Origin of the sequence: Streptomyces sp. NPDC058457 (assembly GCF_042720695.1) — a bacterium.
GTDB lineage: Bacteria > Actinomycetota > Actinomycetes > Streptomycetales > Streptomycetaceae > Streptomyces.
On record NZ_JBHXLU010000032.1, the window covers coordinates 56238 to 102614 of the forward strand.

The 46377-nt window shown below is 72.0% G+C and carries 47 protein-coding genes and 1 tRNA gene (1 of these 48 cut by a window edge); 21 read left to right on the top strand and 27 right to left on the bottom strand.

Annotation, left to right across the window (positions count from 1 at the left end):
* From aspA to ACFWPS_RS24895, 12 genes are all read right to left on the bottom strand, one after another.
* Window positions 1-72, bottom strand: the 5' end (the start) of a protein-coding gene (gene aspA, locus ACFWPS_RS24840; RefSeq protein ID WP_383708354.1) for an aspartate ammonia-lyase. It extends 1344 nt beyond the left edge of the window; 72 of the gene's 1416 nt are visible here — the first part of the coding sequence; it begins with the start codon at window positions 70-72; the stop codon falls past the left edge of the window.
* Window positions 73-206: 134 nt separating this feature from the next.
* Window positions 207-1217 carry an asparaginase gene (locus tag ACFWPS_RS24845; protein WP_383708355.1) on the bottom strand — a complete coding sequence of 337 codons (1011 nt, stop codon included), beginning with the start codon at window positions 1215-1217 and terminating at the stop codon, window positions 207-209.
* 43 nt (window positions 1218-1260) lie between these two features.
* Window positions 1261-2700, bottom strand: coding sequence for an amino acid permease (locus tag ACFWPS_RS24850; protein WP_383708356.1), 1440 nt, complete (start codon window positions 2698-2700; stop codon window positions 1261-1263).
* On the bottom strand, window positions 2697-3374 hold the full coding sequence (locus tag ACFWPS_RS24855; RefSeq protein WP_383708398.1) for a FadR/GntR family transcriptional regulator: 678 nt from the start codon (window positions 3372-3374) through the stop codon (window positions 2697-2699). The genes ACFWPS_RS24850 and ACFWPS_RS24855 overlap by 4 nt, the downstream gene beginning before the upstream one ends.
* A 182-nt stretch (window positions 3375-3556) precedes the next feature.
* A complete protein-coding gene (locus tag ACFWPS_RS24860) occupies window positions 3557-4393 on the bottom strand; it encodes an undecaprenyl-diphosphate phosphatase (protein ID WP_383708357.1) in 837 nt (278 codons plus the stop codon).
* Between the two features lie 72 nt (window positions 4394-4465).
* The gene (gene crcB / locus ACFWPS_RS24865; RefSeq protein WP_383708358.1) at window positions 4466-4840 is read right to left on the bottom strand and encodes a fluoride efflux transporter CrcB; all 375 of its coding nucleotides are present in this window, start codon (window positions 4838-4840) and stop codon (window positions 4466-4468) included.
* Complete coding sequence (locus ACFWPS_RS24870) at window positions 4837-5217, bottom strand: DUF190 domain-containing protein (RefSeq protein ID WP_383708359.1); 381 nt, start codon at window positions 5215-5217, stop codon at window positions 4837-4839. Before ACFWPS_RS24870 ends, crcB (ACFWPS_RS24865) begins: the two co-directional genes overlap by 4 nt.
* On the bottom strand, window positions 5214-5675 hold the full coding sequence (crcB, locus tag ACFWPS_RS24875) for a fluoride efflux transporter CrcB (protein ID WP_383708360.1): 462 nt from the start codon (window positions 5673-5675) through the stop codon (window positions 5214-5216). The genes ACFWPS_RS24870 and crcB (ACFWPS_RS24875) overlap by 4 nt, the downstream gene beginning before the upstream one ends.
* A gap of 70 nt (window positions 5676-5745) precedes the next feature.
* Window positions 5746-6699, bottom strand: coding sequence for an SMP-30/gluconolactonase/LRE family protein (locus ACFWPS_RS24880; RefSeq protein WP_383708361.1), 954 nt, complete (start codon window positions 6697-6699; stop codon window positions 5746-5748).
* Between the two features lie 29 nt (window positions 6700-6728).
* Window positions 6729-7016 carry an ArsR family transcriptional regulator gene (locus ACFWPS_RS24885; RefSeq protein ID WP_383708362.1) on the bottom strand — a complete coding sequence of 96 codons (288 nt, stop codon included), beginning with the start codon at window positions 7014-7016 and terminating at the stop codon, window positions 6729-6731.
* Between the two features lie 260 nt (window positions 7017-7276).
* Window positions 7277-8836, bottom strand: coding sequence for a glycosyl hydrolase 53 family protein (locus ACFWPS_RS24890; protein ID WP_383708399.1), 1560 nt, complete (start codon window positions 8834-8836; stop codon window positions 7277-7279).
* Between the two features lie 185 nt (window positions 8837-9021).
* A complete protein-coding gene (locus ACFWPS_RS24895; protein WP_383708363.1) occupies window positions 9022-11043 on the bottom strand; it encodes a beta-galactosidase in 2022 nt (673 codons plus the stop codon).
* Between the two features lie 249 nt (window positions 11044-11292).
* Here ACFWPS_RS24895 and ACFWPS_RS24900 point away from each other — a divergent pair, with 249 nt between their 5' ends.
* The 3 genes from ACFWPS_RS24900 to ACFWPS_RS24910 are packed head-to-tail and all read left to right on the top strand — an operon-like array spanning window position 11293 to window position 14437.
* Window positions 11293-12612 (top strand): ABC transporter substrate-binding protein, encoded by a 1320-nt coding sequence (locus ACFWPS_RS24900; RefSeq protein WP_383708364.1) that lies wholly within the window; start codon window positions 11293-11295, stop codon window positions 12610-12612.
* The gene (locus ACFWPS_RS24905) at window positions 12609-13535 is read left to right on the top strand and encodes a carbohydrate ABC transporter permease (RefSeq protein WP_383708365.1); all 927 of its coding nucleotides are present in this window, start codon (window positions 12609-12611) and stop codon (window positions 13533-13535) included. The genes ACFWPS_RS24900 and ACFWPS_RS24905 overlap by 4 nt, the downstream gene beginning before the upstream one ends.
* Window positions 13532-14437 carry a carbohydrate ABC transporter permease gene (locus ACFWPS_RS24910; RefSeq protein ID WP_383708366.1) on the top strand — a complete coding sequence of 302 codons (906 nt, stop codon included), beginning with the start codon at window positions 13532-13534 and terminating at the stop codon, window positions 14435-14437. The genes ACFWPS_RS24905 and ACFWPS_RS24910 overlap by 4 nt, the downstream gene beginning before the upstream one ends.
* Before the next feature lie 30 nt (window positions 14438-14467).
* Here ACFWPS_RS24910 and ACFWPS_RS24915 read toward each other — a convergent pair whose 3' ends face one another.
* Window positions 14468-15661, bottom strand: coding sequence for an RNA-guided endonuclease InsQ/TnpB family protein (locus ACFWPS_RS24915; protein ID WP_383708400.1), 1194 nt, complete (start codon window positions 15659-15661; stop codon window positions 14468-14470).
* A gap of 160 nt (window positions 15662-15821) precedes the next feature.
* Here ACFWPS_RS24915 and ACFWPS_RS24920 point away from each other — a divergent pair, with 160 nt between their 5' ends.
* Complete coding sequence (locus tag ACFWPS_RS24920; protein WP_383708367.1) at window positions 15822-16850, top strand: LacI family DNA-binding transcriptional regulator; 1029 nt, start codon at window positions 15822-15824, stop codon at window positions 16848-16850.
* A 92-nt stretch (window positions 16851-16942) separates the two neighbouring features.
* Here the strand turns inward: ACFWPS_RS24920 and ACFWPS_RS24925 are convergent, their stop codons facing one another.
* Together ACFWPS_RS24925 and ACFWPS_RS24930 are read right to left on the bottom strand one after the other, a co-directional pair.
* Window positions 16943-17626 carry a response regulator gene (locus tag ACFWPS_RS24925; RefSeq protein WP_383708368.1) on the bottom strand — a complete coding sequence of 228 codons (684 nt, stop codon included), beginning with the start codon at window positions 17624-17626 and terminating at the stop codon, window positions 16943-16945.
* On the bottom strand, window positions 17623-18474 hold the full coding sequence (locus tag ACFWPS_RS24930) for a sensor histidine kinase (protein WP_383708369.1): 852 nt from the start codon (window positions 18472-18474) through the stop codon (window positions 17623-17625). Before ACFWPS_RS24930 ends, ACFWPS_RS24925 begins: the two co-directional genes overlap by 4 nt.
* Before the next feature lie 139 nt (window positions 18475-18613).
* On the opposite strand from ACFWPS_RS24930, the gene ACFWPS_RS24935 reads away from it, so the two are divergent.
* The 4 genes from ACFWPS_RS24935 (at window position 18614) to ACFWPS_RS24950 (ending at window position 22590) form a co-directional block, all read left to right on the top strand.
* The gene (locus ACFWPS_RS24935; protein WP_383708370.1) at window positions 18614-19321 is read left to right on the top strand and encodes an ABC transporter ATP-binding protein; all 708 of its coding nucleotides are present in this window, start codon (window positions 18614-18616) and stop codon (window positions 19319-19321) included.
* Window positions 19318-21630, top strand: coding sequence for an FtsX-like permease family protein (locus tag ACFWPS_RS24940; protein ID WP_383708371.1), 2313 nt, complete (start codon window positions 19318-19320; stop codon window positions 21628-21630). The genes ACFWPS_RS24935 and ACFWPS_RS24940 overlap by 4 nt, the downstream gene beginning before the upstream one ends.
* Before the next feature lie 116 nt (window positions 21631-21746).
* A complete protein-coding gene (locus ACFWPS_RS24945) occupies window positions 21747-22097 on the top strand; it encodes a VOC family protein (protein WP_383708372.1) in 351 nt (116 codons plus the stop codon).
* A gap of 82 nt (window positions 22098-22179) precedes the next feature.
* Window positions 22180-22590 (top strand): MarR family winged helix-turn-helix transcriptional regulator, encoded by a 411-nt coding sequence (locus ACFWPS_RS24950; RefSeq protein ID WP_383708373.1) that lies wholly within the window; start codon window positions 22180-22182, stop codon window positions 22588-22590.
* 50 nt (window positions 22591-22640) lie between these two features.
* On the opposite strand, the gene ACFWPS_RS24955 is transcribed toward ACFWPS_RS24950, so the two are convergent.
* From ACFWPS_RS24955 to ACFWPS_RS24970, 4 genes are all read right to left on the bottom strand, one after another.
* A tRNA-Arg gene (locus ACFWPS_RS24955) sits at window positions 22641-22726 on the bottom strand.
* A gap of 195 nt (window positions 22727-22921) precedes the next feature.
* A complete protein-coding gene (pqqB, locus tag ACFWPS_RS24960) occupies window positions 22922-23812 on the bottom strand; it encodes a pyrroloquinoline quinone biosynthesis protein PqqB (RefSeq protein ID WP_383708374.1) in 891 nt (296 codons plus the stop codon).
* A 62-nt stretch (window positions 23813-23874) separates the two neighbouring features.
* On the bottom strand, window positions 23875-24987 hold the full coding sequence (locus tag ACFWPS_RS24965) for a hypothetical protein (protein WP_383708375.1): 1113 nt from the start codon (window positions 24985-24987) through the stop codon (window positions 23875-23877).
* A 50-nt stretch (window positions 24988-25037) separates the two neighbouring features.
* The gene (locus ACFWPS_RS24970) at window positions 25038-25439 is read right to left on the bottom strand and encodes an SseB family protein (RefSeq protein ID WP_383708376.1); all 402 of its coding nucleotides are present in this window, start codon (window positions 25437-25439) and stop codon (window positions 25038-25040) included.
* A 345-nt stretch (window positions 25440-25784) separates the two neighbouring features.
* Here ACFWPS_RS24970 and ACFWPS_RS24975 point away from each other — a divergent pair, with 345 nt between their 5' ends.
* Window positions 25785-27200: a family 2B encapsulin nanocompartment shell protein gene (locus ACFWPS_RS24975; protein WP_383708377.1), complete on the top strand. Its 1416-nt coding sequence runs from the start codon at window positions 25785-25787 to the stop codon at window positions 27198-27200.
* Window positions 27201-27359: 159 nt separating this feature from the next.
* Here ACFWPS_RS24975 and ACFWPS_RS24980 read toward each other — a convergent pair whose 3' ends face one another.
* Window positions 27360-27905: a cysteine hydrolase family protein gene (locus ACFWPS_RS24980; protein ID WP_383708378.1), complete on the bottom strand. Its 546-nt coding sequence runs from the start codon at window positions 27903-27905 to the stop codon at window positions 27360-27362.
* Window positions 27902-29377 (bottom strand): purine-cytosine permease family protein, encoded by a 1476-nt coding sequence (locus ACFWPS_RS24985; protein WP_383708379.1) that lies wholly within the window; start codon window positions 29375-29377, stop codon window positions 27902-27904. Before ACFWPS_RS24985 ends, ACFWPS_RS24980 begins: the two co-directional genes overlap by 4 nt.
* Before the next feature lie 247 nt (window positions 29378-29624).
* Between ACFWPS_RS24985 and ACFWPS_RS24990 the strand changes: the two genes are divergently transcribed.
* Both ACFWPS_RS24990 and ACFWPS_RS24995 read left to right on the top strand, forming a co-directional pair.
* Window positions 29625-30584, top strand: coding sequence for an ATP-binding protein (locus ACFWPS_RS24990; protein ID WP_383708380.1), 960 nt, complete (start codon window positions 29625-29627; stop codon window positions 30582-30584).
* Window positions 30585-30646: 62 nt separating this feature from the next.
* Window positions 30647-31039, top strand: a complete 393-nt coding sequence (locus ACFWPS_RS24995) for an SCO5389 family protein (protein ID WP_383708381.1) — start codon at window positions 30647-30649, stop codon at window positions 31037-31039.
* 51 nt (window positions 31040-31090) lie between these two features.
* Here the strand turns inward: ACFWPS_RS24995 and ACFWPS_RS25000 are convergent, their stop codons facing one another.
* Window positions 31091-31252: a hypothetical protein gene (locus ACFWPS_RS25000; protein ID WP_383708402.1), complete on the bottom strand. Its 162-nt coding sequence runs from the start codon at window positions 31250-31252 to the stop codon at window positions 31091-31093.
* A gap of 16 nt (window positions 31253-31268) precedes the next feature.
* Between ACFWPS_RS25000 and ACFWPS_RS25005 the strand changes: the two genes are divergently transcribed.
* Window positions 31269-31826, top strand: a complete 558-nt coding sequence (locus ACFWPS_RS25005) for an MFS transporter (protein WP_383708401.1) — start codon at window positions 31269-31271, stop codon at window positions 31824-31826.
* 67 nt (window positions 31827-31893) lie between these two features.
* Here the strand turns inward: ACFWPS_RS25005 and ACFWPS_RS25010 are convergent, their stop codons facing one another.
* Window positions 31894-32862, bottom strand: a complete 969-nt coding sequence (locus ACFWPS_RS25010; RefSeq protein ID WP_383708382.1) for a threo-3-hydroxy-L-aspartate ammonia-lyase — start codon at window positions 32860-32862, stop codon at window positions 31894-31896.
* Between the two features lie 158 nt (window positions 32863-33020).
* On the opposite strand from ACFWPS_RS25010, the gene ACFWPS_RS25015 reads away from it, so the two are divergent.
* The 4 genes from ACFWPS_RS25015 to ACFWPS_RS25030 all read left to right on the top strand — a co-directional run bounded on the left by ACFWPS_RS25015 (window position 33021) and on the right by ACFWPS_RS25030 (window position 36924).
* Window positions 33021-33701, top strand: coding sequence for a transcriptional regulator (locus ACFWPS_RS25015; protein ID WP_383708383.1), 681 nt, complete (start codon window positions 33021-33023; stop codon window positions 33699-33701).
* A 142-nt stretch (window positions 33702-33843) separates the two neighbouring features.
* On the top strand, window positions 33844-34974 hold the full coding sequence (locus ACFWPS_RS25020; protein WP_383708384.1) for an ABC transporter substrate-binding protein: 1131 nt from the start codon (window positions 33844-33846) through the stop codon (window positions 34972-34974).
* 82 nt (window positions 34975-35056) lie between these two features.
* A complete protein-coding gene (locus ACFWPS_RS25025) occupies window positions 35057-36283 on the top strand; it encodes a sensor histidine kinase (RefSeq protein ID WP_383708385.1) in 1227 nt (408 codons plus the stop codon).
* The gene (locus ACFWPS_RS25030) at window positions 36280-36924 is read left to right on the top strand and encodes a response regulator (protein WP_383708386.1); all 645 of its coding nucleotides are present in this window, start codon (window positions 36280-36282) and stop codon (window positions 36922-36924) included. Before ACFWPS_RS25025 ends, ACFWPS_RS25030 begins: the two co-directional genes overlap by 4 nt.
* A gap of 5 nt (window positions 36925-36929) precedes the next feature.
* Here the strand turns inward: ACFWPS_RS25030 and ACFWPS_RS25035 are convergent, their stop codons facing one another.
* From ACFWPS_RS25035 to ACFWPS_RS25045, 3 genes are read right to left on the bottom strand one after another with little or no spacing between them, the layout of a single operon-like run.
* Window positions 36930-38315, bottom strand: a complete 1386-nt coding sequence (locus ACFWPS_RS25035; RefSeq protein ID WP_383708387.1) for a VWA-like domain-containing protein — start codon at window positions 38313-38315, stop codon at window positions 36930-36932.
* Window positions 38312-39529: an AAA family ATPase gene (locus ACFWPS_RS25040; protein WP_383708388.1), complete on the bottom strand. Its 1218-nt coding sequence runs from the start codon at window positions 39527-39529 to the stop codon at window positions 38312-38314. The genes ACFWPS_RS25035 and ACFWPS_RS25040 overlap by 4 nt, the downstream gene beginning before the upstream one ends.
* A 41-nt stretch (window positions 39530-39570) precedes the next feature.
* Window positions 39571-41052, bottom strand: coding sequence for a hypothetical protein (locus tag ACFWPS_RS25045; protein WP_383708389.1), 1482 nt, complete (start codon window positions 41050-41052; stop codon window positions 39571-39573).
* A gap of 210 nt (window positions 41053-41262) precedes the next feature.
* On the opposite strand from ACFWPS_RS25045, the gene ACFWPS_RS25050 reads away from it, so the two are divergent.
* The 4 genes from ACFWPS_RS25050 (at window position 41263) to ACFWPS_RS25065 (ending at window position 44812) form a co-directional block, all read left to right on the top strand.
* Window positions 41263-41769, top strand: a complete 507-nt coding sequence (locus ACFWPS_RS25050) for a SigE family RNA polymerase sigma factor (RefSeq protein WP_383708390.1) — start codon at window positions 41263-41265, stop codon at window positions 41767-41769.
* A 10-nt stretch (window positions 41770-41779) separates the two neighbouring features.
* A complete protein-coding gene (locus ACFWPS_RS25055; RefSeq protein WP_383708391.1) occupies window positions 41780-42331 on the top strand; it encodes a hypothetical protein in 552 nt (183 codons plus the stop codon).
* Between the two features lie 112 nt (window positions 42332-42443).
* Window positions 42444-43559 (top strand): dolichyl-phosphate beta-glucosyltransferase, encoded by a 1116-nt coding sequence (locus ACFWPS_RS25060; RefSeq protein ID WP_383708392.1) that lies wholly within the window; start codon window positions 42444-42446, stop codon window positions 43557-43559.
* Window positions 43556-44812 (top strand): hypothetical protein, encoded by a 1257-nt coding sequence (locus ACFWPS_RS25065; RefSeq protein WP_383708393.1) that lies wholly within the window; start codon window positions 43556-43558, stop codon window positions 44810-44812. The genes ACFWPS_RS25060 and ACFWPS_RS25065 overlap by 4 nt, the downstream gene beginning before the upstream one ends.
* A gap of 45 nt (window positions 44813-44857) precedes the next feature.
* Here the strand turns inward: ACFWPS_RS25065 and ACFWPS_RS25070 are convergent, their stop codons facing one another.
* Window positions 44858-45658, bottom strand: coding sequence for an SAM-dependent methyltransferase (locus ACFWPS_RS25070; RefSeq protein WP_383708394.1), 801 nt, complete (start codon window positions 45656-45658; stop codon window positions 44858-44860).
* 243 nt (window positions 45659-45901) lie between these two features.
* On the opposite strand from ACFWPS_RS25070, the gene ACFWPS_RS25075 reads away from it, so the two are divergent.
* On the top strand, window positions 45902-46291 hold the full coding sequence (locus tag ACFWPS_RS25075) for a cold-shock protein (protein ID WP_383708395.1): 390 nt from the start codon (window positions 45902-45904) through the stop codon (window positions 46289-46291).
* Window positions 46292-46377: the final 86 nt, after the last annotated feature.

Here is a 46377-nt window from a genome sequence, read left to right on the forward strand (position 1 = left end):
GTAGGCATCGGCGGGCACGTCACGGTCACCGAGCAGATCATGTTCGCTACGGGTGACGAGGGTGGTGGTCATGAGGGTGGGAATTCCTCTTTCGGAGGGAGTGATTTTTCAGGACCGTGACTGAGGCGCCCCGACAGGGGCGCGGGGAACTGCGCGACCAGCCACAACGGACCCGCAGCCGCCGACCGACAAGCCGGCCCACCCCACTAGGCGCAAACCGAAACCGGCTCCAGCGAACGAACGGGCCGCACACGCCCGACCTCCTTGCCGCCGCCGAGCAGCGCCTCTCCGGCGAACCCCGTCAACAGCTCCGGATCCACCCCGGCCCTCGCCAATGCCGCCGCGGCCACCGGAACCCGCGCCCGGTTCGCCCCGTCGGAGATCTTCACGGCCACCGCCCGGCCATCCGCCAGCGCAGCGACCTGCACGCCTTCGAAGCCGTCCTTGGCCAGCAGCCCCGGCACGGCCGCCATCAGCGCGGCCACGTCACGCCCCGCGCCGGACGCCATCTCCGCGTGCTCCCGCATCGCGTCGGCCACCCGTGCCTCGGGCGTACCCGGCACGGCGGACACGATTCGCGACACCGCACGCGCCAGCCCGTGCAGGGAGATGGAGAACAGCGGCGCCCCGCACCCGTCCACGGTCGTCGCCGCCACCCGCTGCCCGGTCAGGTCCTCGACGATCTCGGCGATCGCCTGCTGGAGCGGGTGCTCCGGCTCCAGGTAGTCCTCGAGGGACCACCCGTTGAGCTTCGCGGTCCACAGCATCGCCGCGTGCTTGCCGGAGCAGTTCTGGGCGAGCCGCGACGGCTCCCGGCCCTCGCGGATCCAGGTGTCCCGCACGGCCGGGTCGTACGGCATGTCGGGCACGTTGCGCAGGTCGGCCTCGGTCAGTCCGGCGAGGTCGAGGATCCGCCGGGTCCCGGCGAGGTGCCGCTCCTCGCCGGAGTGGCTGGCGGCGGCCAGTGAGAGCAGGTCGCCGTCGAGAGGCAGCCCGGCCCGCAGCATGGCCACGGCCTGGACGGGCTTGAGGGCCGAGCGCGGGTAGAAGGCGGCCTCGATGTCGCCGAGCTGGAACTGGACCTCGCCGTCGGCGCCGAGGACGACGACGGAGCCGTAGTGGATGCCCTCGACGACCCCGCCGCGTATCAGGTGGGCGACGGGGGCGTGGAGGGGTTCACGGACGATGGGTGCGTCCGCGGGGGAACTGCTGTGCATCACTGCCTGGTCTCGGGTGAGGTGGGACGGACCGGGGCGCGGTTCACGCGTCGGTTCCGGTGGACGTGCGCGGGATGCGGCGGCGGATGGCGTACCAGCCGGCGACCAGCGCGGCGACGATCAGCGGCAGGCACAGCACGGTGGTGCGTCCGGCGCCGCCGTCGGCGTACATGAGGACCAGGACGGAGGCGAGGAACGCCAGCGTCACGATCTCGGTCCAGGGGGAGCCCGGCAGTCGGTAGCCGGGGCGGGTGAGTTCGCCGTTCTGGGTCTTCCGCCAGAAGAGCAGGTGACAGAGCATGATCATGCCCCAGGTGCAGATGATGCCGATCGCCGCGAAGTTGAGGACGATCTCGAACGCGTCGGCGGGGACCACGAAGTTGAGGCCGACACCGAGGACGCAGATGCCGCTGGTGAGCAGGATGCCGCCGTACGGGACCTGGGTGCGGCTCATCTTCGCGGTGAACTTGGGGGCGGAGCCGTTGACGGCCATGGAGCGCAGGATGCGGCCGGTGGAGTAGAGGCCGGAGTTGAGCGAGGACATGGCCGCGGTGAGCACGACGAGGTTCATCACGCCGCCGGCCGCCGGGACGCCGATGTGCGAGAGGACGGTGACGAAGGGACTCTGGCCCGCCGTGTACTTGTTCCAGGGCAGCAGCATCGACAGCAGGATCACCGAGCCGACGTAGAACAGGCCCACCCGCCACATGATCGAGTTGATCGCCTTGGGCATGATCTTCTCGGGGTTCTCGGTCTCGCCCGCGGCGACACCGACCAGTTCGACCGAGGCGTAGGCGAAGACGACGCCCTGGATGATCAGCAGCATGGGCAGCAGGCCGTTGGGGAAGATGCCGCCGTTGTCGGTGATCAGGGACGGGCCGGGGGTGGTGCCGTCCACCGGGTGCTGGGTGACCAGCAGGAAGATGCCGATGACCATGAAGATCACCAGGGCACTGACCTTGACGATCGCGAACCAGAACTCCAGCTCGCCGAAGAACTTGACCGAGATCAGGTTCACGGTGAGGACCACGGCCAGGGCTATCAGGGCGATCACCCACTGGGGTATGTCGGAGAACATCCCCCAGTAGTGGGTGTAGGTGGCGACCGCGGTGATGTCGGCGATGCCGGTGGTCGCCCAGTTCAGGAAGTACATCCAGCCCGCGGTGTACGCGCCCTTCTCGCCCAGGAACTCCCGGGCGTACGAGACGAAGGCGCCGGAGGACGGGCGGTACAGGACGAGTTCGCCGAGGGCGCGCACGACGAGGAAGGCGAAGACTCCGCAGACCGCGTAGGCGACGAAGAGGGAGGGTCCGGCGTCGGCGAGGCGGCCGCCGGCGCCGAGGAAGAGGCCGGTGCCGATGGCGCCGCCGATGGCGATCATGTTGACGTGCCGGTGCTTCAGCGACTTGCTGTAGCCGTGGTCTCCGGCGTCGACGTGACGGGACGAGGGGCGCGTCTCGTCTTTGAGGTGCTGTTCGCTCACGCCTCGGTTCCGCCTTCCTTGTGCTGGTCCGTGCGCGCGGGGCGCACGATGTGGGTGAGGGTGGTCTCGACGCGGTCGAGGTGGTGGCTCATGGCGTCCACGGCGTCGGTCTCGGAACCGTCGATCAGCGCTTCGACGATGGCCCGGTGCTCCCGGTTGGACTGCTCGCGGCGGCCGCCCAGCTCGTTGAGGAAGGCCGACTGACGCGCCAGTGCGTCCCGGATCTCCTCGATGACCCGGCGGAAGACCGGGTTCTGGGCGGCCTCGGCCACGGCGAGGTGGAAGAGGGTGTCCATCGCGACCCACGCGGTGGTGTCCGTCTCCCGCTCCATGCGGTCGAGCAGATGGGCCAGGTGGTCCAGGTTCTCCGGGGTGCGGCGCAGGGCCGCGTACCCGGCGACCGGGATCTCGACGTGCCGGCGCACTTCGATCAGGTCGCTCGCCGCGTAGTCGCCGAAGGTGGGGTCCTCGACGGCGCTCGCGACCACGAAGGTGCCCTTGCCGGTCTTGGAGACGGTCAGGCCCATCGTCTGCAGGGCCCGCAGGGCCTCGCGCAGGACGGGCCTGCTGATCTCCAGGGTGCGGCAGAGCTCCGCCTCGGAGGGGAGCTTGTCGCCCACGGCGTACTCGCCGCGCTCGATGGCGGCGCGCAGGTGCGCCAGTACCGCCTCCATGGCGCTCACGCGCCGCGGGGGCTGTCCGGCTGTCGGGCTGTCTGACAGGTTCACGGGTGAGATGTTCCGGGTTGCGTGAGGACGCTGTCAAGGTTTCCGGAAAGGAAACGTTCACGGGGTGCGACGCCTGAATGCAGGCATCACACCCCGTGGCGGAGCAGTGACTCGTGGGACGGCGGCCGTCAGGCGTTGATGGTGCCCGCGGCGAGGAGGCCGAAGAGCGCCAGGCCGATCACGATCCGGTAGATCACGAACGCGTTGAAGGAGTGCTTGGCGACGAACTTCAGCAGCCAGGCGATGGAGGCGTAGGCGACCACGAAGGAGACGACCGTACCGACGACCAGCGGGGCGGCGCCCACGCCCGCGCCGAGCGCGTCCTTGAGCTCGTAGATGCCGGCGCCGGTCAGGGCCGGGATGCCGAGGAAGAAGGAGAGGCGGGTGGCGGCGACCCGGTCCAGGTCCAGGATGAGCGCGGTGGACATGGTGGCGCCGGAGCGGGAGAAGCCGGGGAAGAGCAGGGCGAGGATCTGCGAGCAGCCGACCAGCATCGCGTCCTTGAAGGAGGTGTCGTCCTCACCGCGCTTGTGGCGGCCCATCTGGTCCGCGCACCACATCACACCGGAGCCGACGATCAGCGAGCCGGCGACCACCCACAGCGACCCCAGTGGCCCCTCGACGAGCTTCTTGGCGGCGAGGCCGACCACGACGATCGGGATGGTCGCGGCGATCACCCACCAGGCGAACTTGTAGTCGTGGTGGTAGCGCTCGTTCTTGTTGGTCAGTCCCCGGCCCCAGGCGGAGACGATCCGCTTGATGTCCTTGAAGAAGTACACGAGCACGGCGGCGATGGCGCCGACCTGGATGACGGCGGAGAACCCGACGACGGACTGGTCGTCGACGGGGATGTTCATGAGCCCCTCGGTGATCTTGAGGTGGCCGGTGGAGGACACGGGAAGGAACTCGGTCACCCCCTCGACTACCCCGAGGACGGCGGCCTGACCGACTGAGATGGCGCTCATGGGATCCAGTTCTGCAGAGTTTGGTCGACAGTGCTGTAGACAGTCTTACAACGGGCGGGTGTGAGGCAAGTCCTAGGCCCAGACGGCCTGGGCGATCGCCACCCCGGCGAAGGCCGCCCCGAGGCCGGCCACGAGACTCGCGACGACGTTGGCGGCAGCGTAGAGCCCCGCGCCGGTCTCGGTAAGCCGGAGGGTCTCATAGGAGAACGTCGAGTACGTCGTCAGCGCCCCGCACAGCCCGGTGCCGAGCAGCAGCTGGAGGTGCGGGCTCGCCGCCCCCGCCGAGGCGGCGCCGGTCAGCAGGCCCAGGATCAGGCAGCCGGTGACGTTCACCACGAAGGTGCCCCAGGGGAAGACGGAGTCGTGCCTGGCCTGGACGGCGCGGTCGGTCAGGTAGCGGAGCGGAGCACCGGCGACGGCTCCGAGGACCACCAACAGCCAGTTCACAACGACTTCTTACCCTTCACGTCCGTTTTGCCCGTGTCGCCCGTGCGGCCGACGTACCTGATGACCTCGCAGTCGTCCAAGGTCACGAGCCCCTCGGTCACCAGTTCGTCGAGCTCCGGCAGGAAGGCCCGGACCCGCTCCTCCGTGTCCACGACCACCACCGCCACCGGCAGGTCCTCGCTCAGGGACAGCAGCCGGGAGGTGTGGATGCGGGAGGAGGCGCCGAAGCCCTCGATGCCCCGGAAGACGCTGGCTCCGGCGAGTCCGGCCCGGTGGGCGCGGTGCACGATCTCCGTGTAGAGGGGCTTGTGGTGCCAGGTGTCGTCCTCGCCGATGTAGACGGTCAGGCGCAGGGCGCGGCCGGTCAGTCTCGTCATCGCTGCCTCCGGGTGAGGACACGACGGGTCACGGTCGCGGCGCACCACACCGCCGCGAGGGCCGCGCACAGGGTCGCGGCGAGGTAGGCGAGGCCGGTGCCGGGCCGGCCGTGGTCGACCAGTTTCTGGATGTCGACGGCGTAGGTGGAGAAGGTGGTGAAGCCGCCGAGGACGCCGGTGCCGAAGAAGGGGCGGACCAGGCGGTGCGCCGGGAGCCCTTCGGTGATCAGGACCAGGAACGCGCCGATCACCGCGCAGCCGATGATGTTCGTCCAGAAGGTCGCCCAGGGGAATCCCCCGGCGGCCGTGGGCAGGGCCAGGGCGAGGGCGTAGCGGGCGACGGCACCGATCGCGCCGCCGGCCGCGACCACCGCGACGACCGGTGTCTGGGCACGCCACTCGGACCGCCGCTGGGGGCTCGGCTGGACACGGAGGCTCTCGGCTTCCGGGGCTGTCATGGTCGTACGTCTCCTGTTCGGCGCCGCCCCCTGACGGGTGCCTCAGGGTACCGCCGGGCGTACCCGGCGGTCACTTCGCGGTGGGGGCCGCGCAGACCGCGACGCCGGGCTCCCGGACGCTGCCGAGGACGAGGTGGCGGCCGGTCCGGCAGACGCTGGTGACCATGCGGAAGCCGGAGTTGCGGCGGGCCAGGTGGTGGACGACCCGGCCGTGGTCGTCGAGCGCCAGGACGGCGATGGTGCCGACCGGGCGGTAGGGGGCGTGCACGGCGGCCCGGGCGGCCGCCCGGCGGACGGCGAGCGGGGCCCGGTGGAAGAGGTCGAGCGGGGGGTTGCGCGGGCCCGCGAGGGCGACCCAGATGAGGTCGTCCTCACGCCAGATGTTGTCGGGCATGCCGGGGAGCTCGGCAAAGAACTCCGCGCTGCCGGTCCGCGGGCCGGTGAGCCAGTAGCGGGTGAGGCGGTACCCGCCGGTCTCGGCGACGACCAGGAAGGTGCCGTCGCCGCTCACGGTCAGCCCGTTGGCGAACTGGAAGCCCTCCCAGGCCACTTCGGCCGTGCCGGCACCCGGCGCGAGGCGCAGCAGGCGGCCGGTGCCGCTGTGCTCGACGATGTCGCCGATCCACTGGTCGAGAGGGAAGCGGCGGCTGGAGGCGGTGAAGTACACGGTGCCGTCGGGCAGGGCGACCACGTTGCTCGCGAACCGCAGCGGCTCCCCCTCGACCGTGTCGGCGAGGACGCGGACGGCACCGTCGGCGAGGCCGACGCGGAGCAGGCCGCGTTCCGCGTCGCAGACCAGCAGGTCGCCGTCGGGGAGGAGGTCGAGCCCGAGCGGGCGGCCGCCGGTGCGGGCCAACGTCCGGACCCGGGCGGTGTCCGGGTCGCCGAGCCCGTCCAGGCGCAGGATGCGGCCGTCCTCGACGCCGGTCAGGACCCCGCCGTCCGGATCGGTCACCACGTCCTCCGGGCCCCGGCCGCCGATGGCGACGTAGTGGAGGGGGACGAGGCGCGTGGGTCGGTCCATGAGTCCCATGGTGGCAGGCGGAACCGGTCTCACCAGCCCTTGTCGAACATCCGGGCCACTTCGGCGATCCGGATCTCGTCGCGCCGGTAGTAGACGCGGTACCGGATGCGCTTGGTGCGCAGCAGGCCGAGACGGGCCAGCAGGCCCAGATGGGTGCCGGCGACCTTGCGGGAGACCCCGAGCTTGGCGGCGACGGCCCGGACGGTGACGCCGTCCTCGGTGAGGTCGGCGTGGCGCTGGGGCGGGAAGTGGGCCGCCGGATCCTTGAGCCAGTCCAGAATCTCCAGGCGGCTTGCGCTCGTGGCGTTCCTCAGCATCCGACCGGCCTCCGTCCCTGCCTCCTCGCAGTGTGTGTTCCCACTGTCCCGCAGCCGAAGCCCCCACGTCAGGGAGTCGGGACGCGATGTCCGAGATCGAACGGCCGTACGAGATAGGCCGGTCGGGGGCTTGCCCGCGGGGCGGGTACCGGGCAGCCGGCCCGGGCAGTCGACCCGGGCCCGACACCGGCGGACCCCGCCCCGGACAGGGCGGAGGGGCCCGACCGTCCCCTTACGGCCGGGCCCCCGTCAGTGGTGGCTCAGCGGTGGCTGAACCACGCCATGGAGGACAGCGCCTTGTCGTCGTAGCCGAACAGGGCCTGGTTCTCCCAGCCGTTGCCGGAGGTGGCGTCGGTCGGGTCCCAGCCGTTGCCGGTGACGGCGGTCCAGGTCGCCTCCCAGTAGAAGACGCCGAGGCCACGGCCGTTCGGGACGGCCTCGACGATGTTCGCGACGGAGTTCATCCAGGCCAGCTGGCCGGCGGCGGTGGCCGGGTAGCCGGTGACCAGTTCGCCGCTGGTGTCGATCTGGTTCTCCAGCGAGTCGTCCTGGGCGAGGGTGAACGGATAGGCGGTCTCGGCGATGAAGACCGGCTTGGAGTAGCGCGAGGCCACGTCGTCCAGGGTGGTCTGGGCGGCGGCCAGTGAGCCGTGCCAGTAGCCGTAGTACGACAGCCCGATCACGTCGTAGTTGATGCCGTAGGTCTTGGCGTTGTCGAACCACCAGCGGACCGTGGCGTCGTCACCGGCGTTGGCCAGGTGCAGGGCGACCTGGGTGGAGGAGGAGACCGCCTTGGCCGCGCTGTAGCCGGAGTTGATCAGGCCGGCGAGCTGCGACCAGTTGCTGGTGGAGCCTTCGGACCAGAGCATGCCGCCGTTGATCTCGTTGCCGATCTGGACCATGTCGGCGGTGGTGCCCTGGGCCTTCAGCGCGTTGAGGACGTCGTACGTGTGGTTGTAGACGTCGGTCTTCAGCTGGCTGTAGGAGTCGTTCGCCCAGGCGGCGGGCTTGGTCTGGGCGCCCGGGTCGGCCCAGGTGTCCGAGTAGTGGAAGTCGACCAGCAGCTTTATGCCGGCGGCCTTGATCCGCTTGGCCATGGCCAGGACGTGCGCCTTGTCGTTGTAGCCGTCGGCCGGGTTGACCCAGACCTTCAGGCGCGCGTAGTTCATCCCGGCGTTCTTGAGGATGGTGACCGCGTCCCCGGTGGTGCCGGAACTGGTCTTGTAGACCCCGCCCTTGGCCTCGCTCTTGGCGAGTGACGAGATGTCGGCGCCCTTGATCGACAGGCCGGTCGCCCCGGAGGCGAAGGTCAGGTCGTCGACGTTGATCCAGTTGCCCGCGTTGGCGTCGGAGTAGACGCTGACCGTGCACTGGTTGTTGGTGACCGCGATCGAGGTGACGATGCGGACCCAGCTGCTGGTGGAGACCGGCAGGTCGGTCTTCTGGTCCGAACTGCCGCAGTTCTTCAGGGATATGTAGGCGGAGTTCTGCCCGCCGCTGGAGCGGACCCAGGCGGTGAGCGTGTAGGTGCCGTTGGTCAGCCCCGACAGGTACTGGTAGGTCTCCACCTTGTAGGCGGAGGCCGAGTAGTGGCTCAGGCGGTAACTGCCGCTGTGGCCGCCGGACTCGGTGTACGAGGCGCCCGTGTCGCCGTACTCCGACCAGCCGGTGGGCGTGGCCACGCCCGCACCGTCGGACTCGAAACCGCCGTTGGTGAGGGTGCTCGCCGCCTGGGCGGTCTGGGCGGGCAGAGCGGTGAGGGCGAGCCCGGCCAGGAGCGGCAACAGCAGGGCTCTGATGGTGCGTCTGGGATGGAACATCATCGTCCGTCGTCCCTTCGACGTGACTGGGGGTGGGGATGTCCTCCGGTGCGACCGGGCTCCGGTACAACCGGATTCCGGTACGGCCGGAGGAGAGCCCCTCCGCCCGCGGCTCTCGTGGCACTCGCGGACGGAGGGGAGTCTCGGCGGCGCGGGCACGGCGGCCCCGGGGCCCGCGCCGCGGTTCAGCCGTCGAGTCGTACGACCCGCACGGCGCCCGCCGGGACCGCGAGCCGGCCCGCGGCGCGTTCGCCCGTCAGCAGTTCGGTGCCGTGCGCCTCCAGCGGCACCTTGGCGTCGGTGGCGGTGTGGTTGATCGCGAACAGGAAGGAGCCCGACTCGCCGGTGCGGCGGACGACCTCGACGTCACGGGGCAGGTCGGCGCGGGGCGCGATGCGGGCGTCCTCGGCGGCCCAGCCGAGCAGGGCGTCCAGGCCGTGCGCGTCCAGGCGGGTCGAGACGTACCAGGCGGTGCCCTCCCCCAGCCGGTGCCGGGTGACCGCCGGGTGGCCGGCGGTGAGGCCGTCGGCGTAGGTCCAGACGGTCTCGGCGGCGCCCGGGACGACGAACTCGGTCCACACGTCGCCGGTCAGCTCGGAGCCGTCGGGGCCGGTGAGACGAACCAGCTGGTCCTGGAGGAGCGGCGAGAACTCCTCCACCGTGAGGCCGAGGACCTCGCGCAGGGTGCCCGGGTAGGCGCCCTCGTGCACCGCGTCGTGCTCGTCGACGATCCCGGAGAAGTACGAGACGACGAGGGTGCCGCCGTTCTCGACGTACTCGCGGAGGTTGTTCCCGGCCGCCTCTGTCATCAGGTACAGAGCCGGTACGACGACAAGGGGATAGGCCGACAAGTCGGCTTCCGGGTGGGCGAAGTCGACCGTGAGGTGGCGGTCGTAGAGGGCCTCGTAGAAGGCGTCGGCGCGTTCGCGCGGGTCGTGGTCCTCGCTGGGGCGCCACTGGAGGTTCTGCGCCCACCAGGACTGCCAGTCCCACAGGACGGCCACGTCCGCCTGGGTGCGGGAGCCCTTGATCTGCGCCAACGAGTCGAGCGAGGCGCCGAGTTCGGCGACCTCGCGCCACACCCTGGTCTCGGTGCCGCCGTGCGGGAGCATCGCGGAGTGGAACTTCTCGGCGCCGCGCCGGGACTGCCGCCACTGGAAGAACAGCGCGCCGTCGGAGCCGCGGGCCACGTGGGCGAGGGAGTTGCGGGCCATCTGGCCGGGGGCCTTGGCGGGGTTGCGGGGCTGCCAGTTGACGCCCGAGGTGGAGTGTTCGAGCAGCAGCCAGGGGGCACCGCCGGCGACCGAGCGGGTGAGGTCGGCGGCCATCGCGAGGTTGACGTGGGTGCGGCGGCCGTCGGTGATCAGGTAGTGGTCGTTGGTGACCAGGTCGACCTCGCGGCCCCAGGCCCAGTAGTCCATGGAGTCGCACTGGCTCAGCGCGGTCATGAAGTTGGTGGTCACCGGGACGCCGGGCGAGAGGCGGTGCAGGATGTCCCGCTCCATACGGAAGTTCTCGCGGATGGTGGCGTCGGTGAACCGCTTGTAGCCGAGCGCCTGGCCCGGGTTGCCCACGGTCGGGGTGACGCGCGGCGGGTTGATCTGCGCCAGGTCCGTGTAGTGCTGGCCCCAGAAGGCCGTTCCCCAGGCCTCGTTGACCGCGTCGACGGTGCCGTAGGTGTCGGCGAGCCAGCGGCGGAAGCGGTCGGCGCAGGAGTCGCAGTAGCAGGCCGAGACGGGGACGCCGTACTCGTTGTGGACGTGCCACATGGCGAGGGCCGGGTGGTCGCCGTAGCGCTCGGCGAGGCGGGTGGTGATGTTCGCCGCCGCCGCGCGGTAGTCGGCGTCGGAGTGACAGATGGCACCGCGGGAGCCGAACTCGTAGCGCACGCCCTCCGCGGTGACCGGCAGGGCCTCGGGGTGGGCGCGGTAGAACCAGGCGGGCGGCGCCACGGTGGGGGTGCCGAGGTCGACGCGGATGCCGTTCTCGTGCAGCAGGTCGAGGACCCGGTCGAGCCAGCCGAAGTCGTACTCCCCCGGGGCCGGCTCCAGCAGGGCCCAGGAGAAGATCCCGACGCTCACCATCGTGACCCCGGCCTCGCGCATCAGCCGGACGTCCTCGTGCCAGACGCTTTCCGGCCACTGCTCGGGGTTGTAGTCCCCACCGAAGGCGAGCCTGGTCAGGCCCCTGGGGGTGGTGTCCGGCATGGATCTCTCCCGTTTAATCGATCATTTGGGAACGTTCACACACATCGATCGTGGCGTGAGCCCAACATAACCGCACAGCAACAACCATTGACAAGTGTCCGGGATGTTTCTCTACTGTGAACGCTCACAGAGCATGACACGGACTCGCGACGGGCGATGATCCGGGTCTGTGTTGTCTGGAAAGCTCACACATTCATCTGCATGGCAGGTTCCCGCGACGGGCGGGGACCCAGGTCAGGGGAGAGATCCATGCCGCACACGAAGCGCCGCCGCCTCGTGACAACCGCCGTCGCCATCTCGCTCGGCGCCACCGCCCTCGCCGCCTGCGGCTCGTCCGACGACGACAGCAAGGCCGACTCCGGTCCGGTCTCGCTGACGTACTGGGCCTGGGCGCCCGGTATGGACAAGGTCGTGGACCTCTGGAACAAGGGCGAGGGCAAGAAGGACCAGATCACCGTCACGGTGAAGAAGCAGGCGTCCGGCGACACGCTGGTCACCAAGATCCTCACCGCGCACAAGGCGAAGAACGGCCCCGACCTGGTGCAGGCCGAGTACCAGGCGCTGCCCACGCTGGTCAGCAACGACGCGGTCGCCGACATATCGAAGAACGTCGGCGACGCCGAGTCCAAGTTCGCCGACGGCGTCTGGCAGCAGGTCACGCTGGGCACGGACGCGGTGTACGCGGTGCCGCAGGACATCGGCCCGATGATGTTCTACTACCGCGCGGACCTCTTCAAGAAGTACGGCCTCAAGGTGCCGACCACCTGGGACGAGTTCGCCCAGGACGCCCGTCAGCTGAAGAAGAAGGCGCCCGACCTCGACCTGACCACGTTCTCCGCAAACGACTCCGGGCTCTTCGCGGGCCTCGCCCAGCAGGCCGGCGCCAAGTGGTGGACCACCTCCGGCGACAAGTGGAAGGTCGCCATCGACGACGCGGCCACCCAGAAGGTCGCCAGTTTCTGGGGCGGCCTGGTCAAGGAAGGTGTCATCGACAACCAGCCGATGTACACCCCGGCCTGGAACAAGGCGCTGGACACCGGCAAGCAGATCGCCTGGGTCTCCGCCGTGTGGGCACCGGGCACGCTGACCACCGCCGCGCCCGACACCAAGGGCAAGTGGGCGATGGCCGCGCTCCCCCAGTGGTCCGCGTCCGAGAACGTCACCGGCAGCTGGGGCGGCTCCTCCACCGCCGTGACCACGGACTCCAAGCACCAGGCGGCCGCCGCCAAGTTCGCGGCCTGGCTGAACACCGACGGCGAGGCGCTCAACGCGCTGGCCAAGGAGAGCGGCATCTACCCGGCCGCCACGAACGCCCAGACCAGCGGCGCCTTCGCCACCTCGCCCGACTACTTCTCGAACCAGTCGGACTTCTACACCAAGGCCGCCGAGATCGCGAAGACCACGGCGCCCTCCGCCTGGGGCCCGAACGTGAACGTCGCCTACTCGTCCTTCAACGACGCGTTCGGCGCCGCCGCGAAGAACAAGTCGGACTTCACCGCCGCCCTGAAGAAGATGCAGGACGACACGGTCGCCGACATGAAGAAGCAGGGCTTCGAGGTCTCTCAGTGACCAGCCCCGCCAGCCGGAGGTCGTACGGGGTCAAGGGGGCCCCGTACGCCTTCCTCCTCCCCGCCACGATCCTCTTCGCCCTGTTCTTCGCGCTGCCCATCGGGTACGCGGTCTGGCTCAGCTTCCGCAAGGTGCACGTCTCCGGCCTCGGCCTGGGCGCCGGCGCCCGCAGCGAGGTCTGGGCCGGCCTGGAGAACTACAAGGACGCCCTCACCGACAACGAGTTCTACGACGGTGCGCTGCGCGTCCTCGGCTACGGCTGCATCGTCGTCCCGGTGATGCTGGGCCTCGCCCTGCTGTTCGCCCTGATGCTGGACTCCGAGCGGGTCCGCCTCGCCCCGTTCACCCGGCTCGCGATCTTCCTGCCGTACGCCATCCCCGGCGTGGTCGCCGCGCTGCTGTGGGGCTTCCTGTACCTGCCGGACGTCAGCCCCTTCTACTACGTGCTCGCCAAGCTGCACCTGCCGCAGCCGAACCTGCTGGACGGCGGGCCGCTTTACCTGGCCCTGTCCAACATCGCGGTCTGGGGCGGCACCGGCTTCAACATGATCGTCATCTACACCTCGCTCCGGGCCATCCCCGCCGAGGTCTACGAGGCGGCGAAGCTGGACGGCGCCACCCCGCTGCAGACCGCCCTGAAGATCAAGATCCCGATGGTGGCGCCCTCGCTGGTGCTGACCTTCTTCTTCTCGATCATCGCGACGCTCCAGGTCTTCAACGAGCCGATGACCATCAAGCCGTTCACCAACTCCGTCAACCTGAGCTGGAGCCCCCTGATGAAGGTGTACCAGGACGCCTTCCGCCGGGGTGACATCTACTCGGCAGCCGCCGAGGCGACCCTGATCGCCATCGCCACGCTGGCGCTGTCCTTCGGGTTCCTGCGGGCCGCGAACCGCCGCAACAAGCAGGAGGCAGCACAGTGAGTTCTCTTGCCGTCCGCAAGGCCGCCCCGGCGGCCGGTACGACGCCCGGGACCGCGCAGGGACCGCCGCTGCGCCGCCGTATCGCCCTGGTCCCGACGCTCACCCTTCTTCTCGGCGCGGTCTACACGCTCCTCCCGGTGGCCTGGGTGGTGATCGCGTCCACCAAGTCCGGCAGCGAGCTGTTCTCCACGTTCACCTTCCTGCCCGGCTCCGGCTTCGCCGACAACCTGAAGGACCTCAACGCCTACCGTGACGGCATCTACTGGAAGTGGATGGGCAACTCCGCCCTGTACGCCGGTCTCGGTGCCGTGGTCTCGACGGGCGTGTCGGCGTTCAGCGGCTACGCCCTGGCGACCTACCGCTTCAAGGGCCGCGAGGCCATCTTCAACGTGCTGCTCGCCGGCGTGCTGATGCCCCCGGTCATCCTCGCCATCCCGCAGTACCTGCTGCTGGCCAAGGCGAACCTCTCGGACTCCTACCTGTCGGTACTGCTGCCGCAGATCCTCTCCCCGTACGGCGTCTACCTCTCGCGGATCTACGCGGCCGCGGCCGTCCCCTCCGACGTGGTGGAGGCCGGGCGGATGGACGGGGCGAGCGAGTGGCGGATCTTCACCCGGATCGCGCTGCCGATGATGATCCCCGGCATGGTGACGGTGTTCCTGTTCCAGTTCGTGGCCGTGTGGAACAACTTCCTGCTGCCGTACATCATGCTGAGCGACGACGAGAAGTTCCCGCTGACGGTCGGCCTGTACACGCTCCTGGAGCAGGGCGCCAGCACCCCGGCCCTGTACACCCTGGTGATCACCGGCGCGTTCCTGGCCGTGCTGCCGCTGATCGCGCTCTTCCTGGTCATTCAGCGCTTCTGGAGCCTCGACCTGCTGTCCGGGGCCGTAAAGTCTTGACTTCCTCCCCCCTCGTGAACGAGGGGATTCCTACGGCTCGCGCCGTGGGGTTTTCTGCTTCGTCGCCGACTGCCCGCCCGGAGTTCTCCGTTGAGGTCTTACACCGGCTCCACAGACTGTCACCGCCAGCCCGGCGGCCAGGAGGTTGTTCGCCGCGTTCACGTCCCGGTCATGGGTCGTACCGCAGCCCTCGCACGTCCACGTACGGACGCTGAGCGGCATCTTCTCCTGCAAGGTGCCGCACGCGGAGCACAGCCTGGAGGAGGGGAAGAAGCGGTCCACGGCAATCACTTCCCGCCCGTACCAGGCGGCCTTGTACTCCAGCATGGAGCGGAACCCGCTCCAGCTCGCGTCCGAGATCGCCCGGGCGAGCGTGTGGTTCTTGACCATGTTGCGCACGGTCAGGTCCTCGATCACGAGCGTTTGGTTTTCACGCACGAGTCGGGTGGTCAGCTTGTGCAGGTGGTCGCGGCGCCGGTCGGCGATCCGGGCGTGGATCCTGGCGGCCTTACACCGGGCTTTGCGACGGTTGGCGCCGTCGCCCCGGGCCTTGCGGGACAACTCCCGCTGGGCCTTGGCCAGACGCACACGGTCACGCCGTTCGTGCCGGGGATTGGCGACCTTCTCCCCGGTGGAGAGGGTCAGGAGGTGGTCCAGGCCGACGTCGATGCCGACCGCCGTGTCAAGGGCGGGAAGCGGTCCGACGGTGGGGTCGTCGCACAGCATGGAGACGAACCAGCGTCCGGCCGCGTCCTGCGACACGGTCACGGTGGACGGCTGCACTCCTTCGGGCAGCGGCCGGGACCACACGATGTCCAGCGGTTCCGTCATCTTCGCCAGGGTCAGCGCGCCGTCCCGGAAGCGGAAGCCGCTGGTGGTGTACTCGGCGGACCTGCGCGACTTCTTCCGCGACTTGAAGCGCGGGTACTTCGCCCGCTTGGCGAAGAAGTGGGTGAACGCGGTCTGCAGGTGCCGCAGTGTCTGTTGCAACGGCACCGAGGAGACATCGTTGAGGAAGGCCAGTTCCTCGGTCTTCTTCCACGCCGTGAGCATGGCCGAGGTGGCGTTGTAGTTGACCCTCTCCTGTCGCGTCCACGCCTCGGTACGGGCCGCCAGCGCCAGGTTGTAGACCTTCCGCACGCACCCGAACGTGCGCGACAGCTCGGCCGCCTGCGCATCGGTCGGATGGAAGCGGTACTTGAACGCCCGCTTCACAGGGCTCATGGTCACGCTCACAAACTAGACTTGTTGCAGGTGAGGATCAAATCTGCCGGTCAGAGCACTGCGATCCGCCCTGGCGGCGAATCCCAGCTCCCTGCCCCGCTCCGCAGGGGTCTCGATTCCTCCTCCGGCTGAAGCCGGGGGTATCCACGAAAGGACTCAGATGAGCAGCAATGCGGGGGGCCGACGCAGACCGCCGACGATCCACGACGTGGCGCGCGAGGCAGGCGTCTCACGAGGCACTGTCTCGCGCGTACTCAACGGCGGGCACTACGTCAGCCCCGCCGCCCAGGAGGCGGTCAACGACGCCATCCGCCGGACCGGGTACGTCGTGAACCGGCACGCCCGCTCGCTGATCACCGGGCGTTCGGACTCGGTCGGCTTCCTGCTGACGGAGCCCCAGGAGAGGTTCTTCGAGGATCCCAACTTCAATGTGCTGCTGAGCGGTTGCACGCAGGCGCTGGCGAGCCACGACATCCCGGTGCTGCTGATGCTGGCGGGCACGAAGGACGAACGGCGGCGGATCACGCGGTATATCACCGCCGGCCACGTCGACGGGGTGCTCCTGGTGTCGAGTCACTCCGGTGACCCGGTCGCGCAGGAACTGCGCGAGGCGGGCGTACCCCTGGTGGCCTGCGGCAAGCCGATCGGGCTCGGCTCGAAGGTGAGTTACGTGGCCGCCGACGACCGGGACGGCGCCCGTGACATGGTCCATCACCTGCTGTCGCTGGGGCGCCGCCGGATCGGCATGATCACCGGCCCGCTCGACACCCCGGGCGGTGTCGAGCGGCTCGCCGGGTACAAGGAGGTCCTCACCGAGGCGGGCGTCGAGATCGACGAGGCACTCGTCGTGTCCGGGGACTACAGCAAGGCGAGCGGTGAGGCGGGGGCGGAGCGGCTGCTCGCGCAGGCCCCGGACATGGACGCCGTCTTCGTGGCCTCCGACCTGATGGCGCAGGGTGTGCTGGCGGTGCTGCAGCGGGCCGGCAAGCGGGTGCCGGATGACATCGCTGTCGGCGGCTTCGACGACTCCCCGGCGGCCACGGCGGTGACCCCGGCGCTCACCACCATCCGCCAGCCCTGGGACCGGATCAGCACCGAGATGGTCCGCGTATTGCTCGCCCAGATCGGGGGCGAGGACCCGGCGGCGGTGATCTTGCCGACAGAGCTGGTGGTCCGCGACTCCGCGTGAGCCGGGCCGCGCGCTCCGGGGTACCAGGAAAGGCCTTCAGGCGTCTGCTGCCCCGTTGTGGCTGGTTGCGCCCAGGCGGCGGAGCCGCATGTTCAACACGGCCCCGCGCCCCTATGGGGCACTACCAGCCCTGTCTCGTATGCAAGGACGACCGCCTGGGCGCGGTCGCGCAGGCCGAGCTTGGCAAAGATGCGCGCCACATGAGACTTGACTGTGGCCTCGCTCAGCGTCAACTCGACGGCCAGCTCCGTGTTGGACAGGCCGCGGCCCATCAGGGTCAGCACCTCCCGTTCACGAGGGGTGAGCGCGGCCAGGTCGGCGGGCACGGCCTCGGCCGTCCGCCCGGCCCCGGCCGCGTACCGCTCCACCAGACGCCGGGTGATCTGTGGCGCCAGCAGGGCGTCTCCGGTGCCGACGAGCCGTACGGCGGCCGCCAGGTGCTGCGGGGTGACGTCCTTGAGCAGGAAGCCGCTGGCCCCGATGGCGAGCGCCTCGTACACGTACCGGTCCAGGTCGAACGTGGTCAGCATCAGCACCCGGCAGCCGGGGGCCTCGGCCAGGATCCGGCGGGTGGCCTCCAGGCCGTCCATGGTGGGCATGCGGATGTCCATCAGCACGACGTCCGGCTTGAGTTCCCTGACCGCGGCGACCGCCTCGGCGCCGTCGGCGGCCTCGCCCACCACCTCGATGCCCCGGGCGGTGAGGATCAGCCGGAAGCCGGTGCGGATGAGCGTCTGGTCGTCGGCGATCAGGACGCGGGGCGCGTCCGTGGTCATGGGCGGTCCAGAGGGATGCGGGCGCGGACGCGGTAGCCGCCGCCGAGTCTTCGCCGGGCGTCCAGGTCACCGCCGTAGACGGCGACCCGCTCGCGCAGGCCGAGCAGACCGCGCCCGGTGCCCGCGCGGTGCGGTCCCGGTACGGCCGGTGCGGCACCGGTGAGCACGCTGGGGCCGGTGTTGAGCACCTCGACGCGCAGGGCGTGGTCGGCGTAGCGCACGGTCACCTCGGCCTTGCCGCCGTCGCCGTGCCGGAGCGCGTTGGTCAGGGCCTCCTGGACGATGCGGTAGGCGGTCAGATCGATGCCCTGGGGCAGCGGCCGGGGTTCGCCTGAGACGCGGACCTCGACGGGCAGGCCGGCGAACGATATCCGGTCGACGAGGTGGCCGAGCCGGTCGAGGCCGGGCTGCGGGGCGAGGCCCGGGCCGGGGCCGTCGGCGCTCACCGTGCCGTCCTCCCCGTCCGGTGCGGGAGCAAGCAGCCCCAGGAGGTGTCTGAGGTCGGTCATCGCGCCCCGCCCGGCGTCCTCGACGGCCCGCAGGGCGGTCGAGGCCTCGTCGGGCATGGTCCCGAGCACCTCGCGGGCGGCGCTCGCCTGGACCACCATGAGGCTGACGTTGTGACTGACGATGTCGTGCAACTCGCGGGCGATCCGGTCGCGTTCGGCCGCGATCGCGGCCTCGGCGGCGCTTTCCCGCTCCCGCTCCAGCAGCCAGCCGCGCTCCCCGACGGCCGCCCGCCACCGGCGTCGGGTGCGCACCAGCGCCACCGTCAGCACCACGACGGCCGCGCACGCCACCGCGAGCGCCGCCGCCACCACGTCGTGTCCCCCCGAGTCTCCCCCCATGGCCACACTGTCGCAGACGGTACTGACATCCGCATCGGCCGGTGGATGCAGCGGTCTGCACCCGTGGGATGAGTTCGGCCCCCGGGTGCCATCCGGGGACGGATGCCCGTCTCCCGGTCCTGCCTCTAGCGTCCTGTGCATGGTCACTGAGTTGAGAACGGGAGACACCGTCGTACGGCTTGACGGGGTACGCAAGGAGTACGGCGAGACGGTCGCCCTGGACAGGGTGTCGTTGGAGATCCGGGCCGGGGAGGCGGTCGCAGTGATGGGGCCCTCCGGCTGCGGGAAGTCCACCCTGCTCAACATGATCGCCGGTCTCGACCGGCCGTCGGCCGGGAGGGTCGTCGTCCACGGCGAGAGCGTCGGGGAGTTGAGCGAGACGGGGCTCGCGCTGTACCGGCGGCGCCGGATCGGCATGATCTTCCAGTTCTTCAACCTCGTCGACGACCTGTCGGCGCTCGACAACGTGGCGCTCGCCGCCCAGTTGACGGGAACACCCGCGCGGCAGGCCCGGCGGCGGGCGCTGGAGCTGTTCGAGGAACTCGGCATCGCCGGCCGGCGCAGCGCCTATCCTGCGGTGCTCAGCGGTGGCGAGCGGCAACGGGTCGCCGTGGCACGCGCGTTGATGAACCGGCCCGCGCTGCTGCTGGCGGACGAGCCGACCGGTGCGCTGGACAGCCGGGCCGGGGAGCAGGTGATGGACCTGCTGATCGACCTCAACCAGATCGGGCAGACCCTGGTCATCGTCACGCACGACGAGCATCTGGCTCAGCGCTGTGCGAGCCGGCTGGTCCGGCTGGCCGACGGCCTGATCACCGGTGAACACACCCTGGAGACGACGGCATGAGCGCGGTGTGGAAGGCCGCGCGGGCGGCCGTGCGCAGGCGCAGACTTCAGACGCTGGTGATCTGGCTGGTGACCCTGGTGTCGACGGGGTCGATCGTGGTCGCGCTGGGGTTGGTGGACGCGGCGTCGGCGCCGTTCGACCGGGTCTTCGGCGAGCAGCGGGGACCGCATGTGGTCGCCGAGTTCGCCTCGGGCAAGGTGTCCGACGCCCAACTGACGGCTGCGGCACGGAAGCCCGGGATCGAGGCCGTGGCCGGTCCGTTCCCGCAGACCACGCTGGACGTTCCGCGCGACGCGGCGGATCTGGGTCTCGGCGGCGAGGTCACGGTCACGGGCCGTTCCGGGCCCGGTGGCCCGGTGGACCGGGTGCACCTGTGGGCGGGCCGGTGGCCGGCCCGGCCGGGCGAGATGGTCCTCAACCGGCAGTCCGACTGGACCGGCGCCGACCTCGGCAAGACGTTCCGGCTGCCGTCCGGGCCGACCCTGACCATCGTCGGATTCGCCTTCGACCTCAGCGACACGACGGACGTGTGGGTCGCCCCGGCCCAGATCGCGGCCCTGCACCCGAACACCACGCAGATGCTGTACCGGTTCCGGGACGCGTCTTCGCAGAGCGCGCTGCGCGCGGGACTGGCCCGGGTGACCGAGGGGCTGCCCGAGGGTTCGCTGAGCGGATCGCAGAGCTACCTGACGCTCAAGGACCGGATCGGCAGCAGCGCCCGCGCGTACGCCCCCTACCTCACGGCCTTCGGCGTCCTCGGCATCCTGGTGGCGGTGCTGATCGTCGCCAGCGTCGTCGGCGGCGCCGTGGTCTCGGGCTTCCGGCACATCGGCATCCTCAAGGCCATCGGGTTCACTCCGGGGCAAGTGCTGGGCGTCTATCTCATGATGGTCTCCGTACCGGCCGTACTGGGCTGTGCGCTCGGCACATTCGTCGGCAACCTGCTGGCCAAGCCGTTCTTCAGGTTCGTGTTCACGGGGCCGGACTCGGGCGTGTTGCACGAGGAACTCGGCATCGCGCCCTGGGTGAACACACTGGCCCTGCTCGGCATGCCGCTGGTCTGTGTGCTGGCCGCGCTGGCCCCCTCGGTGCGGGCCCAGCGACTGTCGGCGGCGCGGGCGATCAGCGCGGGCAGCGCACCCGCTGCCGGGCGGGCGCTCGGCATCCAGCGCCGACTCGCGGGGCTGCGGTTGCCACGGTCGGTGAGCCTCGGGGCGGGTCTGCCGTTCGCCCGGCCCGCGCGCAGCGCGCTCACGCTGGCCGCGGTGGTCCTGGGCGTGACGACGGTGACGTTCGCGACGGGGCTGGCGACGACCATGACCCTCTTCGGAGACGGCGGCAAAGATGCGTACGACGTCACCGTGTACGCGAGCGACCAGGTCCGTGGCAGGCAGGTGCTGCCGGTCCACGGCGACCGCGAACTCCAGTCGCTGCTGGGTTCGTTGCCCGGCGCGGCACGGGTGACGGCCCGCGGGGACGAGGACGCGCGGCTGGTGGGTTCCACCCAGCGGATCACCTTCGAGGGCAGGCGCGGGCCGGACCTGCCGCTGGAGGACGTGCTTGTCCGGGGCCGCTGGATGCACCGTCCGGGAGAGGTCGTGGTCGGCTCGGCCTTCCTGCGCCGCAACGGGGTGCGCATCGGTGACCACCTCCGGGTGCACAAGAGCGGCCGCGAGGAGGAGGTCACGGTGGTCGGCGAGCTGATGCAGTCGAACGACCGGGTGATCGTCGGCACCTGGCCGACGTTCACCGCGCTGGTCCCGGACGGAAAAGCGTTCGCCTATCACGTCAAACTCCGCAAGGGCGCGGACATGACGGCGTACGCACGCGCCGCCCGAGGCCTCGACAAGGGGCTCAGCACCCAACTGACCAGCCCCAGCAGCGGCGCCGAGACCATCATCGGCTCGGCGACCGCCCTCACCCTGATGCTGGCCCTGGTCGCCTCCCTCGGCGTGTTCAACACGGCGGTGCTCAACACCCACGACCGGCGCCGCGACCTCGGCATGCTCAAGTCGATCGGTATGACCCCGCGCCAGGTGACGGTGATGACGGTGACGTCGATGGGCGTGCTCGGGGTGATCGGGTCGGTGCTGGGCGTCCCGCTGGGCATCGCCGCCTACGAGGTGGTCGTCCCGCGGATGGCCGCGGGGATCGACATCACCCTGCCGTCGTACATGACGGACGTCTGGCACCCGCCGAAGCTGGCCGGAGTCGCGCTGGCGGGTCTGGTGATCACCGTGGTGGGCACCCTGGTCCCGGCCCGGCGCGCGGCCCGCCTCACCGTCGCGGAGGTACTGCGCAACGAGTGACCCGCGGGGAGTCCGCAACCGGTCAGGATCGAAGAAGCCGCGGCGGGCTCCCCCGCCCTAGCGTGAGACCACCGACGGGAACCGTCGGCCCACGCACCTCAGAAGGAGAAGGACCCATGACCGCAGGCGTACAGACGATCATCTACCCCGTCAAGGACGCGGCGCAGGCCAAGGCCCTGTTCAGCGCGCTGCTGGGCGTCGAGCCGTACGCCGACGAGCCGTACTACATCGGGTTCAAGGCCGCGGGGCAGGATGTCGGCCTCGACCCGAACGGGCACGCCCAGGGGCTGACCGGGCCGACGCCGTTCTGGCACGTCACCGATCTGCGGGAGCGGCTGGCGGCACTGCTGGCGGCGGGAGCGGAGCTGGTCCAGGACGCGCGGGACGTCGGCAACGGCCGGCTGGTCGCCTCGGTGAAGGACGCCGACGGCAACATGGTGGGCCTGCTCCAGAACCCGGTGGCCTGACCGTCGTACTCCTCGGACGACTGCTTGCACCCGCACTAGTTGCGCACTCAACAATTGGCCTGATCGGTGTTACGGTGCGGGTATGGCAGTGAAGACGGCCGAGGCCCGGCTCGAGGAACAGTGGCGGGACATCCTGTCGGTGCACGCGCGCACGATGTGCGAGATCGACCGGGTGCTGCATCCGCACGGGCTGGGCGCGAGCGACTTCGAGGTGCTGGACCTGCTCGCCACCGAGACCCCCGCCGAGGGCGACCACTGCCGGGTGCAGAACCTGGTGGGCCGGGTCCACCTGAGCCAGAGCGCGCTCTCCCGGCTGATCGGACGGCTGGAGAAGGACGGCCTGGTGGAGCGGTCGGTCTGCGTCGAGGACCGGCGGGGCGTGTGGGTCGCGCTCACCGCCAGGGGCCGCGCCCTGCACGCCGAGGTACGGCCGCTGCAGCGGGCGGTGCTGGAGCGGATGCTCGAAAGGGCGGACGTCCAGGCGGTTCGGTGAAGTCGGGTGCGGGACCGCGGCGCGCTTGGCGCCGGGCTGAGGCGTGCCGCCCCGGGCTACCGGACTCGAACCGGCTCAGACCTTGCGGTCACAATCTCGAAGATTGAAGCGGCTTTCCCAGCACGCCTTTGCCCGCGGCGGGTGATCACAGCCTACCGGCGACCTGCAAGCGCGACCGGGCGAATTACGTTGCCCGATTCGGCACTGGGCGCTCCGCTGGAAGTGCCGCGATGCGCCGTCGTCGGTTCGCGGTGCCGCCGTGGCCGGTCGCGCCCACGCGGCGGTAGCCGCACACGCGATACAGCCCCGCGCCCCCTCGGGGCGCTGCCGCTCAGAGCGCGAACTCGATCCCGTCGGGGAGGACCTCGACCCCCTCCGCGGCCACCTGGGCGCGGGCCCGGGACGCCGGGTCGACCAGGGGGTTGGTGTTGTTGAGGTGGGTGTAGATCCGGCGGGTGCGGGGATGGCGGGCCAGGGCGGCGAGGCTGCCGTGCGCGCCGGAGACCGGGAGATGGCCCATCGCCGCCTGCCGGGGACCGGAGCGGACCGTGGTACCCATCTCGCGGGCGGTGAAGAAGGTGCCGTCGAGCAGGACGCAGTCGGCCTCCGCGCAGAGTTCGTCCAGGACGTCGCTCCAGGCGCCCACGCAGGGGGCGTAGAGCAGCACTCCCCCGGTGGCCAGGTCCTCGACGCGGTACGCCGTGACCCAGCGGCCGTCGGCCTCGGCGAGTGCGGCCGGGACGTACGCCGGGACCTTGGCGCCGACCGGGTGGGCGGTGACCACCAGGCCGCCGGCCAGCACGAAGCCGCCGTCGGCCAGGCTGTCGGCCCACTCCCAGGGGGCATAGCGGTCGAGGGCGCCGCGGGCCGGGGCCAGCACCGTCTGCACCGGCGGGGCCGCGTACACCTTGAGGTCCGGCGCCCCGCGCAGCACGGTCAGGCCGGTGACATGGTCGGCCTCGGCGTCGGTGAGCAGCACGCCGCGCACCGGGGTGTCCCGGGGGCCCGGTCCCGGCCACAGCGCGGCCGTGGCCGTGAGCTGGGCGCGGATGTCCGGGGAGGCGTTGAGCAGCCACCAGTCCCGGCCGTTGCCGGTCAGGGCGACGCACTCCTGGGTCCGGGAGGGCAGCTTGCCGTCCCGGGCGGCGGCGCACAGCGCGCAGGCGCAGTTCCACTGCGGGAATCCGCCGCCCGCGGCGGTGCCCAGCAGGACGACCCTCACGACGATCCGCCCCTCTCGGTCTCCCCGGCCCCTGCTGGGATCTTCCCTCAGGATGGGCCGCGCTACCCGCGGGAGGGGGGAACTTCCGGCCGTCCTTCGGAAGGCCGCCGGTCCACCGGGCGGCGCGGCGGAATCGGTTCCGACGGGAAGTCGCGGCCACCGGTCCACAGCGCGGGTACGGCGTCGCAGCGGCGGCACAGCTCGTAGGCGACCGCCTCGTAGTTGACCCGCCAGCCGTGGAAGTGCGGCCAGGCCTCCGCGGTGCCGCGCTCGGCGCGGAAACCGGTCTTCTCCAGCATGGTCACGGCCTCCTCGAACTCGCCGTACGTCAGCTCGATGGGGGCGTCCGGGGCCGGGTCGGTGTCGAAGGTCGCCCGCACGGATGCGGCGATGTCACGCAGCGCGGTGAACCCGGCGCGCAGCACCAGCCGGGCCTCCGGCGGGGCGGTGCGCGGGGCGAGCGCCAGTTGCATGGCCGCCGCGTCCATGACGGCGATCAGCCCGACCAGCCAGCTGCGGTAGGGGCGGGGCGAGCGGAACGCCAGCAGCACCGGGTAGGTGGCGTGGCTCTCCCCCATGTCGGCGGCCAGCCGCTCCCAGGACCGGTACAGCTCGGGCAGCGCGGTCTCGGTGTCGACCAGCCACTGCCGGGCGAGGATCTCCGGCCCCCAGGCGGGCTCGCCGGCCCGGGACTGGAGGAGGGTGACCTCCAGTTCGCGGCGGTTGTAGGCGGCGTACAGCGTGGGCAGGTAGGCGATCTGGAGCGCGATGACGACCGGGCCGGTGGCGGCGGCCACGAAGTCGAGCGCGGACAGCCGCAGCCGGGCGCCGCTGGCGAACCCGAGGGTGAACAGGCTGGAGCCCGCCTCCCGGAACGCGATGCTCCAGGACAGCGGGGAGAACGCGTACAGCAGCAGGCCGAAGCCGAGGAACGCCCCGCCGAGCCAGGCGGCCAGCATGCCGACCAGCATGAGCGGGGCGAGCCAGGTCTGTGCGCGGTCGATGGCACGGTAGCCGCCGCGGTGCGCGGTGAAGCAGAGCACGCGGCGCAGGCCCCACCACAGCCGGTACACCAGCACGGAGTACAGGCCCCGGGGGACCACGAGCGTGCGCAGGATGCTGCGCAGGACCAGGATCAGTACCAGTGCCCCGGCCACCCCGGAGATCCATTCCATGGCGCCATTCTGGCCCGCCCGGCGGCCTCCCGGTGACCGGAGCCCTTCGTTCAGCCCGCTGGCCGGACCAGCAGGGTGCGCACTCCCTCCGAGGTCAGCGTCAGCGCGTGCGCCGAGCTGCCGTCTATGGCGAGCGAGAGGTTGTCCTCGGGCCACTGCGAGGCGAGCGCGCCGAGCGGCACCACGCGGTAGCGGGAGACCGTCGGCAGCAGGCCGGTCAGCTCCCCCTCCGAGGTGAACACGGGGACGACGGGGTCGCCGTCGGGGCGTTCCAGGACGGGCAGGGCGATCATCGCGGGGTCGGCCGCCTCCGCGGCGTCGTCCGGCACCGGGACCAGCACGTCACTGTGCGCGAGCGTGTCCAGCGCGGCAGGGTCCTCGGCGTTCACGGCCAGCGTGTCGAGCGCCCGCTGGGCCGGCGTCGGGAAGTCGTCGTGTGCGGGTGTCTCCATGGCAGATCCCCAGGTAGCGGTGTGTCACAGGCCGCAGGACCGGCAGGGCACCGGGCGGCCACGGCACGCGTACCCGGTCGGGGCCGGGGCATGCGCCGGGACCGGCAGGGCTTGCACCGTGCCCCGGAATGCCGCGCCGCGATCCCGGTGGCTCCCGGCGGAAACCGCCGACCGGGGGTGGCCGGGGCGGAGCGAGGGGTGGTGCGGGGGCAGTTCCCGGTGGCACGTGCCTCGCGCTCCGTCCCCCGGCATCACTCGCGGCACGGGCGCCGGGGTAGGGGTAGCCGCGGCAGGTGACGGTCCGTGTCCGATCCGTCACCCCTTGGACACGAGAGAAGGAATGCGATGTCGGTCGAGACCGGTACGACGCCCGGGGCGGGCGCCGAGGAGCGGGAGCAGCAGAGCCTCGGCACCGCTGCGGCACGGAACCTCACCACGACGACCAAGTCCGCACCCCAGATGCAGGAGATCAGCTCCCGGTGGCTGACGCGGACGCTGCCGTGGGTGGACGTGCCCGGCGGCACCTACCGCGTCAACCGCAGACTGTCCTACCGGGTCGGCGACGGCCGGGTGACCTTCGTGCAGACCGGCGCGCAGGTCGCGGTGATCCCCGCCGAGCTGGGCGAGCTGCCGTTGCTGCGCGGCTTCGAGGACGGCACCGCGCTGCAGGCGCTGGCGGCCCGGTTCGAGCAGCGGGAGTACGAACCGGGGCAGGTGATCGCGGCGGCCGGCCGCCCGGCCGACCATGTGTATCTGATCGCGCACGGCAAGGTGGAGCAGGTCGGGTCGGGTCCCTACGGCGACGAGGCGGTCGTCGGACTGCTCGCGGACGGCGACTCCTTCGGCGGCCGGGTGCTCGCCGGACTCGACGGCGGCTGGGAGTTCACGGCCCGCGCGGCGACGGCCACCACCGTGCTGGCGTTGCCGCACACGGCGTACCAGGAGGTGGCGGACCGGCACGCCGACCTGCGGGCGCACGTGGAACTGGCGGGGCTGGACGGGCACCGGGAGACGAACACCTTCGGCGAGGCCGAGATCGCGCTCAGCGCGGGCCATACCGGCGAGCCGGACATCCCGCACACCTACGTCGACTACGAGCCGGCCCCTCGCGAGTACGAACTGAGCCTCGCGCAGACCGTGTTGCGCGTGCACACCCGGGTGGCCGACCTCTACAGCAGCCCGATGGACCAGACCGAGCACCAACTCAGGCTCGCTGTCCAGGTACTGCGGGAACGTCAGGAGCACGAGCTGGTCAACAACCGGGACTTCGGCCTGCTGCACAACGCCGACCACGGCCAGCGGATCTCCACCCACGCGGGCCCGCCCACCCCCGACGACCTCGACGAGCTCCTCGCCATGCGGCGCGACACCACGCACCTGTTCGCCCACCCCCGGGCGATCGCCGCGTTCGGCCGGGAGTGCAACAAGCGCGGCCTGTACTTCGGGAGCGTCGAGGTCGGCGGCCACCACCTCCCGGCCTGGCGGGGCGTCCCGCTGCTGCCCTGCGGGAAGATCCCGGTCACCGGGGCCCGCACCTCCTCCGTCATCGCGCTGCGGGCCGGCGAGCAGAACCAGGGTGTGATCGGCCTCCTCCAGACGGGACTGCCGGACGAGACGGAACCGGGCCTGACCGTCCGTCTGATGGGGATCAACGAACAGGCGGTCGCCTCCTACCTGGTCACCGCCTACTACTCGGCCGCCGTCCTGGTCCCGGACGCCCTCGGCATCCTGGAGAACGTGGAGGTGTCCCGCCGGGACTAGGCGCTCCGCCAGGCGCTCCGCTGGGGGGGGCCGCGTCGTCGGTCGTCTGGGGCGCCATCGTGGCTGGTCGCGCAGTTCCTCCCCCAGCCTTCGGCCGGGGGTACCCCCAGCGCCCCTTACGGGGCGCTGCAGCAGCGCGGTTGACTTCATTCGGCGCGCTCAGGCCAGCAGTTCGGCGGTCGTCGTCACCCTGATCAGGGGACGGTACAGGTCGAGCAGGTACAGCGCCTTCGCGTGGGAGTCGTCGTCGGCGCCCGCGCAGGCGTCGGCGACGACCAGGACCTCGATGCCGGCGTCGGCGGCCGGCAGTGCGGTGGACAGGACGCAGCAGTCGGTGCTGACGCCCGCCAGGACCAGGCGGCCGTGCGGGGTGGCCAGGGCGGCGAGTTCGGGGGTCCACTTGCCGAACGTCGGGGCGTCCAGGACGACTTCGGCCCGCTGCTCGAACTCGTCCGTCAGGCGCCAGAGTCCGGCTTCCGGAGGCTGGAGCGCGAAGGGCCACTGATCGTAGTAGGCCCGCCAGGCTCCGGTGGGGTGTGCGGGGGCGACGAAGCGGGTGAAGACCGTGCGGTTCTCGAACGCCGGGAGCAGGCGTCGTACGCCCGCGGCCGCCTCGGCGTAGCGGAGGGCGGCCCAGGGGCCGGCGGGGTCTGCGAAGACGTGCTGCATGTCGATGACGGTCAGGAGACCGGGCGAGGTGGTCATACGGTCGGTGCCGGGGCGGTGGCGGGCAGGCTCTCCTGGGTCCGGACCCGGTCGCGGCCCAGGGCCAGGGTGCCGAGGAAGCCGAGCGCCAGGGCGGCCAGGACGCCGAGGTTGGCGTATGCCCAGGCGCCGGACTTGCCGCCGAGGCCGAGCGGGGCCAGCAGATAGCCCTGCCAGGTCAGCCAGCTCGCGGCGGTGTTGGTGACCAGGCCCCAGCCGAGGGCGGTGGCGGCGAGCGTGAGGAGCAGGGGCAGGAGGGGGACGTCGCCGTAGCGGCCGGCGGGGCGGTAGAGGTCGGCCTCGTCGTAGTCGCGGCGGCGCAGTGCCAGGTCGGCGAGCATGATCCCGCACCAGGCGGAGATCGGCACGCCGAGGGTGGTGAGGAAGCCCATGAACTGGCCGAGGAAGTCGTCCGCGAAGAAGACGATGTAGACCGCGCCGGCGATCATCAGGACGCCGTCGACCAGGGCGGCGAGGTAGCGGGGCACGGGCAGCCCCGCGGAGAGGAGGGCCAGCCCGGAGGAGTAGATGTCCAGGACCGCGCCGCCGACCAGGCCGAGGACGGCGACGACGGCGAAGGGGATCAGGAACCAGGTCGGGAGGATGGTCGTCAGCGCGCCGATGGGGTCGGCCGCGATCGCCTTGTTCAGGGTCTCGGAGGAGCCCGCGAGCAGCAGGCCGAAGACCAGCAGGAGGAGCGGGGCGACGGAGCCGCCGAAGGTGGTCCAGCCGATCACGCCCCGGCCGGAGGAGCCGCGCGGCAGGTAACGCGAGTAGTCGGCGGCCGCGTTGACCCAGCCGAGGCCGAAGCCGGTCATCATGAACACCAGCGCGCCGATGAACTCCTGGGCGGAGCCGGACGGGATCGCGCTCACCGTCGCCCAGTGGATGTGGTCGGCGACGAGGACCACGTAGACGACGGTGAGGACGCCGGTCACCACCGTGATCACGGTCTGCAGCCGCATGATCAGGTCGAAGCCCATCACACCGCCGACCACGGTCAGCGCGCAGACCACGATCAGCGCGACCACCTCGGTCTCGGTGCCGCCGCCCCAGCCGAGCCGGGTGAAGACGGTCGCGGTGGCCATGGTGGCGAGGGCGATCAGGACGGTCTCCCAGCCGACGGTGAGCACCCAGGACACGACCGAGGGCAGCCGGTTGCCCCGGACGCCGTACGCGGCCCGGCTGAGCACCATGGTCGGTGCCGAGCCCCGCTTTCCGGCGACCGCGATGAAGCCGCAGAGCAGGAAGGAGACGAGGATGCCGAGGACGCCGGCGGCCAGCGCCTGCCAGAAGGAGATGCCGAAGCCGAGCGCGAAGGCGCCGTAACTCAGTCCGAGGACGGAGACGTTCGCGCCGAACCAGGGCCAGAACAGGGTGCGAGGGGTGCCCTTGCGGTCGGCGTCGCCGATCACGTCGAGCCCGTGCGTCTCGACCTGGAGCTGTCTGCCGGGTTCCCGTGTGTCCGCCATCGTCGGCCCATCTGTCCAGGTGTGTTGGCTGGAGGCTAGGTCGGCCGCCGGCAGGGGTCAAGGACAAATGATCAGACGGGATCGGCACAGCGGGCCCGGACTGTGCCCTTCCGTACCCCGCCGGACCTGCGGCTCCGTCAGCCACGCGGGTCCGCAGCCCGGTTGGACCACCCCGATTTGACACCGCCCATGATCCACTCCAATCTGTGCTCATGAAATCCATTTTCAAAAGGAGGGGTGGTCGGCCGTGCGCGTGGCCTTCGTAGGCAAGGGCGGCAGCGGCAAGACGACGCTGTCGGCCCTCTTCACCCGCCGTCTGGCACGGTCCGGCGCGCCCGTCGTCGCGATCGACGGCGACATCAACCAGCACCTGGCCCACGCCCTCGGCCTGGCCGAGGACGAGTTGTTCGCGGCGCCGCCGCTGAGCGCGCGGACCGGTGAGATCAAGGACTACCTGCGCGGTACCAACCCCCGGATCGCGTCCCGGGAGGCCATGGTCAAGACGACACCGCCGGGGCACGGCTCGCGGCTGCTGCGGCTGCTGGGCGACGACGAGGTGCACTCCCGTCACGTCCAGGAGGTCGGCGGGGTGCCGCTGATGGTCACCGGGGCGTTCGCCGGGAGCGACCTCGGGGTGGCCTGCTACCACTCCAAGCTCGGCGCGGTGGAGCTGTACCTCAACCACCTGGTGGACGGCCCCGGCGAGTACGTGGTCGTCGACATGACGGCGGGCGCCGACGCCTTCGCCTCCGGCCTGTTCACCCGCTTCGACATGACCTTCCTGGTGGTCGAACCGACCCGCAAGAGCCTGTCCGTGTACCACCAGTACCGGGACCACGCGGCCGAGTTCGGGATCCCGGTCGCCGTGGTCGGCAACAAGGTGACCGGCGCGGACGACCTCGCCTTCCTGCGCGAGCGGGTGGGCGAGGACCTGCTGGCCCACTGCGAGCTGTCGCCGCACGTCCGTGCCCAGGAACAGGGGCGTGGCAGCGGCGGGCTGGAGCCGCACAACTCCCGGGCCCTGGACCGGCTGCGGGCCGCGGTGGACACGCGGCACAAGGACTGGGACGCCTTCCAGCGGCACGCCGTGGAGTTCCATCTGCGCAACGCCGCCGCCTGGGCCGACGCGGCGACGGGCCAGGATCTGGCCGCCCAGGTCGATCCGGACTTCCGGCACGGCCCGGCGGCACTGCCCGCCTTCGCCTGAGACACCGATCCCCACTTCCCCTTTTTTCAGCAACTCATCCTCAGAGAACGGGACACCGCCACATGTCGCTCGACGTCTCCCCGCAGCTCCTCGCCGAAGCCGAGAACGGCGCGGTGCGGGAGGAGGACTTCATCGAAACCGTCCGTACGTCACTGCCGTACGCCTACGAGCTCGTCGCCCGGCTGGCCGCCGAACTACGCGGCGGCACAGCCGAGTTCGCCGACAACCAGACCCCGCCGCCCTCGGAGAGGGAGCGCGGGCAGCTGCTGCGGGCGCTGTCCTCGGACGCGATCCGGGGCAGCCTGGAACGGCACTTCGGGGTCGCCCTCGCCTTCCAGAACTGCCACCGGGTCGCGGTGTTCCCGCCCGGCGCGCGGGGCGGCGAGACGCACACCCGCTTCACCTCGACGCGCGCGCAGATCCTCAACCAGTCGCCGGAGTTCCGCGACTGCTGAGTTCCCGCCGGGCGGCCCCACGAAGGCCGCCCGGCAGCGCGGTGCACCGCGTCACGCACCGACCTCGGTGGCGCGCGAGCCGTCGGCCCGCAGGCTCCGGGCGACCGCGTCGGCCGCCGCCCGGACCTGCGGGGCGAGTCTGAGCGGCTGGACGGCCTCGACCGGTCCGAACACACCCACGGCCGCGATCACGGCCCCGCGGGAATCGCGCACCGCCATCCCGAACGCACTGAGCTTCGCCTGCCTGCTGATGACGGGAGCCGCGCTCGGTGACAGGTTCGGCCGCCGGACGGTGTTCGTCATCGGCGTCGCCGTGTTCACGCTGGCCTCCATCGGCTGCGGACCGTCCGACACCAGCGCCCAGTTGATCACCTTCCGGACGGTCCAGGGCTTCGGCGCGGCGGCCGTGATGCCGCTGTCGCTGACCCTGCTCTCGCAGGCGGTGCCGTACACCGCGCACCCCTCGCTGGTCGGCCCGATGATCGTGGCCGGCATCGGCATGGGCTTCGTGTTCGCGCCGACGGCCGCGGTGGTCCTCGGCTCGGTGGCCAAGGAGCACGCGGGCAAGGCGTCCGGCGCCGACACCACGGTCCGCGAGATCGGCGGCGCGCTCGGCATCGCCGTCCTGAGCACGGTGTTCGTGACGTACGGCAGCACGGAGGGCCCGCAGCAGTTCGTCGACGGGCTCCACCCGGCCGTCTGGGTCGGTGTCGCGGTCGTCTTCTTCGGAGCCCTGTGCGCGCTGGGGATCCCGCGTCGGCCGCAGCCGGCGGACGAGCGGGTCTGAGCGCTGCTCCGGCCTGAGCCCCGCTCCGGGCGGAGGCACCCCGACGGGTGCCTCCGCCCTTTCACGCTCAGCCGGCGATGATCTCCGCGAACCGCTCCGCCCCCACGTTGCCACCGGACAGGACGACCCCGATCCGGCGCGGCAGCGGCGCCACCCGGCGGGCGAGCAGCGCGGCCAGGCCGCTGGCTCCGCTCGGCTCCAGGACGGCCTTCAGACGCTCGAAGGCGAACCGCATCGCGTCCCGGATCTGGTCGTCGGAGACCAGCGAGATGTCGTCCACCAGGCGCTGGTTGAGGGAGAAGGTCAGCTCGCCGGGGATGTCCGCGGCCTGGCCGTCGGCGATGGTGCGGGGCACCGGGACCGACACCCGGTGCCCGGCCGCCAGGGAGCGCCTGGTGTCGTCGCCGGCCTCCGGCTCGACCCCGACGACCCGGATCCCGGGCAGCAGCCCCTTGGCGGCGGTGGCGCTGCCCGCGATCAGCCCGCCTCCCCCGACGGGCACCACCAGCGCGTCCAGGTCGCCGACCTCCTCGATGAGTTCGAGAGCGGCCGTGCCCTGCCCGGCGATGACGTGCGGGTGCTCGTACGGCGGGATGAGCGCGAGTCCGCGTTCGGCGGCGAGGGCCTCGCCGATGGCGACCCGGTCGCCGGTGTAGCGGTCGTACGTCACGATCTCCGCGCCGTATCCGGCGGTCGCCGCCAGCTTGGCGCGCGGGGTGTCCTCGGGCATCACGATGACCGCGGTGGTGCCGAGTTCACGGGCGGCGAGGGCGACGGCCTGGGCGTGGTTGCCGGAGGAGTAGGCGGCGATGCCCTTGGCGAGCTGCGCAGCGGACAGCCGGGACGCCGCGTTGTAGGCGCCCCGGAACTTGAACGCGCCGATCCGCTGGAGGTTCTCGCACTTCAGGAAGACCTCGGCACCGACCAGCTCGTCCAGGGTGCGCGAGCGCAGCACGGGGGTGCGGTGGGCAATTCCCTTGATCCGCGCCGCCGCGTCGTGCACGTCCTGGAGGGTCACGGGCGGGGTGTCGGGCATGTTCGTCCTCCGTTCCGGGCGCCGCGGGGCGCCGGATGGTCGCTGGCCGCGGCACCGCCGTTCGATGTCGGCCCGGGCAGCCGCTCGACGCCGACCGCTTGGATTTATTGTCTATCATCTGGACCTGAAGTCCAGACCCGATCCCGGCGGGGGCACCGATGACACACGGACCGGCAGCAGCGAGCGGCGAGGACGCGGCGCGGGCCGAGCAGGACGCGATCATCGCCGCGCTGACCCCGGTCGTCGACGGGATCGCGGCGACCTTCGGCTCCTTCTGCGAGGTCGTCGTCCATGACTTCCGCCGCCCCGAGCGCTCGGTCGTCGCCCTCGCCGGGTCGGTCACCGGCCGGGGTGTCGGCGGGTCGATGAGCGAGATCGGCATGAAACTGCTCGCGGCCGGCGACGAGGCCGACGACGAGCTCAACTACCTCACCCGCACCCGGGACGGAAAGCTGGTCAAGTCCTCCACGATGGTGCTGCGCGACTCGGCCGGTACGGCGTTCGGGGCGCTGTGCGTGAACCTCGACGTCACGGCGGTGAACCAGGCGCACGCGCTGATCGGCGGTCTCGCCGGTGTCACCTCCGTCCCGGAGACGCCGCCGACCACGACGTTCGCCGACGACATCACCGCCGTACTGGACTCGATCGTCGACGCCCGCCAGCTCCGCCAGAACAAGCCGTGGGCCCAACTCACCCGCGAGGAACGTCTGGACCTCTTCCGCGACCTCGACCGGCAGGGCGTCTTCGCGGTGCGCGGCGCCGTCCAGCAGGTCGCCGCGCGCCTGGGCATCTCACGGGCCTCCGCCTACAACTACCTGGCCGCGACCCGCACCGGCTGACCACCGGAGCGTTCAACCGAACGGTTGAATCCGGATTGCACCGCCCGCGCCCCACGGGATCCGTCCGGCCGACGCGGCGGCCCGCCCGGGGCGACGAGACTCGCCGGGACACATCAACCCCAGGCAGAGAGGTCTCCGCACCGTGTCCAGCCTCAGCAGACGACGTGTCCTCACCACCGGAGCCGGGGCGGGCGCCGCCCTCGCTCTCGGCGGACTCACCACCGATGCCACCGCGGCGACCGCAGCCGGCCGGAGCGGCGCGGCCGAAGAGACGCGGACGCTCGACGAGCTGTACCGGGCAGCGCTCGCCGAGGGCGGCAAGCTCGTCGTCTACGCCGGCGGCGACACCCCCACCCAGCAGGACGGCACCAAGGCCGCGTTCCTGAAGCGCTTCCCCGGGATCGACCTGACGATCGTCGTCGACTACAGCAAGTACCACGACGTCCGCATCGACAACCAGCTCGCCACCGGCACCCTCGTCCCGGACGTCGTACAGCTCCAGACCCTCCAGGACTTCGACCGCTGGAAGGAACGAGGGGAGCTGCTGCGCTACCGGCCGGCCGGTTTCGGCAGGGTCCACGACGGGTTCAAGGACCCGCAGGGCGCCTGGGTCGCCGTCGCGGTGATCGCGTTCAGCTTCATGTACGGCACGGACGCGGCCGGTCCGGGCGCGCCGCGCACCCCGCTCGACCTGCTCGACCCGAAGTGGAGGGGCCGGATCGCATCGTCGTATCCCCATGACGACGACGCCGTCCTCTATCTCTACGCGCTGTACGCGCAGACGTACGGCTGGGAGTGGGTGGCCGGGCTCGCCACACAGGATGTTCGGTTCGCGCGCGGCAGCAACTCCCCCGGTGACGCGGTCGGTTCGGGGCTGAAGCCGATCGGGGTCGGTGGCGCCGGCGCCCCGCTCGGGACCGGTCCGGTCCGGTGGGTGCTGCCCGAGAAGGCGCCGTTCATGGCCTGGGGCCAGCGCGCCGCGATCCTCAAGCGGGCCGCCCGTCCGGCGGCGGCCAAGCTCTACCTCAACTGGCAGCTGTCCGCAGCCCAGCAGCGGACATCCTTCAACGGCTGGTCGGTCCGCACCGACATCGCGCCCCCGGCCGGTCAGAAGCCCGTCTGGGAGTACCCCGACGCCCACCTCGACGGCTTCCCCCGGTTCATGGCCGACCGAGCGGCGGTCGAGCGCTGGAAGCAGACCTTCGCCCTGTATTTCGGCGAGGTGACCGGCGCCCCCACGCCCGGGGTCCTGGGTCTGCACCCGGGCGCCTGACCTCGGCAGTTCCTCACACCGGTCATACAGGCCACGGATAGACTCGATCATCCAGTCCGAGGAGATCCGTGGGGGTTCCGCCGTGCCCGACCGACTCCCCTGCGGACCGCGCGGTTTCCGGCTCCGGCTCGAACAGGCTCCGCACCTGATGTTCTTCGTGATGCTCGCCGCCGCCGTCGTCCGGCTGGTGGAGCTGGGCAGCGCGCTGTGCGTGGACATGGTCCTCGTCAGCGCGCTGCTGACGCTGGTGTACTCGGCGGGCCTCGCCGTGTGGCACCGGCTGGGCCGGGCCGGGCGGCACGGCTGGGTGGTGGCGCTCCTCGGCCTGTGGGCGGTGCTGGTGCTGCTCGCCCCGCAGCCGCTGACCATGGCGTACGCCTGGTGCGGTGTGCCGCTGGCGCTGGCGGCCCTGCGGGCCCTCGGGCAGCGCTCGGCGGTCGTCGGGGTGGCCGTCATCACCGTCGTGCTGGGCGGGCGGCTCATCGGGACGGCCCACCGGTTCGACCCGGAGATGTGGCTGATCCCGGTGGCGGCCGTGTGGGGCACGGTGGCCCTCTACCGGGTCCAGCAGCGGGACTCGGCCGAACGCCGAAGGCTGATCGAGGAGTTGCGCGGCACGCGGGCGGTGCTGGCCCGGCAGCAGCGGCAGGCCGGGGTGCTGGCGGAGCGCACCCGGATCGCCCGGGACCTGCACGACACGCTGGCCCAGGAGCTGGCGGGCGGTCTGATGCTGCTCCAGGCGGCCGAGCGGGACTGGGCGGGCCGGCCGGAGGTCGCCCGTACCCGGGTCCGGGCGGTGGCCGACGGGCTGGCCGCCCATCTCACGGAGACACGCCGCATCATCCACGGGCTCACTCCGAGCGCGGTCACCGAGACCGGGCTGGCGGAGTCGCTGCGGCGGCTGTGCGAGCGGGCCGAGGCGGAGGGCACGGCGGCGCGGGTGCGATTCCGGCACACCGGTCGCGGGCCGGTCGACGAGCACACGGCCACCGTGCTGCTGCGGATCACGCAGAGCGCGCTGGCGAACGTGCGCGAACATGCCCACGCGGTGCATGTGCGGGTGGTGCTGCGGCAGCTGGCCGACCGGGTGGAACTCGAAGTCGCCGACGACGGCATGGGGTTCGTCCCGGGCGCGCCTGGGGCCGCGGACCGGCCGACCCGCGGGCTCGGCCTGCCGGCGGCCCGGGCACGGCTGCGCGAGCACGGCGGCGAACTGCACGTCACCAGCGCACCGGGCGGTGGCACCCGGATTCACGCCGTCGTCCCCTTCCGTTCCCTCACCTCTGTCTCCCCGGCCGGCGCCCGTTGACCGGGCTGCGTCTCCTGATCGCCGACGACCACGCCGTGGTACGGGCCGGGCTCCGCGCCCTGCTGGAGGGCGAACCGGACCTCGCGGTGGTCGCGGAGGCCGGCAGCGCGGAGGAAGGGATCAGGCTGACCGTGGAACTGCGGCCGGACGTCGTCCTGATGGACCTGCGGTTCGCGACGGGTCCCACGGACGGGCTGGACGGCATCGAGGCGGCCAGCCAGCTGAGCACCGCGGCACCGGGGGTACCGGTGCTGATGCTCACCAGCTACTCGGGCCGCGCCGACGTCCTGCGCGCGCTGGCGGCCGGGGCCCGCGGCTACGTCCTCAAGGCCGGGCCGCCCGAGGAACTGTTCCGGGCGGTGCGCGGCGCGGCCCAGGGCACGGTGGCCCTCGCCCCCGAGGTCGTCGGCGGGCTCGTCAGCCAAGTGGTCAGTCCTGAACAGGAGTTGACGGCGCGGGAGATCGAGGTGGTGTCCCTGATGGCAAGCGGGCTCGGCAACCGGGCCATCGCCCGGTCCCTGTTCCTCAGCGAGGCGACCGTCAAGACCCATCTGGTCCGGATCTACCGGAAGCTCGGGGTCGAGAACCGGGCGGCGGCCGTGTCGGAGGCGGTACGGCGAGGACTGCTCGAACTGGGCTGACCGCGTCATCCGATCTCGACGACCCGTGCCCAGGCAGGCGGTGCGTCCGGTACGTAGTCGGGGTCGTCCTCCTCCCACGACGTGCCGCCGTACTGCCGGGGGAAGAGGCCCACCACCGTACGGCAGGCCGGCTGCGTCTTCGGCCAGGGTGTCTGCCCGTCGGTGAGGGCCACCACGACGTCCGGGGCCGGCCGGGCCCGCAGCGCCCTGGCGAAGCCCGCGCGCAGATCCGTGCCGCCGCCACCCACCAGCGCGATGCCCTCGGCGCGGCACAGCGGCTGTACGGTCCGGGCGGCCGCGTCGCAGGACAGCACGGAGACCAGGTCCCGGCGGCCGCCGACGGCGCGGGCGATCGCGGCCACCTCCAGCAGGGCGCTGCCCAGTTCGGCGTCGCTGACCGAGCCGGAGGTGTCGATGACGACCGAGACCCGGGGCGGGCGGCGGCGCAGCCTCGGAAGGACCACGCCGGGCAGGCCGGCCGAGCGGCGCGAGGGGCGGCCGTAGCTGTAGTCGTCGCCGGCGCCCGCGGCCGAGGCGGCCGAGCGGACCGCGGCGCCCAGCAACTCCCGCCAGGGCTGCGGTGGATGGAAGGCCTCCTCGGCCCAGCGCCGCCAGCCCTCCGGGGTGCTGCCCGGCCGGCCGGTGATGGCCTGCGCCACCCGGAACCGGACCCCGTCCCGCTCCTGCTCGCTGAGGCCGTGCGCGCCGTCCGGCCCCAGGTCCCACTCGCGGTCGCGGCCGTCGGCGCCGCTGCCGCAGTCCAGCCAGGCGAGGTCCCGGGTCAGCGGCCCGAGCCGGAACTGGCGCAGGTAGTCCTCCATCAACTGGCCTTCGTCAAGCCGCAGCATGTAGGGCCGGACGGCACCGCGGGGCTGCGCCAGCCCGTCGCCGTACGCGTCGTCGTTGATCTCCAGGTCCGCCGCGATGTTCATCCGCAGCCGTTCGCCCGCCCCGGTCAGTCCGCGTTCCCGGGCGACCCGGTCGCTGCGTGCGTGGTGCTCGCGCAGCAGGTGCGACACCTCGTGCACCCACACCCCGGCCAGGTCCTCCTCCGGCATCCGGTCCACGAACGCGGGCGAGACATAGCAGCGCCAGTGCTTGTCGACGGCCATCGTCGGCACCTGCCGGGACTCCACGACGTGCAGGGCGAACAGGGCCGTCGCCAGGTAGGGCCGGGCCCGGGCGGCCTGCAGCCGGGCGGCGTAGAGCTTGTCCAGGTCCAGCGCCCCGGCCGGTGCGGTGCCGGGCGCGACGCCGGGTTCCGCGCCCGGTGCGTCGTCAGGCTTGGTGCCGGGTGCGTCCTCGGGCTTGGTGCCTGGTGCGTCGTCAGGCTTGGTGCCCGGTGCGTCGTCAGGTTCGGTGCCGGGTGCGGTGCCCTGTGCTGTGCTCATCGGCCGGCCTTCGCGGCGACGCGTTCGGCGGCCCGGTCGGCGCGCCAGGAGACGGACACCGCACCGGCGAGCCGTTCGATCGCCGCCGGGACGTCCCAGTCGTCCCGGCGCAGCGAGGCCAGGGTGGTGGCGGGGACCACCACCAGGTCGGGCGCTCCGGTGTCCAGCGCCCGCACCAGCAGCGCCCAGGCCGCGTCCCAGCGGGTCCGGTCCGGCCGTTCGCGGACCGCCGCGACCACGCCGTCCAGCACGGCCTGGCGCAGATCGCCGCGCTCGGGCAGGTCGGCCGCGTCCGGGTCGGCGAGCAGGGTCTCGGGGTCCGGGAGTTCCATCCGGTCGACGCTCGCCAGCAGTTCGAGTCCGGGGCCGTCCCCGACCGTTCCCCTGACGAGGAGGGAGAGTACGTCCCGGGACGAGCCGGCGGCGTGCGCGAAGGCGACCAGGCGCAGTGTCGTGTCCCAGCTGCGGGGCGACGGCCAGGCACCGCCCCGCCGCATCTCGCCACTCGGCAGCCGGTGGACGAGCGTGGGCCGGGTGGCGAGCAGTCCGCACACCGCGCGGCGCGCGAAGTCCACGGCGGCGGGCAGCCGGTCCGGGTCGAGCCGGGGCAGGGTCGCCCGGGGCCAGGTGCCGCCGAGGCCGCGGACGACGACCTCGTGGTCGTGGGCCCACTGCAGATGCACGAACCGGTTGGCCAGCGGCGGGCTCAGCTCCCAGCCGTCGGCCGCCGAGGAACGCGGATTGGCGGCGGCCACGATCCGTACGCCGGGCGGGAGGCGGAGGGCGCCCACGCGACGTTCCAGGACCAGCCGGAGCAGGGCGGCCTGGACGGCAGGGGGCGCGGTGGACAGTTCGTCCAGGAACAGCAGGCCCCGGCCGGCCCGCACCAGCCGTACCGCCCAGTCCGGCGGGGCCATCGGGACGCCCTGGACGGCCGGGTCGTCGCCCACGACGGGCAGGCCGGAGAAGTCGGACGGCTCGTGCACGCTGGCGATCACCGTGGTGAGCGGCAGGTCGAGCGCCTCGGCCAGCCGGTTCAGGGCGGCGGTCTTGCCGATGCCGGGCTCGCCCCAGAGGAGGACGGGGAGATCGGCGGCGACGGCGAGGGTGAGCGCCTCCAGCTGGGTGTCGGGCCGGGGTTCGGTGGTGGAGTCGCCGAGGAGCCCCGACAGGGTGTCCGCGACGGCGAGTTGGTCAGAAGCGTGCAAGGGCATGAGAGATCACCTAGGGGTGTGAGAAGACAAGTGGACGGGTGTCAGCGCCGGCCGGCGGGGCGCGGGCCCAGACGCGGGTCGCGGACGGACCGGCGGCGCCGGGTGCGGACGGGGCCGGTGCGGCCTCCGGCGAGGCCCGCCCGGTAGAGGCCGTATGTGATCCGGCGCCGCGCGGCCGACTCCAGTTCGTCCTTCAACGGGCCGTCGCGCAGGACGGCTTCGGGCCCCAGCAGTCCTTCGACGACGGCGAGCGCGCCGGCGATGTCCCCGTGGTCGAGGCGTTCGCGGACGCCGGTGAGGCAGTCGGGGCGGCGGTGCGCCTCGTCGATGAGGCGCAGACAGGGCAGCGGCGGGCCGCCCAGCGCCACCAGCAGTTCCTCGCGCCGCAGTTCGTCCGGGGAGTGGTCCAGCGCGGACAGCACCCCGTCGACCAGGCCGATCCGGTGCCGGGCGCCCCGGCACTCCACGAGGCGAGACTGCCGGGCCGGGTCGGGGTACGGGTCCCGGGCGGCCGGTGGGTGCCCGGGGACCAGGGCGCCGGCGACCAGCGGGTGCAGCTGCCCGGCGTCCACCAACCCGGCGCGCAGCAGCTCCAGATCGGGGAGCGTCCAGGTCGCCGCGTCGGGCAGGACGAGCGGGGCGCCGGAGCCGGCGTCCCGGCCCGCGGTCCCCTGGCCGCCGGTGTCCCGGCCGGTGGTAACGGTCCCGTCGGCCGCGAGATGCAGCGCGAGCCGCTGACGGCCGCCCAGGCGTACGACGACGGTCCCGCTGTCCCGTCCCTCGGCACCCAGCACGATCCGCGCCTCGTCCGCCCACCGCTCCGTGGCGCACAAGGACCCTTCGTGGCCCAGGAGTCGGTCGGCGAACGTGAATCGGTCGGCGTACGCGAGCCATGCGCCGCCCACCCGCCGTCCGCCGTCCGAAAGCCACTCGCCGTCCGAAAGCCACTCGCCGTCCGCAGAAGGGTCGGCGTCCGCAGAACGGTCGGCGCCCGAGCGGGTCCGTAGTTCGCCGGCGGCGCCCGCGTCCCACAGATGGCGGTGCAGGTCGAACCGGTACCGGCGGCTGGGACGCGGATGCGGATGCCCCCGGGCGACGGGTTCACTCAGCGTGCCGTCCCACAGCGCGAGGCTGATGCGCTGTCCGCCGTCCGCCCAGGCGGGCGGTGTCCGGACGACGAGGCACAGGGAGCCTTCCCCGGCGTCGTAACGAGCGAGCGGCATGGTCAGTCCCGGGCGCAGCAACCCGTCGGGCGCGATCCTGGGCAGATGCCAGCGCAGCAGGTCGGGCGCGAGCCGTCGAAGGTCGGCACGGATCCGTTCCCGTACGTCCCGGCCCCATGCACGGGACAGTGCACGCAGGTCGAGGTCGAGGTCGAAACCGGCGGCGGCGCAGGCCCCCGCCCAGTCACCGGCGTTCCGGCGGGCGGTCGCGGTCTCGATCATGGCGGGCGGCACGGCGAACTCGCGCACGCGCCGCCACAGGGAGAGGCGGGTGTCCCCGTTCGCGAAGTGAGTGGCCATCAGCACTCACCTGACGCGTACGGGACCCCCAATCTGACAGCAGAATGAGTGGTCATCGCGGGGAGCATACGGCGCCGTCACCGAGGTCCGCCAGGCAATTATGCACCGGACCCGCACGTGACGCGGATCACCCCGGCCGGGTGCAGCGTTCTGCCGCCCCCAGGGCCTTTTCCCAGGTGTAGGCAGCCGGGGAGAGCGGGGACCGTGGGAATGGAGCAGGCTCGGGCCGGTGAGTACGACGAGTTCGTGGCGGCCCGCTGGTCGGGGTTGTTCCATCTGGCCCGTCTGCTCACCGGTGGCGATCGGCATCGGGCCGAGGATCTTTTGCAGGAGTCCTTGGTCCGGTTGTGGTTCGTCTGGCCGAAGATCGCCGACGAGGCACCGGAGGCGTACGTCCGGAAGGTCATGGCGCGCTCGGCGGCCCGCTCGGCGCGGCGCCGGTGGTGGGGCGAGCGCCCCGTCGAGGAGCTGCCCGAGGTGGCGGCGGCCGGCGACGTGTCGGCGCTCGTCGCCGAGCGTTCCCGGCTGGAGGCCGCGCTGGCGCTGCTGACCCCGCGCCAGCGGGCCGCGGTCGTCCTGCGCTACTACCAGGACCTGCCCGACCGGCAGGTCGCCGAGGTGCTGGGGTGCCCGGTGGGCACCGCCCGGTCGCACGCGGCGCGCGGGGTGGCCCGGCTGCGGGAGCTGCTGGCGGACGCCATCGAGCCGGTGGGGTGAGGGAGAGGCCATGGATCACTTCGAGCGGCAGTTGACACAGTTGATGCACGGCGACCGGGAACCGGCCGCGTTCGAGCCCCGGCACCGGGAGCGGCTGCGGGCCGGTGTGCAGGCGCGGCGGCGGGTCCGGGCGGCCCGGCGGGCGGCCGGCGGTGTCCTCGCGGCCGCGGGGCTCGGCCTCGGCCTGTTCCTGTGGCCCCACTCCGATGTCCGTGACGAGCCGAGCGCGCCGCACCCCTGGCCCGCGACCAGCCCCACCGGCCGTACGGGACCGACGCCGGGCCCCTCCCCCAGCGTGCCGCCCTCCGGCGTCACGACCTCGGCCCCGCCGCCCACGGACACCACCGCGCCCGTGGACACCCCGTCGGCCACGAGCGGGCCCACCGCCTCGTCCACGCCGACCGCGACGGCGACGGCCACCCCGGGCGCAGGAACGACCCTGAGGGCGACGACGGGCTCGTCCGGGAGTTCGACCGCCACCACGTCGCCGCCGTCGGCGCCCGCGACCGAGAGCCCCGACCCGTCGGACGGCTCGTCGGCGGCGGTGGGCTCGGCCGGATAGCGGTCGGGCCGCAGGCCGCACCCCCCTCACCCACCCCACCACCGGGTGTGTCTTCGGCACGCCCCGAGAACGAGAACGAATGCGAAAAAATGCCATGAATCACCCTCGGGTCATGCTCCCGGTCCCCGCGCCGCCGTATCCGGTGCACCACGACGAGCCGGTCCTCGACCTGGCCGTACCGGTGTTCAACGAGGAGACGGACCTGGAGCCGAGTGTTCGGCGGCTCCACGCCTACCTGCGGGAGACGTTCCCGTACCCCTTCCGGATCACCGTCGCCGACAACGCCAGCACCGACACCACCCCGCTCATCGCGGCCCGGCTCGCCGCCGAGCTGCCCGAGGTGGAGTGGATACGGCTGGCCGAGAAGGGCCGCGGCCGCGCGCTGCGGGCCGTCTGGTCGGCGTCGTCGGCGCCCGTCGTCGGCTATCTCGACGTGGACCTGTCGACCGGGCTCGCGGCCCTCCTGCCGCTCGTCGCCCCGCTGCTCTCGGGCCACTCCGACCTGGCCATCGGCACCCGGCTGGCGCCCGGCGCCCGGGTGGTGCGAGGCCCGAAGCGGGAGGCCATCTCCCGCTGTTACAACATCCTGCTGCGCTGCACGCTGTCGGTGGGGTTCTCGGACGCGCAGTGCGGGTTCAAGGCCGTACGACGGGACGCCGCCGCGCGGCTGCTGCCGCTGGTGCGGGACTCCGCGTGGTTCTTCGACACCGAGCTGCTGGTGGTCGCGGAGCGGGCCGGGCTGCGGATCCACGAGGTGCCGGTCGACTGGGTGGACGACCCCGACAGCCGGGTCGCGCTGCTGTCCACGGCGCTTGCCGATCTGCGCGGCATCGCGAGGGTCGCGCTGTCGCCGGCCCGGGGCGCGCTGCCGCCGGGGCGGCCACCACGGCCGTACGTCGTCACCGCGGCCGTCATGGCGCTCGCCCATCTGTTCCTGTACGCGGCGCTGCGCCCGGCCGCCGCCGAGCAGGTGGCGAACGCGCTGTCCCTGCTGGCCTGCTGGACGCTCGCCCTGCCGGTCCGCGGCCGGCTCCCGCGGCCCGCCCTGCCGGCCCTGGCCGCCCGGCTGGCGCTCACCACCGGTTCGCTCGCCGTCCTGCGGCACACGGTCCCGGCCGCCGGACTCAGCGCGGAACTGGCCGCACTCGCCGCCGCCCACCTGTCCCTCGTCCTCGCGCGGCCGGCCTTCGGCGTCCGGCGTCGCCGGACGGAGTCCACGGCCTCATGACCACGCCCCTGAAGAGCACGGCGCCGCCCCTGTCCACCGTCTCCGGGACCGCCGCGCCAGGCCCCGGACAGCGCGTGCGCGACACGGTCCGCCGCCACGGCCCGGTCCTCGCGCTGTACGGCGTGCTGAAGCTCGTCGGCTTCGGCTCCTTCATGTATCTGCTGGACTCGGCCGGGGACTTCCGCAGGAAGCATCCGCGGTTCGGCGGCGGCGCGCACACCTGGGACGTGCTGGGCACCTGGGACGGCTGGTGGTACCAGCAGATCGCCCTGCACGGCTACCACCCCGCGCTGGTCCCGGTCCCCGGCGCCACCGGCCTGATCACCCTCCAGGGCAACTCGGCCGCGTTCTTCCCGCTCTACCCGGCGCTGATGCGGGTGGCGATGGAGGTGACCGGACTCGGCCCGTTCGGGGCCGGGCTGCTGGTGTCGGTCGTGGCGTCGTTCGCGGCGGCGCTCGGGATCTTCGCCGTCGCCGCGTGGTTCGGCGGCCGGCGGGCAGGCCTTGCGGCGGCCGGGCTGTGGGCCGTATGGCCGGGTTCCGGCGTGGAGTGGGCGGTCTACTCCGACTCGCTGTACGTGGCCCTGGCCGCCTGGGCCCTGTACGCCGTGCTGACCCGACGCTGGCTGACGGCGGGGGTGCTGACCTTCACGGCCGGCCTCAACCGGCCCACCGCCGCCGCCCTGGTCGCCGCGCTCGCCGTGGCCGCGCTCCTCGCGCTGCGCCGCCGCGAGGACGGCGTCGCCCGTCCGCTGACCGCGATGCTGGTGGCCCCGCTGGGGCTGCTCGGCTACCTGGGCTGGGTGGGCCACCGCATGGGCGACTACAGCGGCTACTTCGCGCTCCAGTCAGGGGCGTGGGGGCACGAGTTCGACTACGGCAGGCAGACCCTGGACGTCCTGACGTCCGTCCCCGTGGGCCACTTCGGCTATCTCTTCGCGCTCCCCTTCGCGGACGTCATCGGGGTCGGGGTGGTCCTGCTGGACCTGGCGCTGCTGCCGCTGCTGTTCCGGCTGCGGCCGCCGGCGGTGCTGGTCGTCCACACGGTGCTCACCCTCGTCCTGGTGCTGGGCAGTCAGCAGTACTTCGCGAACGTCTCGCGCTATCTGCTGCCCGCCTTCCCGCTGTTCGTCCCCCTGGCGGTCGCGCTGCGCCGGATCAGCCTGCCCTGCCTGTGTGTTCTGCTGGGCATCGCGGCGCTGGCCTCCGGCTCGTACGCGGGCTATGCCCTGTTCGAGCTCGGAGTGCCCTGACGACGGCGCAGTCCTCGACGACGGCCGGTCCTCCCTGACGACGGCTCAGGCCTTCTTGACGGCCACTCCGCCGTAGAAGCCGATCTCGTCGGAGCCGGCCGGCGGGGTGGCCTCCGGGCGCCAGAACGGGACCTGGGTCACTCCGGGTTCGACCAGCTCGAACCCGTCGAAGAACTGCTCGACCCGGGCCCGGGGGCGCAGGTTCATGGAGGCGGTCGCGTTGTTGTAGACGGCCTGGGCCTCGCTGCGGTCGTCGGCGAAGTCGTCGGTGGCGTGCGAGAGCACCAGGAAGCTGCCGGCGGGGAGCGCGTCGCGCAGGGTGGCCACGATCCGCTCGGGATCCTCATCGTCGCGGACGAAGTGGAGGATGGCGACGAGGAACAGCGCGACCGGCTGTCCGAAGTCGATGATCCGGCGCACCTCGGGGTGGTCGATGACGGACCGGGGGTCGCGCAGGTCGGCGAGGACGATGCTGGTGGTACCGGCCCGGCTGAGCAGCGCGTCGCCGTGGGCCTTCACGATCGGGTCGTTGTCGACGTAGGCGACGCGGACGCCCGGTGCCAGCTCCTGGGCTATCTCGTGCACGTTCGGTGAGGTGGGCAGCCCGGTGCCGATGTCGAGGATCTGGCGGACGCCGCTGTCGATGACGTGCCGGACCGCGCGCTGCAGGAAGCCGCGGTTGGCCCGTACGGAGATCCACACCTCGGGCGCGACGGTGGCGAGCTGGTCGCCGGCCTTGCGGTCCACCTCGTAGTTGTCCTTGCCGCCCAGCAGGTAGTCGTAGATCCGCGCCGGATGCGGCTTGCTGGTGTCGATCTCCACGGACCCGTGGCCGTCCTGCGTCACGTGCGCTCCTCTCAACGACCGTCCCGGCCCCCCTTGGCTCACCGACGGCTGGCGACAGCTTTCCATATCAACTTCAGTTCCGGCGCACCGAGTTCTCTCTCCGCCCGCCCCTCCCGACGCTCGCGTGGAGCGCGCCCGTGGCGCCGGTCGGCGGGCCCGGTCGACCAACCGGGCCGGACTTGACTACCATCGGGCCCAGGTGTCCGGGCAAGTGGCCCGGTTTGGTTTGGTTGGGGGTTTCTCATGGTCAGTGGTCGTGTGGTGCGGTTCGACAGCTCGCGCGGGTACGGGTTCATCGCTCCGGACGGTGGCGGAGAGGACGTCTTCCTGCATGTGAACGACATGCAGATGTCGGAGTCGTACGTCCGCCCCGGCGTGGCCGTGGAGTTCGAGATCGAGGCCGGCGAGCGCGGTCCGAAGGCGGCCGGTGTCCGGCTCGCCCGGGGAGCCGACGTGCGCACGCTCGGGCCGGACGACGACTCGCTGTGCGATCTGCTCAGCGCGGACGAGTTCACCCGCGAGGTCACCGAGACGCTGCTGGCGTCGGCGCCCACGCTCACCGCCGAGGAGATCGTGCGGGTCCGGGGTGCGCTGGCCCAGTTCGCGAAGAACCACGGCTGGATCGAGGGCTGACCCGCCCGCGGCGGGCGGCCGGTGCACATGTCGCGTTAAACAGGGCGGCCCACACCACACATGAAGGCAGCAGCAGCCCGCCCCCC

Coding starts and splice junctions, on each gene's coding strand:
- ACFWPS_RS24845 (WP_383708355.1), bottom strand. CDS start 1,217: ATGCACAGCAGTTCCCCCGCGGACGCACCCATCGTCCGTGAACCCCTC.
- ACFWPS_RS24855 (WP_383708398.1), bottom strand. CDS start 3,374: ATGGAGGCGGTACTGGCGCACCTGCGCGCCGCCATCGAGCGCGGCGAG.
- ACFWPS_RS24860 (WP_383708357.1), bottom strand. CDS start 4,393: ATGAGCGCCATCTCAGTCGGTCAGGCCGCCGTCCTCGGGGTAGTCGAG.
- ACFWPS_RS24870 (WP_383708359.1), bottom strand. CDS start 5,217: ATGACGAGACTGACCGGCCGCGCCCTGCGCCTGACCGTCTACATCGGC.
- crcB (WP_383708360.1), bottom strand. CDS start 5,675: ATGACAGCCCCGGAAGCCGAGAGCCTCCGTGTCCAGCCGAGCCCCCAG.
- ACFWPS_RS24880 (WP_383708361.1), bottom strand. CDS start 6,699: ATGGACCGACCCACGCGCCTCGTCCCCCTCCACTACGTCGCCATCGGC.
- ACFWPS_RS24885 (WP_383708362.1), bottom strand. CDS start 7,016: ATGCTGAGGAACGCCACGAGCGCAAGCCGCCTGGAGATTCTGGACTGG.
- ACFWPS_RS24890 (WP_383708399.1), bottom strand. CDS start 8,836: ATGTTCCATCCCAGACGCACCATCAGAGCCCTGCTGTTGCCGCTCCTG.
- ACFWPS_RS24895 (WP_383708363.1), bottom strand. CDS start 11,043: ATGCCGGACACCACCCCCAGGGGCCTGACCAGGCTCGCCTTCGGTGGG.
- ACFWPS_RS24900 (WP_383708364.1), top strand. CDS start 11,293: ATGCCGCACACGAAGCGCCGCCGCCTCGTGACAACCGCCGTCGCCATC.
- ACFWPS_RS24915 (WP_383708400.1), bottom strand. CDS start 15,661: ATGAGCCCTGTGAAGCGGGCGTTCAAGTACCGCTTCCATCCGACCGAT.
- ACFWPS_RS24920 (WP_383708367.1), top strand. CDS start 15,822: ATGAGCAGCAATGCGGGGGGCCGACGCAGACCGCCGACGATCCACGAC.
- ACFWPS_RS24925 (WP_383708368.1), bottom strand. CDS start 17,626: ATGACCACGGACGCGCCCCGCGTCCTGATCGCCGACGACCAGACGCTC.
- ACFWPS_RS24930 (WP_383708369.1), bottom strand. CDS start 18,474: ATGGGGGGAGACTCGGGGGGACACGACGTGGTGGCGGCGGCGCTCGCG.
- ACFWPS_RS24935 (WP_383708370.1), top strand. CDS start 18,614: ATGGTCACTGAGTTGAGAACGGGAGACACCGTCGTACGGCTTGACGGG.
- ACFWPS_RS24940 (WP_383708371.1), top strand. CDS start 19,318: ATGAGCGCGGTGTGGAAGGCCGCGCGGGCGGCCGTGCGCAGGCGCAGA.
- ACFWPS_RS24945 (WP_383708372.1), top strand. CDS start 21,747: ATGACCGCAGGCGTACAGACGATCATCTACCCCGTCAAGGACGCGGCG.
- ACFWPS_RS24950 (WP_383708373.1), top strand. CDS start 22,180: ATGGCAGTGAAGACGGCCGAGGCCCGGCTCGAGGAACAGTGGCGGGAC.
- ACFWPS_RS24965 (WP_383708375.1), bottom strand. CDS start 24,987: ATGGAATGGATCTCCGGGGTGGCCGGGGCACTGGTACTGATCCTGGTC.
- ACFWPS_RS24970 (WP_383708376.1), bottom strand. CDS start 25,439: ATGGAGACACCCGCACACGACGACTTCCCGACGCCGGCCCAGCGGGCG.
- ACFWPS_RS24975 (WP_383708377.1), top strand. CDS start 25,785: ATGTCGGTCGAGACCGGTACGACGCCCGGGGCGGGCGCCGAGGAGCGG.
- ACFWPS_RS24980 (WP_383708378.1), bottom strand. CDS start 27,905: ATGACCACCTCGCCCGGTCTCCTGACCGTCATCGACATGCAGCACGTC.
- ACFWPS_RS24985 (WP_383708379.1), bottom strand. CDS start 29,377: ATGGCGGACACACGGGAACCCGGCAGACAGCTCCAGGTCGAGACGCAC.
- ACFWPS_RS24995 (WP_383708381.1), top strand. CDS start 30,647: ATGTCGCTCGACGTCTCCCCGCAGCTCCTCGCCGAAGCCGAGAACGGC.
- ACFWPS_RS25010 (WP_383708382.1), bottom strand. CDS start 32,862: ATGCCCGACACCCCGCCCGTGACCCTCCAGGACGTGCACGACGCGGCG.
- ACFWPS_RS25015 (WP_383708383.1), top strand. CDS start 33,021: ATGACACACGGACCGGCAGCAGCGAGCGGCGAGGACGCGGCGCGGGCC.
- ACFWPS_RS25035 (WP_383708387.1), bottom strand. CDS start 38,315: ATGAGCACAGCACAGGGCACCGCACCCGGCACCGAACCTGACGACGCA.
- ACFWPS_RS25040 (WP_383708388.1), bottom strand. CDS start 39,529: ATGCCCTTGCACGCTTCTGACCAACTCGCCGTCGCGGACACCCTGTCG.
- ACFWPS_RS25045 (WP_383708389.1), bottom strand. CDS start 41,052: ATGGCCACTCACTTCGCGAACGGGGACACCCGCCTCTCCCTGTGGCGG.
- ACFWPS_RS25050 (WP_383708390.1), top strand. CDS start 41,263: ATGGAGCAGGCTCGGGCCGGTGAGTACGACGAGTTCGTGGCGGCCCGC.
- ACFWPS_RS25055 (WP_383708391.1), top strand. CDS start 41,780: ATGGATCACTTCGAGCGGCAGTTGACACAGTTGATGCACGGCGACCGG.
- ACFWPS_RS25060 (WP_383708392.1), top strand. CDS start 42,444: ATGCTCCCGGTCCCCGCGCCGCCGTATCCGGTGCACCACGACGAGCCG.
- ACFWPS_RS25065 (WP_383708393.1), top strand. CDS start 43,556: ATGACCACGCCCCTGAAGAGCACGGCGCCGCCCCTGTCCACCGTCTCC.
- ACFWPS_RS25075 (WP_383708395.1), top strand. CDS start 45,902: ATGGTCAGTGGTCGTGTGGTGCGGTTCGACAGCTCGCGCGGGTACGGG.